Raw genomic sequence first — 56272 nt, 5'->3', positions numbered from 1 at the left:
GCCGCCGGCACGGCTGCCGCCTGCTCGAGCGAGGTGAGCAGCGCCGTGCGGCAGCTGCTCAGATCGCCGTTGCCGCAGTAGGACTTGGCGAGCGGCCCCTTGACGGGCTGTCCCAGGACCTGGCGCAGGTCCTTGTCGGCGAAGCCCCACCAGCCGTACTGGAACGCGGAACCACTGTGCGCGCCACTCGGCCCGTGGCTGGCCGCCGGGGACTCGTCGGTGGCGAGGTTCGCGGTCAGCGCCCCGTACAGGTCGTCACCGAGCCCCGGCTTGAACTCCGCCTCGATCAGCCTGGGCCACCACGCGTCCATGACACGTACCGCGTCGGCGTGGTTGTACGCGTGCGAGCCCGGGCTGCTCTCCTTGCGCTGGGCGCCCGACGCCCGCCAGGAGTCCAGCTGCTGGACCACCGCGTTCAGCTCGGGGTCGGTGACCGGCTGGGAGTGGATCACCTTCAGCAGCTCGGGAAGCAGCTGCTCGCCGCGCAGATCGGTGAGCGCGGCGTCCGCCATCGCCCGGGTGAGGGAGGCGCGGGTCACGCCGCCCTCCTCGACCAGCTTCGACACCCGGTCGTCGAGCAGGTCGGCCCGGTGGACCGCGCTGAGCCCGAAGCCCGCGGAGGCGTACCCCTTCGCCTGCTTGTTGTTCCAGGAGACGTAGTAGTCCTGCCCGCTGGAGCGCGGGTGCTCCGCGAAGGGGGTGTAGGCGGCGGTGTTGCCCGCCGGGTCGTAGCCCTGCCACTCGTACGCCTTCTCGGCCTTGATGGGCAGGGCCGGATCGACGCCGGCGGCCCGGACCGGGTTCATGCCGCTGTTGTAGTAGGCGGCGGTGCGGGAGTCGGCGTAGAACCAGTTGAAGGCGTAGTCGATGTTGCTCGCCGCCCGCTGGAAGGAGGCGGCGTCGGTGACGTACGACGGGTCGTTGAGCATCTGGAAGCCGATGATCGAGTCGGCCTCGTGCCGGTAGGTGGTGCGCAGGCTCGTGTACGCGACGGGCTTGGCGCCCACCGTGGCGCGGTGGGTGACGATGCCGTAGCCGGTGCGCCAGACCTGCATCCGGTAGGAGCCCTTGGCCGTGGAGTCGGCGACGGTCGGCTTCCAGGAGTTGGTGCGCTCCAGCTTCTCCATGGCGGTGCAGGCGCCGCGGTAGAGGTAGTGCGTGGAGGCCTTGGTGGGCGTGGAGCCGTCGGGCTCGCACAGGTCGACGGCGTACGTGTCGGTGATGTCCTGGCCGGCCGAGGTGGCGCTCCAGGCGTAGTCCTGGCCGCGGCCCATCTGGATGTACATGCCGACACCGGCGAAGGAGACGCCGCGGGCGCTGATGCCGGGGCCCTGGAGTTCCTGGAGCATCATCAGCTGCGGGGCGAAGTAACCGGTCTGCGGGCCGAAGACGGCGACCGGGTTTCCGCTCGCGGTGTGCTCGCCGGAGACCAGCAGGGCGTTGGACATGCCGCGCTTCTGGGCGCCGGAGCCGGAGCCCGGGAGCGAGCCCTCGGGGATGACGCCGTCGTCGTAGATGCCCTGGGCCTTCTTGAGCGTGGCAGGGGCCTTGACGGGCGCCTTCGCGTTCGTGCCGGCGGAGCCGGTGCGGTCGTGGATCAGCGGCTCGGTGGTGACGGAGCCCGGATCGGGGAGCGCGGTCCCCACGGCCTTTTCGGGCTTGTTCGCGTACGGGAACGAGGTGCCGTCGTGGATGGTCAGCACGGCCTCGGGGTCATTGCGCTGACGGAAGGACTCCCAGACCTTCGTGCCTTCGGCGACGCCGTACTTCTGCTGGGCCGACAGCAGGGAGAGCGCCGCCTGCACCTCGCCGCCGCCACCGCCGCCGAACTGGCCGCCGACGACCGAGGCGATCGAGATCAGGTCGGTGAGCTTGAACGGCTGGATCTCACCTATGTTGGTGATCGCGTCGATCTTGCCGGTGAGGACGTACTCACCGGGGAAGTAGCGGCCCTTCTTCGACTTCTCCCGGTAGGAGTTGATGCCGTCCACGTAGGCCTGGGCGTCCGCCATCGCCTGTTCGCCGCGGGCGCCCTCATGGGTCCTGATGGAGGTGACCTGGGCCTCCAGGTCGGCCTCGGTGTACGGGGCCTGCGGCCAGAACTGCTGCTCCAGGCCCTGGTTGGCCAGGGCGCCGCCGGCGAACGAGGTCAGCTCGCCGCGTCCGATGTGGCGGAAGAGGTCCATCAGCCACAGCCGGTCCTGGCCCGCCGCGAAGCCGGCGCCGAACTCGGTCCCGTAGCGGGTGGTGCCCTTGATGTGCGGGACGCCCGACACCTTGTCGCGGGTGATGGTGACGTCGTCGCGCGGCGCGGTGACGGACTCGACCTGGTCCTTCGCGACGCCGAAGGAGGCGTCGTTGAAGAAGTCGTTCAGCTTCTGGTCGGTGAGGCCGGTGTGTCCTGCCACCAGCCCGTCGTAGCGGTCGAGCTGGTCGTCGCTGTGTGCGGGATGGGTGCCGAACGCCTTGTTGCCGAGGATCTCGACGAGGGTGGCGTTGCCGTTCTCGCCGGGCGGCAGGATGTCGTCGCACTGCCCCTGGCAGTAGTCGACGACGGGGACGGGGTCCGCCTCCGCCGCGCCCGCATGGGGTGCGGAGGCCAGCAGGGACGAGCCGAGGGCGAGGACGGCGGCGACGGTGGCGGCGCGCGTCCTGCCGGTGGGTACGGACATGCGGGTGCGTGGGGGCATGCGTGCTCCTCGGAGAGGCCGGTGCGCCGGAGGTTACCGACGGTATGACCCGTCGGTAAGGTGAACATCGGTCACCTTTTCCGAATCGCCACATACTCGGCCTGACGAGCCGTCATCTCACCTGGTGGACGAACCGACCTTTGAAGGGAGCCGATCCGGGCAGGCGTACGTCCACTCACTGACGCCGAAGTACGGGCAACGGAGTACGAGCGACGGAGGTGGCGGCGCCATGGCCGGTTTCCGGAGTCTTGCGAGACAGGTCCGCGATCCGCGGAGCGACCTGGCACTGCGGCGGTATTCGCTGCGCAAATGCCTGGAACGCTTCGCACCTTACGGTCACCGGGCGACCTGGGACCATCTGTGCGCCCGGCACGGGATGGGCCCCGAGGACCGGGCACCCGATCCGGCGCGGCTGGTGCGCGCGCTGGAGGAGCTGGAGACCGCACGGGCGGTCTGGCTCGGTTACGAGGCGGGTTTCGCCGAGCGCCGCAGGCGGGAGAAGCACGAGGGGCTGCGCCGGCCGGCCGCGTTCGACGACTGGCACCGGTGCACCTGGGGCGGCAACGGGGTCGCGCGGTGCGAGGACCCGGGGCTCCACCCGGCGGCCCCGCTCGCGGAGGTCCTGGTCCGGCTGATCTCGGCACTGGAGTCGGAGCCCGGCACCGGCTGCCCGGTGTGCGCGCAGGCCCGCATCGTGTGGCGGCAGGACCTGGACAGCGAACCGTGGTCCGGCCCCGTCTGCACGGGCTGCGGGATCGTGGTGCCGCAGCCCGTGCTCACGGCGGACGCGCTGGCGAAGGCACAACGGACCCGGCGCGGCAGCCTGGCGGCGATCGCCTGAGGCACGGAGCGACCCGCCCGGCGCGACCGCCTGGCGGCAATCACCTGAGGCACGGAGCCGCCCGCCCGGCACCCGGAGCCGCCGGGCGGGGCCACACCGGCCGGAGGCACACCGGCCGAGGCCTCATCACCTGCCCGCGGCCCTGCCCTCCGGCATCAGACGCGAGCCGCTGATCCGCTCCCCGGAGATGTCGTCCGGGTTGGAGAGGACACAGGTCTCCAACGACAGGCAGCCGCAGCCGATGCAGTCCGTGAGGTGGTCGCGCAGTCTGGCCAGCTGCCGGATCCGCTCGTCCAGCTCCGAGCGCCAGGCCTCGGAGAGCCGGGCCCAGTCGTCCCGGTTCGGGGTGCGCTCCTCCGGGAGCTCGGTCAGGGCGTCGCGGATGGTCGCCAGCGGGATGCCGACCCGTTGCGCCGCCCGGACGAAGGCGACCCGGCGCAGCGCGTCCCTGGTGTAGCGGCGCTGGTTGCCGCTCGTACGGCTGCTGCTGATCAGGCCCTTGGCCTCGTAGAAGTGCAGGGCCGAGACCGCGGCGCCGCTGCGCGCGGAGAGCTGGCCGACCGTGAGTTCGTGGAGTGTCTGTGGGATCTGGGGCACTCATCGAACCCTACGTGGCCCATTCCCCGGCGGTCCGTCGTTGACAGGAACGCACCCTCCAACCATGCTGAGCAAGCGCTTAGACATACGGTCGAGAGTGGGAAGGCAGGGACCAGGGACATGGCAGAGCCGAGGATCTTCACGTCCGCGCAGGAGCTGCGCGACGGCGTGGGCGAGCAGCTGGGGCACAGCGACTGGCTGGAGGTCGACCAGAAGAGGATCGACCTCTTCGCCGACGCCACCGGCGACCACCAGTGGATCCACGTGGACGCCGAGCGCGCCGCCGCCGGTCCGTTCGGCACGACGATCGCGCACGGCTACCTCACGCTCTCGCTGCTGCCGGCGCTCGTACCGCAGGTCATGCAGGTCGAGAACATCAAGATGGGCATCAACTACGGGACCAACAAGGTCCGCTTCCCCGCCCCCGTACCCGTGGGCTCCCGGCTGCGGGCGACGGCCGTCCTGAAGAGCGTCGAGGAGGCGGGCGGCGGCTTCCAGGTCACCGCCGTCGTCACCGTCGAGCGCGAGGGCGGCGAAAAGCCGGCGTGCGTCGCGGAGTCGGTGTCGCGCTACTACTTCTGAGCCGTACGCGGGCGTCGGCCCGGTCCCCGCGGGGACCGGGCCGGCGCCCGCGCGCAAAGGTCCCGGCCGCGGGCGGCGTCAGCGCTGGGCCGCGACCATCCGCAGCACGAGCCCGGCGTACAGCTCGCCCACCTCGTCCGGCGTGCGGCTGCCCTGCGCGTTGAACCAGCGCGCCACGTCGATGCAGAGCGAGAGCACGGCGAGCGCGGTGCCGGGCACGTCGGCGACGTCGAACTCCCCCGCCGCCACCCCCTCGCCGATGATCCGCCGCACCGCCGCATCGCTCCTGCGGCGCAGCTCGACGATCTCGGTGCGGTGCTCCTCGGCGAGCGCGTCGAGCTCGTACTGGACCACGCGTGCGGTGGTGTGGCGCTCGGCGTGCCAGCGGACGAAGGCCCGTACGGCGCCCGCGAGCCGCTCCGTGGCCGTGCCCTCGCTGTCGGCCGCCGACTCCAGAAGGGTCAGGGCCCGGTCGTGCCCGATCCTGCTGATCCGGTGGAGCAGCTCTTCCTTCGTCTTGAAGTGGATGTAGAGCGCCGCGGGGCTCATTCCGGCGCGGCCCGCGATGTCCCGGGTGGTGGTCGCGTGGTACCCGCGCTCGGCGAAGGCGTCGACGGCCGCCACGAGGAGCCGCCGGGCGGCCTCGGGCGTCACTTCGGCCCACGGCGTGTTCTCGCCGTCGGTCTCCTCCGCCGTGCTCATCGTCGGTCGCCCCTCTCAGTCAGCAGGACGAACACCATACCCCGATCCTGAGCAAGCGCTTAGAGGTCATATGGGGAGATCGTCAGAGCTTCTGGAAGGGATCGTGCTCGGCGAGGATCTTCTCCAGCCGGGCCTGGTCGACCCGGCTGATGATCTGACCGGCCTCCTGCCGGTCCCGGATCACCTTGGCCAGGGTGAAGGCGGACGTGACGAGATAGAGGACGCCGATGGCGAGGAAGCCCCGCACCCAGGCGTCGGCGTCGAGGGAGTAGATCCCGAGGGCCACCGCCCCGATCGCGACCCCGAAGGACGCGACGGCCTGGCCGTAGAAGGCGGCGGTGTTCTGCTGCTTGACCGTGGTCGTCTCACTCATGCCACCCAGCATCGGATGGTGTGGCGCACACCACATCCGTACGCGTACTCAGGCGGGTACTCAGACAGCCGTTCGGGCACGCGGGGTTCAGAAGGCGGAGACCCCCGTCAGGGCGCGGCCGATGATCAGCTTCTGGATCTGGCTGGTGCCCTCGTAGAGCGTCATCACCCGGGCATCGCGAAGCAGCTTGCCGACCGGGTACTCGTCGATGTAGCCGTAGCCGCCGAAGACCTGGACGGCGTTGTTCGCGGCACGGACGGCGGCCTCGGAGGCGAAGAGCTTCGCCCGGGAGGCGGCGGTCGCGAAGTCCTGCCCCCGGTCGATCAGATCGGCCACCCGCCAGGTGAGCAGGCGGGCCGCCTCCACGTCCACGGAGATGTCGCTGATGAGCTCCTGGACGAGCTGGTAGCTCGCTATGGACTTGCCGAACTGCTCGCGCTCCCCCGCGTACCCCACCGCCGCGTCCAGGGCGGCCTGAGCGATGCCGACGCAGCCGGCCGCGACGGACATCCGCCCCTTCGCCAGCGCGGACATGGCGAGGGAGAAGCCCTTGCCCTCCGGGCCCATGAGGGCGGCGGCGGGGACGCGGACGTCCTCCAGGACCAGTTCGGCGGTGGCCTGGCCGCGCAGACCGAGCTTGCCGTGGATGGTGCGCCGGGTGAGTCCGGGGGTGTCGGTGGGCACCAGGAAGGCGGACACGCCCCGGTGACCGGGGGTGTCGTTGGTGCGCGCGAAGAGGAGCACCACATCGGCCCAGGTGCCGTTGGTGATGAACATCTTGCTGCCGTTGATGACGTAGTCCCCGCCGTCCCGGACCGCCCTCGTCGTCAGGTTCCCGGCGTCCGATCCCGTGCCGGGCTCGGTGAGGCCGAAGCAGCCGAGCGCGTCGCCGGACGTCAGCCGCGGCAGCCACTGCCGCTTCTGGTCCTCGTCGCCCCACGCGGCGATGGTCTTGGCGACCAGACCGAGCGAGACCGAGACGATGCCGCGTACCGACGAATCCCCGCGGCCGAGCTCCTCGGTCACCAGGCAGTACGCGAGGTGGTCGCCGCCCGAGCCGCCGTACTCCTCGGGGACCGTCAGACCGAGGAAGCCGAGGGCGCCCAGCTTCTTCACGATCGACTTGTCGACGTTCTCGGCCCGGTCCCAGGCGGCGGCGTGCGGCGTGACGTCACGGGCCACGAAGTCCTTGGCGAGCCGCTGGACGGCTTCCTGCTCCTCGCTGAGCTCCAGGTTCATCCTTCGACCCTCACTTTAATTAGCACTGCTAGTTTTAGGGGTGCAGGGCCTACTATGTGCCGCATGGCCCGCCCGCGCAAGCCCCTCCTCAGCAGAGACCGCATCGTCGAGACGGCGAGCGCCCTCGTGGACGCCGAGGGGCTCGACGCCGTCTCGACCCGCCGCCTGGCGGCCGAGCTCGGAGTCAGCGGGCCGTCGCTCTACAACCACTTCCGCAACAAGGACGAGATCCTGGACGCGGTCGCCGACGCCGTCTCCGCACAGGTCGATCTGTCGATGTTCGACGAGTCCGACGCACGTGACTGGCGGGCCGCGCTGCACGACTGGGCCGTCTCCTACCGTGCGGCGCTCGCCGCGCATCCGCACATCGTCCCGGTGCTCGCCCAGGGCCCCGGCCGGCGCCCGGCCGGGCTGCGGGTCGCCGACGCGGTCTTCGGCGCCATGGTCCGCGCGGGCTGGCCGCCCGCCCAGGCCACCTACATCGGCGCGCTGATGCGCTACTTCATCACCGGCTCGGCCCTCGGCTCGTTCGCCCGGGGCTTCGTCGACGACGAGACGGCATACGACCCGGCCGACTATCCGCACCTGGGTCAGGCGCACCTGCTGGCGGAGCGCCGCCAGCAGGTCGACGAGGGGGCCTTCGAGACGGGCCTGCGGGCACTGATCGACGGACTCGCCCTCCAGTACGCCCCTCCCGCGCAGGGCGTGCGGTAGCGCGCTGCGCGGCCCACGACAATTCGGTGGGCACCGGACCGTCCTGGGCCTACGGTCGGGCTCATGACGACGTCCCCTCCCTCCGCCGCACCCCCGCGCTCCCCCGACCGGCGGGCCACGGCCGCCGCCTGCACCACCGTGGTGCTGTGGGCCTCCGCCTTCGTCTCCATCCGCAGCGCGGGCGAGGCGTACTCCCCCGGCGCGCTGGCCCTCGGGCGGCTGCTGGCCGGCTCCCTGGCGCTCGGCACCCTCCTGCTCGTACGCCGGGAGGGTCTGCCGTCGCGGGCGGCCTGGCCGGGGATCCTCTGGTCCGGGCTGCTGTGGTTCGGCCTCTACATGGTGGTGCTCAACTGGGGTGAGCAGCAGGTGGACGCGGGCACGGCCGCGATGGTCGTGAACATCGGGCCCCTGCTGATCGCCCTGCTCGGCGCCCGGCTGCTCGGTGAGGGACTGCCGCGCCGGCTGCTGCTGGGCATGGGCGTGTCCTTCGCGGGCGCCGCGGTGGTCGGGCTCTCCATGTCGGGCCACGGAAGTTCCTCGGTACTGGGTGTGCTGCTCTGCCTGCTGGCGGCGGTGGCGTACGCGGGCGGAGTCGTGGGCCAGAAGCCGGCGCTCCGGCACGGCTCGGCGCTCCAGATCACCACCTTCGGCTGCCTGGTCGGCACCGTGGCGTGTCTGCCGTTCGCCGGTGCGCTGATCTCGGACGCGGCCGACGCCCCGGTGTCGGCCACCCTGAACATGGTCTACCTGGGCATCTTCCCGACCGCGCTGGCCTTCACCACCTGGGCCTACGCGCTCGCCCGCACCACGGCGGGGCGGATGGGCGCCACCACCTACGCGGTGCCCGCACTCGTGGTGCTGATGTCGTGGCTCCTGCTGGACGAGGTGCCCGCGCTGCTCACCGTCGCCGGCGGGCTGCTCTGTCTGGCCGGAGTGGCGGTGTCCCGGATGCGTCCGCAGACTGGTGCGACGCTCAATCATCCGGCCCCTCCGGTGGAAGGACCCCCTCATGACGCGAAGCGCCAAGCAGCGGACCGGCCGTAGAAAGGCTAAGGGGGCCGGCGATCCGGCCCCCGTGACACCCCGGGGACGGGCCCGTGACGCCTGGCGCGAGGACTATCCGTACGCCAAAAAGCTGGGCCGCAAGGCGTACGACACGTCCAAGCGTGCCCTGCAGATAGAGCTGCTCAAGCTCCAGCACTGGATCAAGGAGCACGACGAACGGCTGGTCATCCTCTTCGAGGGGCGGGACGCCGCCGGCAAGGGCGGCACCATCAAGCGGTTCACCGAGCACCTCAACCCCCGTGGTGCGCGGGTGGTGGCGCTGGAGAAGCCCACCGAACGCGAGCGTTCCCAGTGGTACTTCCAGCGGTACGTGGCGCATCTGCCGGCCGCCGGGGAGATCGTGATGTTCGACCGGTCCTGGTACAACCGGGCCGGTGTGGAGCGGGTGATGAACTTCTGCTCGACGCCCGAGTACCTCGAATTCATGCACCAGACACCCGGGTTCGAGCGGATGCTCGCCCGTGACGGCATCCACCTGGTGAAGTTCTGGTTCTCCGTCTCGCGCGACGAGCAGCGCAACCGGTTCATGAGCCGGCAGACCGATCCGGTACGGCAGTGGAAGCTGAGCCCGGTCGACCTCGCGTCTCTCGACAAGTGGGACGCGTACACCGAGGCCAAGGAGCTGATGCTCTTCCACACGGACACGGCGGACGCTCCCTGGACCGTGGTGAAGAGCAACGACAAGAAGCGGGCCCGGCTGGAGGCGATCCGGCACGTCCTGCACCGCTTCGACTACCCGGACAAGGACGCGACGGTGGCCGGGGAGCCGGACCCGCTGGTCGTGGGCCCGGCCTCCCGGCTCTTCGAGCAGGGCGAGACGGAGGCCCGCATACTCACCACCGGCCGGTCGGAGGCCGGGCAGGAGAATGACTAGAAGACCACCAGGGCCCGGCCGCCCTTGCCGGCGATCATGTTGTCGAAAGCCGCCGGAATGCCGTCCAGCGCGATCCGTTCGGTGACCATCATCGAGAGGTCGAAGCGGCCCTCCCGGATGTGGTCGGCCAGCACCGGAAGATCGCGGGCAGGGTCGCTGTTGCCGTACACACAACCGGTGAGGGACCTGCCCCAGTGGAAGATCTCCAGGGCGTTGAACGTCACCTGCTGGTCCTTGCCGCCGATGCCGACGACCGTGGTGCGGCCGCCTCGGCGGGTGGACTCCCAGGCGCTGCGGATGGTGGCGGCCCGGCCGACGCACTCGACGGCCACGTCCGCGCCCTGTCCTCCGGTGAGCCCCCGGATCTCGCGGGGCGTGGTGGCGGAGGCGATCACGTAGTCCGTGGCACCTGCCCGGCGGGCGAGGTCCTCCTTCTCCGGGGAGACATCCACCGCGATGATCTTGGACGCGCCCGCGATCCGGGCGGCCTGGAGCACGGCGAGACCGACGCCGCCGATACCGAACACCACGACGGACTCGCCGGCGCGGACCTGGGCGCTGTGGTGGATCGCCCCGTACCCCGTCAGTACGGCGCAGCCGAGCAGGGCCGCGTCGGTGAGCGGGATGCCGTCCGGGGCGGGCAGGACGCAGTTCGCGGCGACCACCGTCTCCTGCGCGAAGGCGGCGACGTTCAGGCCGGGGTGCAGTTCGGTGCCGTCGGCGGTGTGGGCGTGGATGTTCGCCGCCCCGGCCAGGGCGTTGACGCACAGCCAGACCTCGCCGATGCCGCAGTGGTGGCAGCTGCCGCAGGAGGGCGCCCAGTTGAGGACGACGTCGTCCCCCGGGGCGAGGTGCCCGACGCCCTCGCCCACCGAGACGACGGTGCCCGCGCCCTCGTGGCCGAGGACCGCGGGGACGGGCAGCCGCATGGTGCCGTTGGACAGCGAGAGGTCGGAGTGGCAGACGCCGGCGGCGGCGAGACGGACGCGGACCTGGCCGGGGCCGGGCTCGGGCAGGGCGATGTCGGTGATCTCCAGCGGAGCTCCGACGGCGGACAGTACGGCGGCGCGGACCACGGACTGGCTCCTTGCTGATCGGGGGTGCGGAAGAGCAGAGCGGTTCAGAACTGGAGGGACTTGGTCTGGAGGTACTCGGCGAGACCGTGCGCACCGAGTTCGCGGCCGACGCCGGACTGCTTGTAACCGCCGAAGGGGGCGAGCGGGTTGAAGCGGCCGCCGTTGATGTCGACCTGGCCGGTGTCCATCCGGCGGGCGAAGGCGACGGCCTCCGCGTCGTCGGCGGCCCAGACGGCGCCCGCGAGCCCGTACACGGTGCCGTTGGCGATGCGCAGCGCGTCCGCCTCGTCCTCGTACTTCAGGATCGAGACGACCGGGCCGAAGATCTCCTCCCGGGCGATGGCCATCTCGGGGGTGACGTCGGCGAACACGGTGGGGCTGACGTAGTAACCGGTGGCGAGCGGGGCTTCGGGGCCGCCGGCCACGACGCGGGCGCCCTCCTCGATGCCCTTCTCGATGTAACCGCGCACCCGGGCCTGCTGCTTCGCGTTGACGAGCGGACCGACCCGCTCGCCGGGTACGTACTTGGCGACGGCCGCGGCGGCGAGGGCGACGGCCTCCTCGTACCGTCCGGCGTCCACCAGCATCCGGGTCCAGGCGCTGCACGTCTGGCCGGAGTTGGACATCACGTTGGCGATGCCGACGTTGACCGCCCTGGCCAGATCGGCCGAGGGCAGGATGACGTTGGCGGACTTGCCGCCGAGCTCCAGCGCGACGCGCTTCACGGCGCCGCCCGCCGTGGCGCCGATCCGCCGGCCGACAGCGGTGGAGCCGGTGAAGGAGACCAGGTCGACGTCCTCGTGCTCGGCGAGTGCCTGTCCGGCGACCGGGCCCAGGCCGGTGACCAGGTTGAAGACACCGGCGGGCAGCCCGGCTTCCCCGATGGCCTCGGCGAAGAGCTGCGCGGTGAGCGGAGTGTCCTCGGCGGGCTTGAGGACGACGGTGCAGCCGGCGGCGAGCGCGGGGGCCACCTTGGCGACGATCTGGTGCAGCGGGTAGTTCCACGGGGTGATCGCGCCGACCACGCCCACGGGCTCCAGGAAGACGGTGGAGTTGCCGTGGCGTTCCTCGAAGGCATACGCGGCGGTCAGCTCGGCGTACGAACCGGCGACCAGCACCGGCACGCCCGCGTGCACCATCTGCGACAGCGGCAGCGGCGAGCCCAGTTCGGCGGTGACCGTCTCGGCGATCTCGTCCTTGCGGGCGGCCAGCACGTCGCGCAGCGCGCCGATCCGGGCGGCCCGTTCGGCGGGCGGGGTCGCGGCCCAGCCGGGGAAGGCCGCGCGGGCGGCGCGTACGGCGGCGTCGACGTCCTCGGCCGTGCCGGCCGGGACGTGGGCGATGACCTGTTCGTCCGCGGGGTTCACCACCGCGATGGTGTCCGTTCCGGCGGCGGGCCGCCACGCGCCGCCGATGTACATACCGTCATGGGCCTTCATGGCTGTTCCTCCCGGACGCGGTGACGGACGAGGTCGTCCGCGCCCTAAACTAGCGCCGTTAGTTTTCTGGCGCCAGAGACGTCCGTCACGTGCCGGGGCCCGTCCGCCGCCCATGGCCTCGGTGAGGCCGTCGGGGAGGCGGGCGGCGGACGGGCCCGTGCCGCCGCTCTACACCTCCAGGCCCGGGACGTCCCTGGGGAGGGGGCAGATCCGGCGGCCCTGGTGGTCGAAGACGTACAGGTGCGCGAGGTCGACCAGGAGCGGGACCTGGCCGCCGGTGCGCAGCCGCATGTCGGGACCGGTGCGGACGACGAGGTCGCTGGAGGTGACCGCGGGGCGGTCGGGGCTGTGCACGCCGGCCGGGAGCGGCTCGGACCCCGGATGGTCGAGGACGGCCACGGGGGCGCCGGACTGACCGGTGGCGCGTTCCTTGAGGCGCTCCAGGACGCGGGCCCCTCCCTGGCCGCCCCGGCGCCTGCGCACGCCGCCCCGGTCCGGGCGGGCCGATTCGAGGTCCGGCACCACGGCGGGCTGTGAGCCGGTGTTGAGGTGCACGAGCGCTTCGTGCCCCTGGTACTCGACGTGCTCGACGATGCCGCTGAGCGCGACCTCGCCGGGGCGGGCCTGGCTGGGCGGGGCGATCCTGACCGCCTCGGAGCGCAGCCCGACGATGATGCGCCGGCCCTGCTGGATCCGCAGCAACTGATGGTCGGGGCTGAGGGGTTCGGGCAGCGGGAGACGCTGGCGGCCGAGGTCGATCGACATCCGCCCCTCCAGCGGCGCGTGGACGACGGCCTGCAGCAGGTTGATCCGCGGGGTGCCGATGAAGGCGGCGACGAACACGTTCTCCGGCAGGGAGTACACCTCTCGCGGCGGGCTGACCTGCTGGAGCACTCCCCCGCGCATGACGGCGACCCGGTGGCCCAGGGACATCGCCTCGGCCTGGTCGTGCGTCACGTAGACCGTGGTGACGCCGAGTTCCTTGGTGAGCAGGGATATCTCGGCCCGCAGGTGGTTGCGGAGCTTCGCGTCGAGGTTGGAGAGCGGCTCGTCCATGAGGAAGGCCGAGGGCTGGCGCGAAATCGCCCGGCCCATCGCGACCCGCTGGCGCTCACCGCCGGAGAGCTGGCCGGGGAAGCGGTCCAGGACGCTCTCGATGCCGAGCATCCGGGCCGTGTTCTCGATGCGCTCGTTGTGGTCCTGGCGCGGGTTCTCCAGCTTCAGCGGGAAGCCGATGTTGGCCCGGTTGGTCATCGTCGGGTAGAGCGCGAAGTTCTGGAAGACCATGGCCATGCCGCGTTCGCGGGGGGTCAGGTGGTTGGCCTCTTCACCGTCGAGCAGGATCTCGCCCTCGGTGACGTCCTCCAGGCCGGCGATCATGCGGAGCACGGTCGACTTGCCGCACCCCGAAGGGCCCAGCAGGACGACGAACTCGCCCGGGTCGATGGAGAGCGAGAGGTGGTCGACGGCACGCGCGGAGCGTCCGTAGGCCTTGCTTACGTTGTTCAGTGTGATGGCGCGAGTCATGTGGTTCCGCCCGGGAGGATGAAGGTGGAGCGGTGGGGAGCGGCAGCAGTGGCCTGAAATTAACCCACTGCGGAGGGTGAGGGAATGACTCGCGCAAAGGTTGCACCGTACTGGGGGTGCGGGGACGTAAGTGTCAGGCGGGATTCCGGTTGAGTCCGGCCCGCGTCGGGCCGTCCTCGGGAACGGCCGGATCCGGATCAGGGGCCCGGTCCCGGCGCCGGGCGCGGCCGCCATCGCCGCGGGCGCCCAGGCCCGCCGCCGCGACGAGCAGCGCGCCGAGCATGACGAACGGGGCCGCGGTGCCCGCCACTCCGGCGACGAGCCCCGCGGCCGCCGGTGTCGCCACCTGGCCGAGCCGGTTGCCGGTCAGCCGCAGGGCGAGTGCGGTCGAGCGTGCGGCCGCCGGGGCGGCCTGGACCACCGTGGTCATCGACAGGGGCTGACCGGCCCCGAGGCAGAAGCCGAGGACGGCGAGCATCGCGGCGAGCGCCCACAGGGGGACCGGGAGGGCGATACCGGCGCAGAGCGCTCCGGCCAGCAGGCAGGTCGAGGCCAGCAGGGCCGCCCGGCCCATCAGCCGGAGCATCGGGGTCATCACCAGCCGGCAGGCGATGGTGGCGGCCGCACGCAGGCTCAGCAGCATGCCGACCGTGGCGGGGGCGATGCCGCGGTGTTCGCCGACGACGGGCAGATACGCGGTGAGGATGTCGGTCGCGGAGAGCACCGCGAGGCTGATGAAGATCCCGGCCGGGACGCCCCGGGTGCGCAGGATGCTGCCGACGGGCACCTTGGCGCCCGGCGCCTCACCGCGGCGCGCGGGGGCCCTCCGGTGCTCGATGCGCCGGAGGGAGGCGAGGGAGACGGCGGCGACGGCCGCCGCGACGGTCAGGGCGAGGGCGCTGGTACGGCCCATGGCGCCGTCGCGCTCGGAGATCAGGTACCCGGCCGCGATCGGGCCGATGAGCTGGCCGAGGGAGGCGCCGATGGTGAAGTGGCCGAAGTTGCGGTCCTGTTCGGCCGGGGCGGACTGGCGGGCGACGATCGACTGGGCGCCGATCACGAAGCTGAGGTGGCCGAGCCCCATGACTCCGCTCCAGGCGGCCATCGCGGTCAGCGAACCCGCCCGGCCGCTGAGCGCGCAGCCCCCGGCGATCAGGACGACGCCGACGGGCAGCAGGGGTGCGCATCTGCCGTGGTCCGTACGGCGTCCCAGCGGTACGGCGGCGAAGAGCGGCAGGAGCGCGTACACCCCGGTGATCACACCGATCGCGCGCTCGTCCGCACCGAGCGCCAGGGCCCGGTAGGAGACGGCGGGCCGCGCCATCGACACCGCCCCCTGCGCGAAGGCGAAGGCGATGACGAGGCGCAGCAGCCAGCTCCGGCCGGGCCGGATGGGAGCTGTCATGGATCAGATGATCCCGAACAGGAGTCCCGCGCCGAGCACCACCAGGGAGGTGATCGCGGCCCATTTGACGGTGAAGCGGGTGTGGTCGCCGAACTCGACCTTGGCCATGCCGACGAGGACGTAGACGGCGGGCACCAGCGGGGAGGACATGTGCAGGGGCTGGCCGACCAGGGAGGCGCGGGCGATCTCCAGCGGGGAGACGCCATGGGCGGCGCCGGCCTCGGCGAGCACGGGCACGACTCCGAAGTAGAAGCCGTCGTTGGACATGAAGTAGGTGAGCGGGATGCTCAGCACGCCGGTGACGAGGGCCATGTGCGGTCCCATGCCCTGCGGGATCGCGCCGACGAGCCAGTCGGCCATGTGGTCGACCATGCCCGTGCCGGTGAGCACGCCGGTGAATACGGCGGCGGCGAAGACCATGCCGGAGACGTTGAGGACGTTGTCGGCGTGGGCCGCGATGCGGGCCCGCTGGTCGGGCATGTGGGGGAAGTTGACCGTGAGGGCGAGGGCGGCGCCGAGGAGGAAGAGCACCGGGATCGGCATCACTTCCATGATCATCGCGGTGAGCAGGGCGATGGTGAGCGCCGCGTTGAACCAGTAGAGCTTCGGGCGAAGGGTGGCGCGGTGGGGGTCGAGGCCCTTGAAGCCCTCGTCGGCCCCGTCGTCGGCGGTCCCGGAGTCCGTGCCGGCCCCGCCGGTGCTCCTGTGCGGCCGGTCGCCGCCGCCCGCGGTCACGAGGACCTGCTCCGACTCCGTCACCCGTGCCTCGTCGGGGGCGAGAGTGAGCGTGCCCAGCCGCTTGCGCTCGCGTCGGCCGAGGACCACGGCCAGCAGGATCACCGCGAGGAGTCCGACACCGAGCGCCGGGATCATGGGGACGAAGATGTCGCCCGCGTCGAGCTTGAGGGCGGTGGCGGCGCGGGCCGTGGGGCCGCCCCAGGGGAGGGTGTTCATGACGCCGTTCGCCGTGGCGGCGACCCCGGTCATCACGACCAGGCTCATCTTCAGGCGCTTGTAGAGCGGATACATCGCCGAGACGGTGATCATGAAGGTGGTGGAGCCGTCACCGTCCAGTGAGACGATCGCGGCGAGCACCGCCGTACCCACGACGATCCGCATGGGGTCGGCCTTGCAGAACCGCAGGATGCCCCGGACGATCGGGTCGAAGAGGCCGACGTCGATCATCACGCCGAAGTAGACGATCGCGAACATCAGCATGGCGGCGGTCGGCGCCAGGTTGCCGACGCCTTCGATGACGTAGTCGCCGAGATGCGCGCCCTTGCCGACGGCTACGCAGAAGAGGGCAGGGATCAGGACGAGCGCCGCGATCGGCGACATCTTCTTCATCATGATCAGGACCAGGAAGGTCGCGATCATGGCGAAGCCGAGGATGGTCAGCATGTGGATACCTAACGTTCACCTTTGAACTCCCACCGGACCGGCGGTTCGGATGACGTTAGGACGCGCCACAGGGCGTTAACAAGACGTTGACATGCGAGCAATACGAGCAAAACCCCAGGTCAACGCGAGGGTGCCACGGTGACGGGGATGGCGTTGAGCACGGCGGTGCCGGAGAGCGGGTCGAGGCGGCTGCCGTCGAGGAGCTGGTTGACGTTGACACCGGGCTGCTCGGCGGCGACGGACATCCTGGTGCCGGGGCGGTGGTGCCCCCAGCCGTGCGGCAGGCTCACCACGCCGGTCCGCACGCTGTCGGTGACCTCGACGGGCACCGTGAGTTCGCCGCCGTCCGCGGTGACCGTGGCGGGCGCGCCGTCTTCCAGTCCGAGGCGTTCCGCGTCCTCGGGGTGGATCTGGAGGGTGCAGACGTTCGAGCCCCCGCGGAGTGCGGCGACGTTGTGCAGCCAGCTGTTGTTGGAGCGGAGATGGCGGCGGCCGATGAGGACGAGCGCCTCGGGGTCGGTACGGCCCTGGAGGGCGCGCCGCAGCCTCGGCAGATCGGCGGCGATCGGGGCGGGGAACAGTTCGACGCGCCCGCTGCGGGTGGTGAGGACCTCCGGGACGCGGGGAGCGAGCGGGCCGAGGTCGATGCCGTGGGGGTGGGCGAGCAGCCGCTCCAGGCTCAGCCCCTCCGGGTCGGCGCCGAAGCCCTCGCCGTACGGGCCGAGGCGGAGCATCAGGTCGAGGCGACGCTCCGTCCCGCCGCGGCCGGTGAGCGCGGCGGAGATGTCGGCGGGGGCCCGGCCGTGCACGGGCGAGAGCGGGTCGGCGACCGCCTTGCCGAGGGCCCGGTCGATGATCATGGCGTCCACGGTGTCCGGCTCCGCCCCGTGCGTCCCGGAGACGGCGAGGACGAGCCGGGCGAGGATCTCGGCCTCGTCCATCCGGTCGTCGTCCAGGGGCAGGGCGGGGCGGGTGTAGCGGACCTGGTTGCGCACGGCCAGGGTGTTGAACGCGAAGTCGAAGTGGGCGCTCTGCGAGGGCGGCGGAGGAGGAAGCACCACGTCCGCGTGGCGGGAGGTCTCGTTGAGGTAGGGGTCGACGCTCACCATGAAGTCGAGCCCGCCGGCCAGCGCACCGTCGAGCCGGTCGCCGTCGGGCGCGGAGAGCACGGGGTTCGCCGCGAGGACGATCAGGGCGCGGATCCGCCCCTCGCCGGGCGTCGTGATCTCCTCGGCCAGTGCGGAGATGGGCAGTTCGCCCTTGGCCTCGGGGTGCCCGGAGACCCGGCTCGCCCAGCGGCCGAGGGCGAATCCCTTCCCGGGGGCGGCGGGGCGCGGGGCACGGGCGGTCGCGGAGAGCGGGAAGAGGGCGCCGCCGGGGCGGTCGAGGTTGCCGGTGAGGACGTTGAGGACGTCGACGAGCCAGCTGGCGAGGGTGCCGTGCTCCACGGTGCAGCTGCCGATGCGGCCGTACACGGCGGCGGAGGGGGCGGCCGCGAGTTCCCGGGCGAGGGTGCGGATGGTCGCGGCGTCCACGTCGCAGGCCGCGGCGACGGCCTCCGGCGTGAAGTCACGCACCGCGTCGGCGACTTCGCCGACCCCCTCGACGTGGTCGGCGAGCGCGCCGGGGTCGGTGAGCTTCTCCTCGAACAGGACGTGCGTCATCGCGGCGAGCAGGAGGGCGTCGGTGCCGGGCCGGATGGCCACGTGCCGGTCGGCGAGGCGTGCGGTGCGGGTGCGGCGCGGGTCGACGACGGTGAGGGTGCCGCCGCGGCGGCGCAGGGCCTTGAGCCTGCCGGGGAAGTCGGGGGCGGTGCAGAGGCTGCCGTTGGATTCGAGGGGGTTGGCGCCGAGCATCAGCAGGTGGTCGGTGTGGTCGAGGTCCGGCACGGGGATGGTGTTCGGATCTCCGAAGAGCAGTCCGCTGGAGACGTGCTTGGGCATCTGGTCCAGGGTGCTCGCGGTGAACAGCGCCCGGGTCCGCAGCGCGGCGAGCAGGGCGGGCGGGTAGAGCGCGCCGGCCATGGTGTGCACGTTGGGGTTGCCGAGGACGACGCCGACCGCCTGCGGGCCGTGTTCTCGTGCGATCTCCGGCAGGGCGCGGGCGATCGCGTCGAACGCCTCGCCCCAGCTCGCCTCCGTCAGGACGTCGTCCTTGCGGACGAGGGGGGTGCGCAGCCGGTCGGGATCCTCGTCCAGCCCGCCGATCGACGCGCCCTTGGGGCAGATGAAGCCCTTGCTGAACACGTCCTCCCGGTCGCCGCGGGCGCCGGTGACCCTGGTCCCCTCGATGGTGAGGGTGAGCCCGCAGGTGGCCTCGCAGAGGGGACAGATGCGCAGGGCGGTGCGGGAGCTGCTGGGGTCGTGCGGCATGGGGCCCTCCCGGGGCGGCGGCAGCGGTGGCGCGGACATGCGCAAGCACGGGCGAGCATACCGACCGGTACGCATGCTGGGGAGGCGTGCGGCGAAGAAGGTTGCTCCGAGGCCGGGCCCGGAGCCGGCTCCGGCTCAGTCCAGCACGCGCGCGAGGTAGGCCTGGAGCAGTACGCGGGTCTCGGCGACGATGGCCCGGTCGCCGGACGGGTCGGTGCGGAAGGCGAGTTGGAGCAGGGCGTCGGCGGCCTCCACACAGACCAGGATGGAGCGCAGGAGGTCCTCGTCGGCGTCGCGGTCCAGATGACCGGCGAGCAGTTCCGTGAGCCGGCCCGCCACCCGCTGATTGGCGTCGTCTGCCGGATCGTCGTCGGGGGCGGGGGCTCCGAAGTCGATGAGGGAGAAGCCGGGGACGGAGCTCTTCATCGCCAGGTACTCGTCGAGCACGGCGTCGATGGCGCTGCGCCAGTCGCCGGCCGGGATGGCGACCAGCCGGGCGGTGATCCGCTCGGCGTAGCTGTCCAGGTTGCGACGGGCGAGGGCGTCGGCGAGGGCCCTCTTGTTGGAGAAGAACCGGTAGACGGAGCCGATGGGAACACCGGCGCGCACGGCCACCGCCCGGGTGGAGAGCTGCTCGTAGCCGGTCTCGTCGAGGAGTTCGGCGCAGGCGTCGAGTATCCGGGCGAGGCGCTCGGCGCTGCGCTGTTGCACGGGGGCGCGGCGGAGGTTCGTGTTCGCATGGTTCGCATGGGGCACGGGTTCCATGATGCCGTGGACCTCCTCTGCCGGGGGCGGGGGCCCGCACCCCCGGGGACGGGGCTCCGGTCCCCTCCGGGACCTCGAACTCAGGCGATGAGCAGCGCCAGCCCGCCGATCGTGTACGCGACCATCAGGACCAGGAGCGGCAGCTGGCCGGCGACGGCGCGTCCGGGCGGGAAGAGCCGGACCGAGCGGTCGTGTGCGGCGACGACGCCGAGGACATGGCCGAGGACGATCGCGACGACCTGGAGCGTGGCGATGCCGCCCGGGCCCAGGGGCGGTTCGGGTGGCGCCGGATTGTCGGTGCCGAGTGCCACCATGACGGTACGTGGGCCTTCGGTGACGAAGAGTGTGAAGTAGTGGGCGACGAGGTAGCCGAGGGCGATCGGGACGAGGGAGTGCGCGAAGGCGGTGAGGGGGTGCGGCAGTTGGCCGGAGAGGAGCCTGGTGGCGCCGGCGCAGAGGGCGTAGAGGGTGGCGACGAGGGCGACGGTGCCGAGCAGTCCGAGGGTGGCGGTGGTGGTACGGCCCAGGGCCGAGGTCTGGACGGTGGTGATCCAGGAGGGCGCGTCGGAGAAGCCGTCGTAGGCCGTGGAGCCGAGCATCACGCAGACGGTGGCGACGAGCCCGGGGAGCTGGGGCGTGGCGTCGAGTCCGTTGAAGGGGGAGCGCAGGACGAGGCGGCGGTCGGCGGGGCGGCGGCCGAGCGGGGAGAGCCGGGCGAGGAGGCCCGAGTAGACCTCGAAGGCGTCGGCATGGTCGAACCAACGGGCCCCGTAGCGGGCGGCGCCCGTGAGCTGGGCGGCGGAGTGGAGGGCGAGGAAGACCAGCAGGGCGGTGGGTGAGGCGGGGTCGGGGGCGACGAGTTCGAGCCAGGTGAAGGCGAGGAGCCCGGCCGCGGCGGGCCACATGCCGAGACGCGGGGGCAGGGGGCGGCCGGCGGCGGCCGGGTCGCGTCCGAGCGCCCGGCAGCCGAGGAGATGGAGGGTCCGCAAGGGGTTGAGCAGCCGCCAGACGGGCCCGAACAGCAGCGAGGCCGGGACGAGCCCGACCCACAGGAGTACGTAGACGGCGCCGGGCGCCGGGTTGCGGGCCGGGTCGGCCGGGCCGAGGAGGAGGTGCAGCACGACCAGGAGCGCCGCGGCCAGGCCGAGCGCGCGGGCGGTGATGCGGGTGGGGCGTGCGTCGGCCGCGCGCCGGACGGCTGCCGGCAGCGGGCGGCCCGCCCGGTCGCCCCGGAACCGGGAGGACGACCAGAGCAGGCCCAGCGCGAGAAAGGAGACGAAGAGCGCGGCGAAGGCTCCCGCGAAGGCGTAGAAGGGCGAGAGCGGCAGATCGTGCTGGGCGCCGATGCCGTGGGCGAGGACGCTCACGGCACGGGAGTCGTCGAGGGCCGTCACCGTACGACGAGTTGGGTCAGCAGCAGGTCCGACTCGTGCGTCTCGACCTCGAAGAGCCCGGTGCGGTCTGCGGTGAAGGTGAGGGTGACGGTCCGGCCGGCGGGCAGCCGTGCCTCCTTGTCGTAGCCGTGGACGTGCAGGGTGTCGTCGCGGTCGCTGCGCACCTCCAGGCGCACGGTCCGGCCCTTCTTGACCTCGGTGCGCCCGGGTGCGGGACTGACCTTGCCCGCGTGGACGGAGATCTCCACGGTGGTCCCGGGGGTCGGGGTGGGGGCGGCCGAAGTGGCCCCGCCGAGCGTGGCGGTGGCCTGGACCGGGGCGGAATCGACCGCCCAGGCGGTGTGGTCGTCCGCGTAGAGGCGGGCGGTCAGCCGGGTCCCGCCCCCGGCGGCGCGCAGGAGCGACCGGGGGAGGTGGAACCAGGTGCCGTAGACACGGGCGAGGGGGTGGCCGTCGAGGAAGAGCCGGGCGTGGCCGCGTCCGAGGAGTGCGGCGCCGCCGACGCTGTCCGGGGTGAACCGGAAGTTGCGCACCGAGAGGTGAACGTTCCAGCCGTCCTCCGAATCGGGCCGCACGGCGACGGCGACCTCGGGCGCGCCCTGGGCGTCGACCTGGCGCAGCCGGTTGCCCGAGCCGTCGTCCGCGGTCAGGAGCCGGCCGTTGCTGCCGGTGGCCTGCTCATGGCTGGTGCCCGGCTTGTGGTGGGTGGTGGGCCGCCCCCCACAGGCGCCCGCGCCGAGCAGGAGGACGGCGGCGAGGAGGGCCGCGGCGGGCCTGCGTCCGCGGCACGGCGCCCACGCCGCGTGCCAGCGACGGTTCACCTGGCGCGGCGCCCACGCCCCGTTCAGGTGGCGGTTCACGAAGGTTCCCCGTTCGGGTCGGTGGCCGGCGGGGTGGTCGACGCGGGGCGGGCAGACCCCTTCGGCACCGATGCGCTGTCGGAGCCGGTGGCCGGTGAGGTGTGAGTGGCGGGGTGCGCGAACTCCTTCGCAGCCGATGCGCTGTCGGAGCCGGTGGCCGGTTCCGCGGCGGGCCCCTCACCGACTCCCGTGTCCGCCTCCGCGTCCGGTGCCCCCTTCGCGCGCTCGCCGTGACGGGCGGCGGCCACGACGGCCCACACCACCCAGACGAGGCCGAGGAGTCCCCGCACCCAGGCCGGGCTCAGCGGAATCCACGGAATCATGAACACGCCCTTGTCGAGTGCGTCGAGCAGCGTCAGCCCGCCCAGCACCACCGTCACCCAGCCGAACACCGGCCGCTCCCGTCGCAGCACCAGCCCGATGCCCGTCCACCAGAGCCCGGTCAGCAGCAGCGCGAGGGCGGGTACATAGGTGGAGGCGAGGCCCGTGGTCGACCCGGCGACGTCCAGTCCGAGGCCGATGAGTCCGAGGACCGTGGCGGCGGTGGCGAGCCGGCTGGAGCGCAGCCGGCGCCACCACAGCACCCCGCCGACCAGTACCAGCACCACCGCGATGCCCAGGGCCGCCTGCACCTCGACGCGTTCGATGCCGCGCGCCCCGTACCAGTCGCAGCCGGCCGGCAACCGGCGCGCCTGCACGTTGTAGTCGGCGCAGACCAGGAGTTGCGCGAGCTTGACGGGCTCGCCGACCAGCCGGTCGGTGCTGCCGGTGATGTCACCCCGCTCCGACCCGCACGCGGGCAGGGAGCGCGGCGTGGACGCCCCGCTGTCCGACTGCCAGCAGTTGCCGTCGCCCTGGCCGTCCCACCACACGTCGGTGCCGTTGGGGCGCGAGCGGCCCTGTCTGTCGGTGCCGAGGTGGTTGTTCGCGTAGCGGTTGTGGTGCGAGGTGTCGGTCTGCTTGCCGAGTGCGTCCTCGCCCCGGATGAAGGCGGGGACGGCGCTCAGGAAGAAGGCGGCGCGCTTTTGCCCGTAGACCCAGTTGTTCTCGTAGAGGTTCCAGTTGCCGCCGGCGGTGATGATGCCGGTGCCCGGCGGCATGGAGATCTGCGGACAGACCACCCCGTCCTCGTAGCCGCGCTCGACGGGTGGCTTGGCGCAGGTGCCGTCGGCGACGTACGGGTAGTAGTCGGCGTTGTTGTCGTGGATCAGGTTGCGCTCGAAGCGGGCGTGGTTCTGCGGCAGGCCGGGGTGGCCGGGGAAGGCGCTGTCCATCGAGGCGCCACCCATGTTGTGGTCGAACTCGTTGTCGTGGACGTAGACGGAGTCACCTGCCGTGCCGGAGTAGCCGACCATGTTGTGGTGGCTGCGGCAGCCGGTGATCTCGATCGAGTAGCGCGGCACCTCGTAGCCGTACGCGTCGTTGATGTCCGACGCGCTGCCCGGGTAGATGCCGGAGTCGCCGTTGCCGTAGGACTCGCAGTTCTTGTACAGGCCGTGGTCGCTGGCGAAGGTCAGGAAGCCGTACTCGTCGTTCCACCGGGTCAGGACGTCGTCGATGACGAAGCCGTCCTGGGCCAGGATGTACAGCGAGTTGAACGTGGTGCGCTGGGCGGTGAAGTTCTTGAAGTAGACGCCGTCCGAGCCGTCCGCGCGGACCGCGTTGAGCTTCTGGTACTTGGCGTCGATGACGACGTCCGTGCGCGCGGCGCCGGTGCCCTCGATCTGGAGGTCCTCCTTGCCGAGGATCGCCACCAGGTTCTGGTTGTGCGGGCACTTCGCCTGCTGCTCGTAGCTCAGGATCTGGTAACCGAGCTGGGAGTTGGGGGCCTTCAGCCGCTTGCACTCCCCCGTCGGCTCCGGCAGCGAGGGCTCCTCCTCGTAGAGGCCGGGCAGGATCGCGATGTTCTTCCCCGGGCCGGTGACGGCGTCGACGGCCTGCTGGAGGTGGCGGTAGCCGGACTTCCGGCACCGGTCGAAGAGCGCCAGGTTCCTGGTCCGCAGGGCATCCGGGAAGCCGGATATCCGGCGCTCGAAGTCGGCCCGGTCGTTCTTGCAGACCAGGAGATCGGGTTCGCCCGTGCGGTACACGGGGACGCTGCCGGTGCCATCGGGCAGGGTGACCGGCCGCTCCTCGTGCGCCTGGGCGGCCGGGGCCGCGAGCAGGGCGGCCGCGAGCGCCGCCAGAACCACCAGAAGTCTTCGTGTCCACGACATGAGCCGGAGAGTAGAGCATTGTTCACCTTTTGAAACCCCCCTGTGCCGCACCGAATGCCGTTGACTCCCGGCGCTTCGATTCCTACGGTTAACCATAGGATTCCAGGATTCCTCAGGCACCGGGAGCACATATGGGCGGCATCGAGCAGGCGCGGAAGACGGCGGAAGGGCTCGCGCACTCCGCCGGATTCGGCAATCAGCACAGCTCGGAAGCGGTGCCGGGGGCACTGCCGCACGGCCGCAACTCACCGCAGCGCGCGCCCCTGGGGCTCTACGCGGAGCAGCTGAGCGGTTCGGCCTTCACCGAGCCGCGCGTCCACAACCGCCGCTCCTGGCTCTACCGGATCCGCCCCTCGGCGGCCCACCCCCCGTTCACGCGGATCGACAACGGCGCCCTGCGCAGCGCCCCCTTCACCGAGACCGTCCCGGACCCCAACCGGCTGCGCTGGGACCCGCTCCCGGAGCCCGCGCCCGGCACGGACTTCCTGTCCGGCCTGTGGACGCTGGGCGGCAACGGCGACGCCGGCCGGCGCACCGGCATGGCCGTACACCTCTACGCCGCCGACACCGCCATGACCGACCGGGTCTTCAGCGACAGCGACGGCGAGCTCCTGATCGTCCCCGAGCAGGGCGGTCTGCTGCTGCGCACCGAACTGGGCCTGCTGCGCGTCGAACCGGGCCATGTCGCCCTGATCCCGCGGGGTGTCCGCTTCCGGGTCGAACTGCTCGACGCCACCGCCCGCGGCTACGTCTGCGAGAACTACGGCCAGCCGTTCGTCCTCCCGGAGCTCGGCCCGATCGGCGCCAACGGCCTCGCGAACGCCCGGGACTTCCTCGCGCCGGTCGCCGCGTACGAGGACGTGGAGCGCCCGGTCGAGGTGGTCAACAAGTACTGCGGCAACCTCTGGTCGGCGACGTACGACCACTCGCCGCTCGATGTGGTCGCCTGGCACGGCAACCACACCCCGTACGTCTACGACCTGCGCCGGTTCAACGTCATGGGCTCGATCAGCTACGACCACCCGGACCCGTCGATCTTCACGGTGCTGACCTCGCCCTCGGACACCCCCGGTCTCGCCGGGGTGGACTTCGTGGTGTTCGCACCGCGCTGGCTGGTGGGCGAGGACACCTTCCGGCCGCCGTACTTCCACCGCAACGTCATGAGCGAGTACATGGGCCTGATCGAGGGCGCGTACGACGCGAAGACCGCCGGCCGGGGGGGATTCGTGCCCGGTGGCGGCTCCCTGCACAACATGATGTCGGCGCACGGTCCGGACCGGGAGACCTTCGAGCGGGCGAGCGCGGCGGAGCTGAAGCCGCAGAAGATCGACGACGGTCTGGCCTTCATGTTCGAGACCCGCTGGCCCGTCACCGCGACCGGGCAGGCGGCGACGGCCGGACACCTCCAGCACGGCTACGACGACGTGTGGCAGGGTCTGAGCCGCAACTTCCGGCCGTAACGGCCCCGCGCCGCAGCGACGACGAAATGGCAGGTGACCCAGGTGCCGCAGCCCCCTCCGACACCCCCCGCGCCCCCGGGGGCCGCCTTCGCGCCCGACTCACTGGTCCTGAACCGCAAGCTCCCGCTGTGGTACCAGGTCTCGCAGTCGTTGCGGGCCTCGATACTCGGCCGCACCGCGGACGCCACCCTGCGGCTGCCGACCGAGGAGCAGCTCGCCGTGCACTACGGCGTCAGCGTCCTCACGATGCGCCAGGCGCTGAAGGAGCTGGAGACGGAGGGGCTGATCAGCCGTCACCGGCGGCGCGGCACCTTCATCGAACCGCGCGCCCGCCGGGTGTCGCCGGTGCGGCTGCTCGGTTCGATCGACGCGATCGTCGCCCAGCAGTCGGGTGAGCGGACCACGGTCCTCGACCACGGTCCGTCCCCGGTGCCGGGCGATGTCGCGGAGTACTTCCCCGGCTGCCCGGAGGTCATCGGCTACCGGCGTCTGCGGTGCGAGGAGGACACCGGCGAGCCGACCAACTGGGCCCGGAACTGGGTCCATCCGCAGGTCGCGGCCGGTCTCGACCCCGCCGATCTCGAACGCTGGCCGATGACCAAGGTGCTGCGCGACCGCGTCGGCGTCCCGATCGCCCGGATCACCGACACGGTCGAGGCCCGGCTCGCCGACCCGGCCACCGCCGAGCTGCTCCGGGTCCCGCTGCTCAGCCCGATCCTGTACTACACGGGCGTGACGTACGACGACAGCGGCCGGGTGGTCGATGTGGCGCAGATCCGCTACCGGGGCGACCGGTTCTCCTTCTCGGTCACGGTGGAGGCGCACTGACGGCAGCCGCCCCACGTCCCGGCAGGCGCCCTGCCGGGGTGTGGGGCTCCGCCGTTACGATGCCGGGGAAGGCGGCAGACGTGGCGACGGGGAGGACGACACGGTGGCAGCTCCGGCAGCGGCCGGCCCCGGCGAGGGCCCGCGCAGCCCGCTCCTCGACGACCTCATGCCCTGGTCGGTGCGGCCGCTCAGGACCGGCCGCCCCTGGGTGACCGCACCCGACGCCGCGTCCCTCAGGGCCCGCTGGGAACGCCTCGTCCGGGCAGGGGACACCGAAGGCGAACGGCTTTTCGGCCCCACCCGGGCGCGCACCCCGCAGACCCCGGTGGCGGCCCTGCCCGGCCAGTCCACCGGCACCGGCCGGTTCGCGCGCGATCCGGGGCCGTGCCCGGAGCCGGTACGCATCCTGCACGGGCCGTTCGACGAGCAGTGGCTGCTCCCCGACCACCGCCTGATCGACGTCGCCCGGCCCGAGCTGTGGCGGGTCGCCGACGTCCACCAGCTCTTCCTCGTCGAGCACGGACGGGTCCCCCAGGACACCGGCCCCGCCCTCTCCGTGACCGCGCTGCTCCCCGACGGCCACTCCCCGGCGGGGCGGCCCGGCCGGATCCGCCCGCTGTACCGGCGCCCCGGCGGCGCCGAACCCAATCTCGCCCCCGGGCTGCTCGCCCTGCTCCGCGCCCGCCACGGGAACGCGGTCACCGCCGAGTCGGTGCTGGCCTGGATCCTGGCGGCGGCCCGCCGCACCCCGGACGGCTGCGCGGTGCCGCTGCCCGCGGACACCGCGCGCTGGGCGGCGGGGGTGGAGCTGGGGCACGAACTGCTGCGGCTCCAGCTGCGCGGGGCCCGGGGCGGGGAGCGCCCCCGGCTGCCGGGCGGGCGGCGCCCCTATGTGCGGGCCGCCGTGCCGTCCGCCCCGGCGGAGCTGTCGTACGACGCCGGGGAAGAGGTGCTGTGCCTCGGTACGGGCCGCATCTCGCCGGTGCCGGCCGGTGCGTGGGAGTTCCGGGTGGGCGGCGTACGGATGCTGGAGCTGTGGTTCGGGCGCCGGAGCGCGGCGCCCGGAGCGGAAGGTCTGGGGGCCGTACTCCCCCGCGTCTGGCCGCAGGAGTGGACATCGGAGTTGCTGGAACTGATCACACTGCTCGCCCTGCTCGCCGAACTGCGCCCCCGCCAGGAGGGACTGGCGGAAGGTCCGGAGATCGACGTGCACGAACTGCGGGCGGCGGGCGTGGTGCCGGTGGCCGCAGCGGCCCGGCGGCCCGCGTCCGTGCTCGATCACCAGGAGGAGGGCCCGGACGGCCAGTTCGCCCTGCTGTGACCCGGGCCGGCCCTACGCGCGGCCGAACGAGTCCAGTACGCGGGCGAGCGCCCGGTCGAACACGGCGTCCAGATCGATCGGCCCGGGGTCCTCGGCGAATCCGGCCGCCATCCGCGGGTACTTCCCGGTCATGATCTGACTGATCAGGTACCCGGTGCGGGCGGCCTGCTCCTGCTCCTCGGACCAGGGCAGCGACCGGCTGCGTTCCGCCGTGGCGATCTCGTTTGCGGTGTAGGTGGTGACCACACCGTTGACCATGGCGATGAGTTCCATCTTCTCGCCGAACCGCGCGTCGACCCCGTCCAGGCAGCTCAGCGCGTACTCCAGGTAGCGCAGGGCGTTCGGGCTGAATCCGTACACGGGTGACATCAGTCGGGGCACCCAGGTGTGGCGGCGCATCATGCCCCGAGCCTGGTGGGCGAGGGCGAGCAGGTCGGCGCGCCAGTCACCGGAGGGCTCGGGATACTCGTACCCGGCGCTGACCGCGTCGAGCATCAGCTCGTGCAGGTCCTCCTTGCGGGGCACGTAGTTGTAGAGCGACATGGTGCCGCAGCCGAGTTCGGCCGCCACCTTGCGCATCGACACCGCGTCGAACCCCTCCGCGTCCGCGATGCGCACGGCCGCCGCCGCGATGTCCCCACGGCTGAACGCGGGTTTGGGGCCGCGGCCCGCACGCTCGGGGCGCGCCCAGATCACTTCCGGTACAGCGGGTCGCCCCACCATTGATCATCACCTCGGTCCCCATAGTAGTTACGTACACCGTACGTAGTGCGGTACCGTTGCGGCATGACAACTACGTACGCTGTACTTAGTGAAGGTCTGGAGAAGCGCTATGGCGACGTCCACGCGCTGCGCGGCCTCGATCTGGCCGTCGCCGAAGGCACCGTCTGCGGAGTACTGGGGCCCAACGGCGCCGGCAAGACCACCGCCGTCCGCGTCCTCACCACGCTGACCGCCCCCGACGCCGGCAGCGCCCGGATCGCGGGTCACGACGTGGTGCGGGAGGCCCGGGCCGTACGGGCGGCGATCGGCGTCACGGGGCAGAGCGCCTCCGTCGACGGCGAGCTGTCCGGCCGGCAGAACCTGCGGCTCTTCGCCAAGCTGCTGGGGTACCGCAGCGGCGCGGCCCGCGCCCGGGCCGACGAGCTCCTCGAACGCTTCGAGCTGACCGACGCCGCCGACCGCCCGGCCCGCACCTACTCCGGCGGGATGCGCCGCCGCCTGGATCTCGCCGCCAGCCTCCTGGCCCGCCCGCAGGTGCTGTTCCTGGACGAGCCGACCACCGGACTCGACCCGCACAGCCGCAACCAGATCTGGGCGGCGGTGCGGGAGCTGGCGGACCGCGGCACCACCGTCCTGCTCACCACGCAGTACCTCGAGGAGGCGGATCAGCTGGCCGACGACATCGTGCTCGTCGACAGCGGACGGGCCGCCCACAGCGGCAGCCCCGCCGAGCTGAAGGCCAGGATCGGCAGCTACGCCGAAGTCGTCGTCGCCCACGTCTCGGCGCTCGGGCCGGCCGCCGCGGTCCTTGACCAGCTGACGGGCGCCGCGCCGGTGCTCGACCACGAGCGCCGCACGGTGGGCGCGGTCGCCACGGACCCCTCGCTCACCCTGCCCCGGATCGTCCGCGAGCTCGACGCGGCGGGCGCGGCGGTGATCGACGCCAGTCTGCGCCCGCCCACACTCGACGAGGTCTTCCTGCGCCTGACCGGCCGCAGCGCCCCCATCAAGGAGACGGCAGCATGAGCACCGACACACTCGCGACCGACCGGTGGACGACGGACGCCACCAGGTCCGCGCACACACCGGTCGCGGACGGTCTGGCCGTCCTCGGCCGCCATCTGCAGCGGATCAAGGCGGCTCCGGGCGTACTGATCCTCACCCAGACCATGCCGATCACGATGCTGCTGTTCTTCGGGTACGTCTTCGGCAGCGCCCTGGCCGTCCCCGGCCAGGAGTACCGCGCCTTCCTGGTGCCGGGGCTGCTGGCGGCGACCGCGGCGAACGGCGTCATGACGGGCATGTTCCAGTCCGCGCAGGACTGTCACCGGGGCGTGATGGACCGGCTGCGCACCCTGCCGATGAGCCGGTCCGCCGTGCCGTTCGGGCAGACCGCGGCCGATGCGCTGACCACGGCGGTGGGCCTGGTCCCGCTGATGCTGGTGGGGCTCGCCGTGGGCTGGCGGATCGAGGGCGGCCCGGCTGCCGCACTGGGGGCGTTCGGACTGCTGCTGCTGTTCCGGTTCGCCACGTCGTGGGTGGGCTGCTGGCTGGGGCTGCTGATCCGGAACGAGGAGGCCGCGGGGCAACTGGGCGCGTCCACGTTCGTCCTGCCGCTGCTCTCCAGCGCGTACATCCCGACCGGCAACCTGCCGGGATGGCTGCGCACGCTCGCGGAGTGGAACCCGATCAGCGCCGTCGCCGCGGCCGCCCGCGACCTCTTCGGCAACGCGGCCCCGGCCGCCGACGCCGCCTGGCCGGTCGCCCATCCGGTGGCCGGAACGCTGCTCTGGTCGGCGGTCCTGCTCGCGGTCGCCGTGCCGCTGACCGTACGCAGTTACTCCCGCGGCGGCGAATGAGGGCACGGGCGGCGCGGCCCGCTCAGCCGGGCAGCGCGACCGGCCGGTCCAGGGCGCCGAGCAGCGAGACGAAGCTCGACTCCAGGAAGGCGCCGAGTTCGCCGAGGGCGTCCGGCTCGTCGAGCGGCCAGCTGGTGGCGGCTTCCTCGGCGAAGGCCATCCAGGCCCGCGCGGCGACGAGCAGCCGCGGCGAGTCCGGCATGCCGAGCCGTCGCTGCCCCTCCCCCACCCGCCGGGCCAGGGTGTCGCGGGTGGACTCGACGATGTCCTCCACGGCGGGATGACTGCCGGCGGCGCCGCGGACCAGGGCGAGATAGACCCTGCGGTGCTCCGTGACGTACGCCGCGAACCCGGCGATGAACGACCGCAGCCAGGGGACGGGCTCCAGCGAGGGGTCCGGCTCCATGGCCGCGGCGAAGTCGTCGCACTCCCGCTGCACCATGGAGCGGTAGAAGTCGCGCTTGGAGTCGAAGTAGTGGAAGAGCAGCCCCCGGGAGATCCCGGCACGGCGCGCCACATCGTCGGTGGAGAGCTCGTCCAGCGAGCGATCGGAGAGCATGTCCACGCCAATCGCGACCAATTGCGCCCTTCGTTCGTCGGGACTCAGGCGCGCGGCTCGCTTCTCGGGCATGCGGACAGTGTAGAAGTACTTCGGCACCGAATTACCTCGGCACCCACCCCACCGGCGACTGACAGGCGCTGGCGGACATGGCGACGCGCCACTACCGGCTCCGGGGATGACGGAAGAGCGGACAGCGGCGCGAAGCCTGGACCGGGCGTCCGATCAGCGGCGGCTGCCGAAGAGCGAGCGCCGCAGTCGCCGCAGCGGGGCGAAGAGCGAAACCCTCGCACTCTTGCTCCGGCGGGTGTGCGCGACGTCGCGCGAGGTCAGCTCGAGCATCAGCAGCGTCGCCTCCGCGGACTCACGCTGCGGAACGGCGGGGCCGCCCAGCACTGCGAGATGGCGGTCGAGGCGCGAACTCGTCGCACCGCTCCCGCATGTAATGGCAGGCACGCGAGGCCTGCTGCGCACTGATATCTGTTCCATGTCACTCCCCACCCGTACGAGGGCACCCGGCCCGGGCAGGTTAACCCTATCGCCCCTCGGCGACACGCGTGTATCCCGGGCACAGGATTGAGCACACACATACGGAGGTTGACGACCTGTCGGCGAATCTGCCCGATTCCAGGGTGAGTTGGACAGATCATCACCGCCCGCACGGAGCGCGGCAATCGGGAGCACGCCGCCGTAAGGGCCCTGACCTGCAGGACTCCCACCGACGGGGCGCCACCCGAAGCCGCGGACCGATTGACGCGCCGGTCAGTCGAGCGAGTTGAGAACGGGCAGATATCCACCGGACTGCCCGGCGGCGAAGGGGTGGTACGACTCGCCGATGTTGAGCCAGTTGAGACTGTGCAGCCAGGCGCTTCCCGAGCAGATCTCGTGCCCCGTGAACTGCCCGGCCACGTCACCGAAGGTGAAGCCGTGGTCGGCGGCGCGCTTGGCGGTCGCCGCGTTGAGGTAGTCGGCGGCGCCGTTTATGGCGGTGCGCACCTTGTCACTCAGACCGACGACGCAGCTGCCGCCGATCTTGTAGAAGCGCGGGTAGCCGAGCACCACGACGTGGGCGGACGGAGCCTTGGCACTGATCGCGGAGTACACCGAGTCGAGCCGGCCGGGCAGCGTGGAGTCCACATAGCCGCGGGCGGTGGCGATCCGGTTGAGGCAGGTGGCCTCGGACTGGAGGACACAGGTCGTCATGACATCGGCGAATCCGGCGTCGTTGCCGCCGATGGAGATCGATACGAGGTCGGTCGAGGAGGTGAGCGGACCGAGCTGACTCGCGGTCACGTCGTTGGTACGGGCGCCCGAGCAGGCGGTGAAGGCGAAGGAGGCGGGCGAGTGCGCGGCCGCCCAGAGCGAGGGGTAGGCGAGGGTGCTGCGCTTGCAGTCACCGCTGGAGCCGATGTAGCTGCCCGAGCCGACCCCCGAGGAGTAGGAGTCCCCCAGGGCGACATAGTCGACGGCTTGGACGGAGGGTGCGGCGTTCGCGGTGGCTGCCCCGGTCAGGGCGATGACGGCGCCGAGCAGGAGCGAGGACGAGAACGCCACGAGTCTGGACATTTTCATGGGACCTCCCTTGGACCGACCAGCAGGATCTCTGCCTACTCAGTGGTAGCAGCAGCGGAGCCCATTCCGGAAGTGTCCATGCCAAGTTCCATCGAACGAGGTTTGCCGACAGCGCTTCTGAGCGCGTGTCACATCGGCGCGCGGCAGAACGGGCCCTGACCACGCGCATGCGGAGCAGGTGCCGAAACCTGGGTGCGCCGGGTGCCCACGTGCCGGATCATGGGCGCCATGTCCGCCAACCCCGAGTCCGCTCTGCCGATCCGGCTCAACGTCGACGACAGCGACTCCCCGTCCGATGTCGTCGACGCGCTGCTCCTCGGCCGCTTCACGACGGGCGAGCAGCCTTACTCGCACAGCTCCTCGCTCGACCGGGTCAGGAAGAGCGCCACGTTGCTGCCCGAGGGGGCGAAGGTGCTGCGCGCCGCCCGCGACGACGACCGCAGCGCCACGCTGGCCGAGGGCGAGGGCTGGACGCTGCTCATCTCGCGGTGGAACCGGGGCGCCGACGTCACGGTCACCGCGACCAGCGCCGAACTGGCCCACAAGGTGCTCGACGAGGCCACGGAAGGCGCCCAGGACGAACCGGAACCCCAGCCCGAGAACGTGACGATGGGCTTCTGGTACGTCTCGCCGCGCCGCGGTCCGTACCGTACGACCCGCCAGATCGCGGCCGGTACGTGGGACGAGGTCAGGCCCAACTACACCGCGCCCGTGGCCGAGGCCATGGACCGGCTGATGAAGGTCACCCCGGACGACATCGCGGGCCGGCTGCTCCTGCTCCACGGCCCTCCCGGGACCGGCAAGACGTCCGCCCTGCGCACACTGGCCCGGTCCTGGCGGGACTGGTGCCAGGTCGACTGCGTCCTCGACCCCGAGCGGCTCTTCAACGACGTCGGCTATCTGATGGACATCGCGATCGGCGAGGACGAGGGCAGCGCGAAGGGCCGCTGGCGCCTGCTGCTCCTGGAGGACTGCGACGAGCTGATCCGCGGCGAGGCCAAGCACACGGCCGGCCAGGCACTGTCGCGGCTGCTCAACCTCACGGACGGGCTGCTGGGCCAGGGCCGCAACGTACTGGTCGGAGTGACGACCAACGAGGACCTGGAACGGCTGCACCCGGCGGTCGTCAGGCCCGGCCGCTGCCTGGCCCGGATCGAGGTGGGCCCGCTGACCCGCGCCGAGTCGGTGGCCTGGCTCGGCACGGACGAGGGTCTGGGCCGGGACGCGGCCCGCGAGGGAACGACTCTGGCGGAGCTGTACGCGCTACGCCGCGGCACGGGGCCCGCCTCGGTCCCCAAGCAGGACTCGGGGGCGGACGCGGGGCTGTACCTCTGAGGGCACCCGGCGTCCCGGGCCGCCCCGCCTCACCCCGCGTACACCGCCCGCACCGCGTCCTCGGCCAGTTCCCGTGCCCGTGCCCGGGACATCCCCAGCCGCCGGGCCTGCTCCGCGTACTCGCGCGCGGCGGACGCCGCGTTGCGTTCGGCCGCGTCGCCCGCGGCCGCGACGAACGTGCCGTTGCGCCCCCGCGTCTCGATCACCCCGTCCGCCTCCAGTGCGCGGTACGCCTTGGCCACGGTGTTGGCGGCGAGGCCCAGCTCCTCGGCGAAGCCGCGTACGGTGGGGAGCTTGTAGCCGACCGGCAGCGCCCCCGAACGGGCCAGTTCGGAGATCTGCGTGCGCAGCTGCTCGTACGGGGCGGTGCCGGCATCCGGGTCAACGGCGATCTTCAGAGTCACGAACCGATTCTGCCCCACCGCCGGAAAATCGGGGGCGCCCGGGCCGGACCTGCGGGTACGGTCCGGCGCATGACTGTCATCGTGCGCGATTTCCGGCCCGCCGACGCCGGGGACTGGGTGCGGGTGAGGCGCGCGGCCCTCCCGTACATGGTCACCACGCCGGAGCAGGTCGTCTTCGACCTGGCCACCGCCCATCCGGACAAGCGGTACCGGCTGCTGGTCGCGGAGGAGGACGGCGAGGTCATCGGGACGGCCCAGGTGGGACTGGCCTACGAGAGCCCGGAGCCGGGGCAGGCGTTCTGCAATCCGTACACCCACCCGGAGCGGACCGGCCGGGGCGCGGGCACGCTGCTGCTGCGCACGGCCGAGGAGTACTTGGCCCTGGCCGGCGCGACCTCGGTCTACACCTGGGTGCTGGACACCCCCGGCGACCGGGCGTTCGCCGGGAAGCACGGCTATGCGCCGAGCAGGCCGGCGCACTTCCTCCACCTCGATCTGGCGGGCGGAACGCTGCCGCCCCGTCAGGAGCTCCCGGCCGGAGTCGAGCTGCGTACGGGTGCCGACTTCGACGACGATCCGCGCCCGCTCTTCGAGGCCGATGCCGAGACCACCGCGGACGAGCCCAGCGACACACCGGTCCAGCTGTCGGACTACGAGGAGTGGCTCGGCGAGACCTGGGGCAATCCCGGCCTCGACCACCGCCTCACCTCGGTCGTCGTGGCCGACGGTGAGGTGGCGGCGTTCAGCGCGGCGGAGACCGACGGCGCGAACCGCTACTGGTCGGGAATGACCGGCACCCGGCGGGCCCACCGCAACCGCGGGCTGGCGAAGCTCGCCAAGAACGACTCGCTGCACCGGGCGCGCGATGCCGGGTACACCGATGCCTACACCGGCAACGACGCCGACAACGGTCCGATGCTGGCGATCAACCGCTGGTTCGGCTACGAGATCTGCGCGACGGAGGTGCGCCATGTCCGCAAGCTCGGCTGACGCCGGACTGACGGTCGTCCTGGTCAAGGCGGGCAGGACCAAGATCCGCTACCCCGCCGCCCTGCTCGCCGACGACGGCACGCGGGTGACGGTGCGGGCGCCCTGGGCCGCGCCGGGTGTACGCGACTTCGGCTTCGTCCGCTTCGAGCCGGGTGACGTCTTCACCGAGTACTACTGGCGCGATGCCTGGTTCGCCGTGAAGGAGGTCCGCACCGGCGCGGGTGAACTCAAGGGCTGGTACTGCGATGTGACCCGCCCGGCCGTGGTGCGGGGCGGTGAGTTGCTCGTCGAGGACCTCGATCTCGACCTGTGGGTCTCCGCTGACCGGTCCGCCGTCCTGCGGCTGGACGAGGACGAGTTCGAGGAGAGCGGTCTGACCGGTCGCGATCCGGAGGCGGCGAAGGCCGCCGTGGCGGCCCTGGACGAGCTGGAACGGCTCGCCCGCACGGAGGAGGGCTTCGCCGGGCTGCTGGGCTGAGGCACCTCCGGAGGCCGGTCCCCGCTGAGGCCCCTCCGGCCGGTCCCCGCTGAGGCCCCTCCGGAGGCCGGTCTCCGGGGCTCAGCCCACCACCAGTTCCACCTCGTACCCCGCCGCGTCCTCCAGGTACGCGGCCACGTGCCCGTCACCGCCCGCGTGCGGATGCCGGTCCGCGAAGAGCAGCCGCCACCCGTGCTCAGGGGCCCGGGCCACCAGCGCGTCGAGGGCGGCCCGGTCCTCGACGTGGAAGGCCAGGTGGTTGAGCCCGGGACGCCGTCGTTCGTGCGCTCCGGGGTCCAGGTCGGGCGACTGCTCGATCACCACATAGCTGTCACCCCGCCGCCAGCTGCGCCCGTGCGCCCATTGCTGGTACGGGACATGGCCCAGCTCGCCGAGGAGCCAGCCCCAGGCCGGAGCGGCGGCCACCAGGTCGGGCACCCACAGCTCGATGTGGTGGAGCCGCCCGGTGCGTGCCCCGCCGGCCGGCAGCGGGACGGCCCGTCGGGCGCCGCGTGGCTCGTACGCGACGGTGTCGCCGTCCTCGTGCCAGTGCATCAGGAAGTGCTCCCCCGCCCGGTAGCCGTCGAGGCCGGCGCGGCAGTACGCGACCATGTCGTCGGGCAGGGCGTCCAGCGGGAACCAGTCCAGCTCCGAGCACTTGTCCGGCTCCCGGTTGTACGGCGGCCGGTCCGGGTCGTACGCCGCCTCGAAGAACCAGCCCGTCCGGGGGTTGCCGCCCGGCCCCCGGTGCTGCATGACCAGGGCCGTGCGCAGTTCCTCCGGTGCGAGCGCCACCCCGATCTCCTCGGCCGTCTCCCGGATCACCGCCGCGCGGACGTCCTCGCCGTCCTCCACATGCCCGGACGGGGCGTGCAGCAGCCCGTCCGCGTATCCCGTGCCGGCCCGCCGGGCGAGCAGGACGTCGGAGCCGCGGCGGAGGATCAGGTGGACGTCGACGACCTCGGTGTGCCGGCGCGGAGGTTCGGCCCGCGCCACCAGGGCGTAGCGCTCGTCGTCGACCTCCTTGCCCCAGAGGTCGCGGTCGCCCGAGAGCCGCTCGTGGTGGATGCGTTCGGTGAAGGGGGCGATCAGCGCGGTGAGTTGCCCGGCGGACAGGCCGACCCCGTTCCACACGCCCTCGACCAGTACCAGTCTGCCGCCCGGCCGCAGCAGGCCGAACCAGTGGCGCAGGACCTGGTCCGGATCGGGGAGCAGCCACACCACGTGCCGGGCGAGGATGACGTCGAACCGCTGCCTGCCGACCGGTGGTGCGCCCGCGTCCCCGGTCAGCACCTCGGTCCCCGTACCGGCCAGCTTGGCGCGCGCCTGCTCGACCATGCGGGGCGAGCGGTCCACGGCGGTGACCCGGTGGCCCTGCCCCGCGACGAGCAGCGCCAGACTTCCGGTGCCGCACCCCAGGTCGAGCACCTCGGAACGCTCCCGGGGCAGCCAGTTCTCCAGGCGCTGCGCCCAGGCGTGCCGGACCACGGGGTCCAGCAGGCCGTGATCCGGCTCGTCGTCGAAAGAACCGGCGGCTGAATCCCAGTCGATCGTCGTCATGAACCGATCGTGCCAGTTGCCACTGACAACGGCGCCGGTCTCTCTCCTGACGACCGGTCTTAAGCGTTCTTGATCGGCCCCTTAAGGGCGTCATAACGATCGCCACCAGCCCCTTCGCACGGGCTTTCCGGAGCCGGCCGGAGGCTAGCTTGCTGTTTCCGGGGAGGCCCCGCACACCGCCCCCGGACCCCCCGCACACGGACCCGCACCGCTGAAGGAGTACCCCGCCATGGCCGCCATCACCCCCGCCCGCCGCAGGGCCGCCGCTGTAGCCGCGCTCGGTGCGACGCCGCTCGTCCTCACCGTTCTGACCGCGGCTCCGGCCGCGGCGCACGGCTCGCTGACGGATCCGGTCAGCCGGGTCTCGGCCTGCTTCGCCGAGGGCCCGGAACACCCGAAGTCGCCCGCCTGCGTGGCCGCGGTCGCCGCGGGCGGCACGCAGGCGCTGTACGACTGGAACGGCGTCAACATCGCCAACGCGGCCGGGAACCACCGTCAGTTGATCCCGGACGGCAAGCTGTGCAGCGCGGGCAACGACAAGTTCGGGGGACTCGACCTGCCGCGCGCCGACTGGCTGGCCACCGGTATGAAGGCGGGCTCGCATACGTTCCGCTTCCGGGCCACCGCCCCGCACAAGGGGTCCTTCGCGCTGTACCTCACCACCACCGGCTACGACCCGGCGAAGCCGCTGAAGTGGTCGGACCTGGAGGAGAAGCCGTTCGCCGAGGCCACCGACCCGAAGCTGGTGGACGGTTCGTACGTGTTCGACGGCACCGTCCCCGAGCGTTCGGGGCGTCAGCTGATCTACACCGTCTGGCAGCGGTCGGACTCCCCGGAGGCGTTCTACGCGTGCTCCGACGTGGTCTTCGCCGGTACGGGCGCGAGCGGTGCGGGCGGCAGCGGGACGGACGGCGACGGCACCACCGGCAGCGGTTCGGTCGCCGCGGTACCCGCGCCGTCCGCGTCCGCGCCCTCGGAGCAGGAGATCACCGAGGGCGAGGAGAAGTCGTCGGTCGAGCACGGCGGCCACGGGGACGACGACGCCGGTACGGGCGCGGCCGTCACCGAGGCGGCAGCCCCGGCGGATTCCGGTACGGCCGGTGCCAACGCCCCGGAGCCGGACAGCGCGTCCGGTGACGTCCCCGTCGCGGGAGTGGACAACCTCGCCGAGACGGGAGGCAGCGCCGCCACGCGTTACTGGGCCATGGGCGGTGCGGCCGCGATCGCCCTGGGCGCGGCCGCACTGCTGGCCTCGGTCCGCCGCCGGTCCGCCGCAGCGGCCCGGCGCGGACTCTGATCCGGCCTGCTCCGGACTACCCGATGACCGAGGCGCAGGTGGTCGGGGTGGCGTGCGCCGGGTCGAGGGCGTTCGCCACCTCGTGGTAGGCGATGCGGTCGATGGTCCCGATCGCCACGTGCTCGGACAGGTCGACCGGGCACAGGTCCTGGAGCAGGACGTTGTGTACGTCCGGCCCGTCGAGGAACTGTGTCCGGTACGGGGTCACGACCTCGTCGTACCTGGTCGCGATGACGGTGTAGTGCACGCCGGGCACGGTGTCGGGCACCGAGTTGAGCTTGGTGACGAAGGGCGATCCGGCCACCTGGTCGGCGAGGCCGGGGGTTCCGGCGTTGAGCAGGTCCTCGGCGCCGGGGAAGTACGGCAGCAGCTTCGTCAGGCCGAGGAGGGTGGTGCCGTGGTTGTCGGGCGCGAGCCCGACGAGCGCGTTCACCCTGGCCGCTCCGCCGAGGAACTTCAGGTAGTAGTTCGGCATCATGCCGCCCTGGGAGTGGCCGACCACGTCGGCCTTGGGTGCCCCGGTGGAGGCGAGCACCTTGTTGACGAAGGTGGCGAGCTGGCCGGCCGACTTGTCGATCGGGCCGAGGCCGTTGAAGAACGGCACACCGGGAAGCTGTCCGTAGTCGAGCGAGTAGACGCAGTAGCCCCGGTTGACGAGGTAGGGGGCGAGGACGAGCCAGTTGTCGACCGAGTTCCCGAAGGTGCCGTGGACCAGGACGACGGGCCGGGGGTGGGCTGCGGAGGGCTTGCAGGAGTAGTCGTTCCAGCCGCGGGAGGTGACCGTGGCGGTGGTGGGGGTGGCTGCGGCGGCAGTGGCCGTGGGGGTGACGACTGCGGCGACGGCGAGGAGCAGTGCGGCGAGGGTGGTCCGCGCACGTGGGGTACGCGGCGCACGGGTCCGGGGCAGCATCGAATGGTCTCCTTGCGGCTCAAGGGAGTTGCGATGTCTGTGCAGGAGTTGCGTTGTCGGTGCACCCTGCGGTCCGGACCGCGAGTTCTGGCGAAGTTCTACGTGCTCATGCCAACTTACGCATCAGTAAGGTGAGGTGGGAAGTTACGCGTCGGTAAAAACTGACGCGGCAGTAACCGCGGCTTCAGGACAGCCCGGCAGGCGGATCAGGCCGCGAGCCGCCCGGGCACCACGGCCTGCGGCCCGAACCTGGCCCGCAGCCGGTCCGCGACCGCCTCGATCCGTCGCGCCCGTTCGTCGACCGGGTCGAAGGTCAGCTGGTGCGCGGCCCGATCGGCTTCGCCCAGCCCCTCGGCACGCAGCGCGATCCCCCGCACCCGGGCCCGTTGCAGGGCGAACGAGTCATGGATCCGGTAGGCGAGCGCGGTGAGTTCCGCGGAATGGGCGGTGGGCTCGCGGAGCGTACGGCTGCGCGTCAGCGTCGAGTATCCGGTCCGGTCGGCATAGCGCACGGAGACCGCGAGCGAGCGGCACACCTGCCCCTCGCCGCGCATCCTCGCCCCCAACTCCTCGGTGAGCGACATGAGGGCACGCCGCTGCCGCTCCCGGTCCAGCTCGTCGCGCGGGAAGGTCCGTTCGGCGGCGAGCGAGCGGGCGGCGGCGTTCGGCACGACCGTCGTGCGGTCGATGCCGTGCGCCCGCTCCCACAGCTCGCGCCCGGTCCGCACCCCGGTGATCCGTTGCAGGGTGCCGAGCGGGGCGGCCGCGATCCGGCCGACGGAGTCGAGCCCGTAACCGCACAGGGTGCGGGCCGTCGCCGCCCCGACGCCGTCCAGCGCGGCGGCCGGCCGGTCCGCGAGGAAGGCGGCGGCCCCGCCGACGGGCACCACGAAGGTCGTCCCGGGCGCGGCCTGCCGCAGCGCCATCCTGGCCAGCATCGGGTTCTCGGCGGCCCCGATCGCGCAGTCCGCCCCGTGCAGGGCCAGGGCACGGACCCGGATCACCGACGCCAGCCCCGTCACGTCCCGCCCGAAGTACCGCAGCGCGCCCCGGACATCGGCGAGCGCCCCGTCGGGCGGCGCCGCCTCGATGACCGGGGTGAACGAACCGAGCAGGGCGAGCAGCCCCGCGTAGCCGTCGGCGTCCGGCAGGCCGCCGCCGACCCGGCGGAACCGCAGACAGAGGATTCCGGGCTGCTCACCCATCCCACTCACCTCGCTCATCCCGCGCTCCCCGGGCTCTGGTGCCACAACTTCCTTCCGGTGGGTACCCCCTCGCCGGGCGGCTGGAGGTCGGACCAGGGGTTCATCTCGTAGCCGTTGGGCATCCGGATCCGGCGGCCGCCGTCGGCAGCGGCCTCCTCCTCCTCCTCCTCCTCCTCCGGGGCGGCCGGCTCGGCGGGCACCTCCGCCAGCCGGGCCGCGACCGCGTCGAGTCCGCCGGTGCGCCGGAGCTCGGCCAGCTCGGCCAGGTTCCAGGCGGCGGCGCCGACCACGCTCAGGCTCCGCGGCCCGCGCCGCTGCACCACTCCGCGCACCAGCAGCAGCCAGGAGTGGAAGACGGTGTGCGCGCAGGCGGCGTGGCTGTCGTCGAAGAAGGCCAGGTCGACCAGGCCCGTACCGTCGTCCAGGGTGGTGAAGACGACTCGGCGGCCGGAGCGGATGGGCGGGGTCTGGGTGGCCGCCTTGGCGCCCGCGACCAGCACGGTGTCCCCGTGCCGCGCCTCGCGCAGCCGCTTGGCCGAGACCGCGCCGAGCTCCTTCAGGAAGGCGTGGTGATCACCCATCAGGTGGCGTGAGACGTCCATGCTCAGCACGCCCAGTTCGGCACTGAGCCGTTCCGCCTCGTTGAGGTCGGGCAGGCCGATCGAGCCGGTGCGGTGCCCGCCGCCGAGCGGGAGCTGCCCGCCGGAGCCGCCGGAGCCCGCGCCCCGCTGCGCGCGGTGGAGTTCGGACAGGTGCAGCAGCAGATCGCGGCGGTTGGCGCCGAACGCGTCCAGTGCGCCGACCTGGGCCAGCCGTTCGGCGGCGGGCTTGCCCGGACGGGCCCGCTGCCAGAAGTCCAGCAGCGAGGTGTAGGGCTGCCCGGCCTCGATCCGGTCGACCTCGGCCGCACTGATCCCATGGACGTCCGAGAGCGCCAGCCGCAGCCCCCAGGCCCCCTTCCCGTCCTTCCCTTCCCCCTCATCAGACACCAGTTCGATTCGATGGGCGGCCGCCGACCGGTTCACATCCAGCGGCAGCACCGGCACCCCGCGCCGCCGGGCGTCCGCGAGCAGCAGCCGCTTGGGGTACATCCCCGGGTCGTGGGTGAGCAGCCCGGCGTAGAAGGCCGCCGGGTGATGCGCCTTCAGCCAGGCCGACTGGTACGTCGGTACGGCGAAGGCCACCGCGTGCGCCTTGCAGAAGCCGTAACTGCCGAACGCCTCGATGATCTCCCAGGCGCGGGCGATCACTTCGGCGCTGTACTTGCGCCTCGCCGCGTGCTGGGCGAACCAGATCCTGATCCGGCCCTGCGACCCGGGGTCGGAGAGCCCGCGCCGGACCCGGTCCGCCTCGCCCCGGCCGCAGCCGGTCATGATGGCGACCATCTCGATGATCTGCTCGTGGAAGACCACCACTCCGTACGTCTCGCGCAGCGGCCCCTCCAGATCGGGGTGCGGATAGCGGACCGGCGCCCGGCCGTGCCGGGCCTCGATGAAGGGGCGCACCATGTCGGCGGCGACCGGGCCGGGCCGGAACAGTGAGATGTCGACCACCAGGTCGTGGAAGGTGGCGGGCTGGAGCCTGCCGACCAGATCGCGCTGGCCGGGCGACTCGATCTGGAAACAGCCCAGCGTCTCGGCGGTCCTGATCAGCCGGTACGTCTCCGGGTCGCCCGGCTCCACGGCGTCCAGGTCCACCTCCTGACCCGAGGCCCGCTTCACCTCCGCGACCGCGTGCGCCATCGCCGACTGCATCCGCACACCGAGCACGTCGAGCTTGAGCAGCCCGAGGTCCTCCACGTCCTCCTTGTCGAACTGCGCCATCGGGAAGCCCTCGCCGCTGGTGGGCATGACGGGGGTGCGGCGCAGCAGCGAGGCGTCGGAGAGGAGGACTCCGCACGGGTGCATGGCGATGCCGCGCGGCAGGGCGTCCAGCGCCTCCACCAGTTCCCACAGCCGCCCGTACTTCTCCTTCGTCCTCGCCACTTCGCGCAGCTCGGGCAGTTCCTCCATGGCCGCGCGGGCGTCGCGGGCCCGGATGTGCGGGAAGGCCTTGGCGAGCCGGTCGGTCTCGGCGGGGTTCATGGACAGTGCGGCGCCGACGTCGCGGATGGCGTGGCGCACCCGGTAGGTCTCGGGCATGGCGACGGTGGCGACCCGTTCGGCGCCGAAGCGGCCGATGATCGCGCGGTAGACGTCGAGGCGGCGGGCCGACTCGACGTCGATGTCGATGTCGGGCAGCACGAAGCGGCGCTTGGACAGGAAGCGCTCCATCAGCAGCCCGTGCTCGACCGGGTCGGCGTGGGCGATGCCCAGGAGGTGGTTGACCAGGGAACCGGCCCCGGAGCCGCGCGCGGCCACCCGGACCTTCATCTCCCGCACGTCGTCCACGACCTGGGCGACCGTGAGGAAGTACGAGGCGAAGCCGTGGTGGGCGATGATGTCCAGCTCGTGGTGCATCCGGTCCCAGTACTCGCGCCTGCGGTCGTAGCCGCGCAGCACCATGCCCGCCGTGGCACGGGAGGCCAGCACCCGCTGGGCGGTGCGCCGGTCCGCGCCGACGAGGTGCGGTTCGGGGAAGTGGACGGAGCCGAGGCCGATGTCGCCCTGGGGGTCGACCACGCAGGCGTCGGCGGTGTGCCGGGTCTCCGCGAGCAGTCGCGCCCCGGCGCCGGGACCGAGCCCGGCGGCGGAGGTGATCCGCTCGGCGGTCTCCGCCATCGCGCGGGCGTCCTTGAGCCAGCGCTCACCGCTGTCGAGCGGGGCGCGGCGCGGGTCGACGGGGACGAGCCTGCGGGCGGAGTCGAGTACGTCGGCGACCGGGCCCTGCCCCGGATCGGCGTACCGGACGGCGTTGGTCAGCACGGCCCGTATCCCCTGCTCGGCCGCGAAGCCGACGGTTCGGGCGGCGAGCCGCAGCGAACCGGGTCCGGTGCCGTCGCGCCCGTGGTGGACCGCCTCGAGCCGCAGGTCGTCGCCATACACCTCTCGCCAGGGGGCGAGCAGGGCGGCGGCCCGGTCGGGGCGGCCGGCGGCCAGCGCCCTGCCCACCTCGGAGGCGGGGCCGAGCAGCACGGTGAGCCCTTCGGCGGGCAGTGCGGAACGGTCGACCAGGGGCCGGCCGCCGTCGGGCACGGCTGCGTGGGCGGCGGTGACGAGGCGGCACAGTTCGGCCCAGCCCTGTGCGCCGTCGCGGGCGAGGAAGGTGACCCGGGGTGCGGATTCATCGACAAAGGCACCCCCGCGGACCGGGGTCCGCAGCCGGTGCGTACGTCCGTCGCCCTCCGCGCGCGCGGCGGGGGTCACGGCGAGTTCCACCCCGAAGAGCGGCCGCACTCCTGCCCGCTCGCAGGCCTTGGCGAACCGGACCGCACCCGCCAGGGTGTCTCGGTCGGTCAGTGCGAGGGCGTCCATCCCCCGCTCGGCGGCGCGCTCCGCCAGCCGCTCCGGGTGCGAGGCCCCATACCGCAGGGAGAACCCGGAAACGGTATGCAGATGCGTGAACCCGGGCACCCGCACCTCCTGAACCAATCCGTACTCGCCACCCCCTCGCTCTCCACCATAGACCAAATTTCGAACATTCGTACGATATCCGGGTGTGAGCCACCTCCGCCCCCTCCTTCAGCCATTCGGCCCGGCCCGACTGCGTGAACATCGGGCACCCCGGACCGTGGGGGCATGACTTTCGCTGACGAGGTGAAGAACGCCGTCACTCCACGGGCCGCACTGCTCGTCATCGGCGTACTGGCGCTGCAACTGCTGTTCATCGCGTCCTATATCGGAGCACTCCACAACCCGAAGCCCACGGACGTCCCCTTCGGCGTCGTCGCACCTCAGCAGGTGTCCACCCGGCTCGTCACCGAACTGGAGAACCTCCCCGGCGACCCCCTGGACCCCCGCACGGTCACCGACGCGGCCACCGCCCGCCGGCAGATCCTGAACCGCGAGATCGACGGCGCCCTGATCGTCAACCCCAGGGGCACGACCGACATCGTGCTGGTCGCCTCCGGCGGGGGCACCGTCCTGGCCACCTCCCTGACGAAGATCATCAAGGAGGCCGACCTCACCGAGCACCGCACGGCACGCGCGGTGGACGTGGCCCCGGCCTCGAAGCAGGACTTCGACGGGCTCTCCTCGTTCTACCTGGCCGTGGGCTGGTGCGTGGGCGGCTACCTCTGCGCATCGATCCTGGCGATCAGCGCGGGCAGCCGTCCCGCCAACCGGCAGCGCGCGGTGATCCGGACCGGCGTCATGGCGCTGTACTCGATCGCGGGCGGGATCGGCGGCGCGATCATCATCGGCCCGATCCTGGGAGCCCTGCCGGGAAGCTTCTGGGGGATGTCGGGCCTGGGCGCGCTGACCGTCTTCGCGGTCGGCATGATCACGCTCGCCCTGGAGGCGCTCACCGGCATCGTCGGCATCGGCCTGGCCGTCCTGATCGTGGTGATCGCGGGCAACCCGAGCGCGGGCGGCGCCTTCCCGCTCCCGATGCTCCCGGACTTCTGGCGGGCGATCGGCCCCGCCCTGCCACCGGGGGCCTCCACCTGGACGGCACGCTCGATCGCGTACTTCAGGGGCAACGCGGTGACCGGACCGCTGCTGGTGCTCTCCGCGTGGGCGGTGGTGGGCACGGTCATCACCCTGCTGATGGCGATGCGGAAGAAGCCGGAGGCGACGGACATCCCGGTCGCGGGGGCGACGGGCGGGGGCTCGACGCCGGCGTGACGGAGGATCTCCCCTCTCCACCCCATGGCCGGCTGCCTGAGCCGGCAGGCACCCCCTCCTGACTCAGTAGTCGCGCCACTCGTCCTGGACGTATTCGAGCACCGCGGGATCCATCAGCGTGCTCGGTCGTACGTCGGTGCGGCGGCGGTCGACGGGGAACACGGTGGCCGCCTTCAGCACCGCCTCGTCCAGGTAGCGGAGCTTCGGCGTGTCCGGGGCGAGCCGCAGCGGCGGGGCCTCGGAGCCGGGGGTGGCGAGGACGAAACCCCAGTTGCCGAAGCTCGGAACGTCGATCTGGAACTCCGTGGTCGCGTACCCGGCCGTCTCGATGGTCTTCGCGATCGACCAGTACGTCTTGGGGGCGAAGAACGGCGATCCGCTCTGCACCATGACCTGGCCGTGCGGCACCAGCACCCGGCGGAGCAGATCGTAGAACTCCACCGAGTACAGCTTCGCCAGCGACGCCGAGTCCGGGTCGGGGAAGTCGATGATCACCGCGTCGTACTGCTGCCGGGCTCCGCGCAGCCAGTTGAAGGCGTCCGCGTTGACGACCTCGGCCCGCGGATCGCCCAGCGAACCGTGGTTGAGCCCCCGCAGCGGCTCGAAGGTGCGCGCCAACCGGGTCATCGCCGGGTCCAGTTCGACCAGGGTGGCATGCCGGACGTCCTCGTAGCGCAGCACCTCGCGCAGCGCGAGCCCGTCACCACCGCCCAGGATCAGCACGTTGGAGCGGGGGCCGGACAGCGCGGGGTGGACCAGCGACTCGTGGTAGCGGTACTCGTCGACCGAGCTGAACTGGAGGTCGCCGTTGAGGAAGAGCCGTACGTCGGGCTTCCCGGTGAAGGCGGTGGAGCGGGTGACCACGATGTCCTGGTACTGCGTGGTCTCGGAGTGGATGATCGGGTCCGCGTACATGTGCTGCCGCGCGGTGACCTCCAGGTCGTCCGACAGCACATACGTCGCGCCGAGCACGGCGAGCACCACGGCGACGCCGGCCAGCAGCCCGGCCTTGGCCAACCGGCCGGTCTGGCGGCGGAAGATGAACACCACGACGATGACCCCGGCGACCGCGTTGACCCCGCCGACCACCAGCGCGCCCTTCAACTGCCCGAAGGTCGGCAGCAGGAACAGCGGGAAGCACAGGCCGCCGACGAGGGCGCCGATGTAGTCGACGGCGAACATGTCGGCGACGGCACTGCTCGCCTCCTGTTTGCGGATGCGCTGGAGCAGCGTCATCAGCAGCGGGATCTCGGCGCCGATGAGCAGGCCCACCACCAGGGACACCACGATCATCGCGGGCATGTAGAGCTGGAGCCAGGCGAAGGCCGCGTACAGGATCAGGACCGACAGGCCGCCGACCAGCGCGAGCACCCCCTCCACCACCGCGAAGGCGACGACGGGACGGCGGCGCAGCGGTTTGGCCGCCAGCGAGCCCACTCCCATCGCGAAGACCATCACGGAGATGACCACGGAGGTCTGGAGCACCGAGTTGCCGATGAGGTAGCTGCCCAGCGCTGTCAGGGCCAGTTCGTAGACGAGGCCGCAGGCGGCGCAGAGGAAGACGGCGAGCAGCAGCAGGAACCGCGCCCCCCGGGTGTGGCGCTCGGCCGGGGGGTGCGGGGGCGTCACGGTGGCACGGTCGCCCAGGGTGGAGCTCATGGGGTGGTCCTCGTGGTGGTCCTAGGAGAGGGCCGCGCCGACCATGACGGCGGTGCCCAGGTACATGCCGGCCTGGACCCAGGCGGCGGGGTGCGGGCGGTGGTCGTCGCCGTCGTCGAGGGCCACCGCGCCCATCTGGCCCGGCGTCAGCATGCCGATGACGATGCCGACCAGCGTCATCACCAGCACCCCGGCCAGACCGTAGATGAGCGTGCTGAACAGGCCGTATCCCAGGCCTTCTTCGGACTCGCTGGCCCGGATGGCCGACATGATGACCAGCCCGACCGCGATGGACTGGCTGCCGAGGAGCACGGCCGCGCCGCGGTTGCGGTCCCGCCACACCACGTGGAAGAGCTTGCCGGGCGTGACCAGGTCGAGGGCGACGAAGCCGATGGCCATCACGGCGAGGCCCACGACCCCGTAGAGCAGGGCCTGCCCGGCCGACTCGAAGATCTCGGTCACTGCATTGCCTTTCTGGAGGGCGTCGTCAGGGCCGCGGGGCGCCCGGCGTCACTTGCCGGAGCCGGGGCCGCCGCCGCGGAAGCTGCTCGGGTTGGGCCAGTAGGTGAGGTGCTGGTGATGCCGGCGGTAGCCGTTGCGGTAGTCCTCGATCTCGATCGTGCTGCCGCTCCGGTACGGCGACACGGTCACCATGTCGTCGCCGTAGCGCAGGAACTCCATGCCGCCGCCGGTCGTCCGGTCGAGGGCGTCGCGGTGGCCGTCGATCGCGTCGGCGACCTTGGCCGGCGAGCTGTTCCTGTCGAGCCACCCGCTCCCGCCGGCGGAGTACGTCTTGCCGATCCAGCTGCGCGGGACGCCGTCCTCCCCGTCGCTGGAGCAGGCGGAGAGCAGGACCGTGACCAGCACGGCCGCCACCGCCCCGCGTAGGAGTCGGGTGCTGTTCATCGAGCCTCCAGCCGGCTGTGGGTCGATACGATGTGCCCGTCCTGCGGGTAGCTGTGCCAGGTACGCCAGGCCAGCCCCGCGCCGGACCGCTCGTCGCAGGCCTCGACGACCACCGCCGTCACCGCTTCCGGAGACCCGGGGAAGACCCCGCACAGGCTGTGCTCCGCCTCGTCCGCGCGCCTCAGGGCGTCCGCGACCCGGTCACCGAACTCCCCGGGCCCGAAGCATGCCGTGGTGGCGCTGAAGTCGTACGTCCACCCCGCGAACCGCCGGGTGTGCGTGGCCGGCAGCCCCCTGACCGCTTCCGGCAGGCACGCCACGGTCTCCCGTACCGGGCCTGCGAAGACCTGATGGGACGCGCCGAGCAGCCGCAGTCGCACGGCGAGCCCTCCCACGGACACCTCGTGTTCGGCAAGCGCCGGCCGTTCGGGCAGGTCCAGGGAGAAGCAGAGCTGATCCGCGGCCGTATCCAGGTAAGGGGCTTGCAGAGATACGGCGTGCATGCGGCCCCCCGGTCCGATATTGCTATGAGCGGCGCCGAGTATGGCACATGCGTCAACCATGGCTGGAAGGCGGCCCCTTGAAGACTGGGGAAGATCATGGGGGTTCCGGTCCCGTTGCGCCATTTGAACCATCGGCACCTGGCGCCTCGCCCGGGCCGGCGGCGGGCGGGTTCCCGTTGCGTGCGAGCGATGCCTGCACTCGCCACGTGGCGCGCGACCCAATTCTCGGCAACCAGTTGACGCGCGGGCTAGGCATGACAGGTGCATGGCGGCATCCTGAAACGATCTCGCGAGCCTGGCGAGCACCTTGCCCTACGCACAACACCCGCCCACTGCCTGGAGGTTCAGCATGCGTCGTCAATTCGCCGTCCTGCTCAGCACAGCCGCCCTGTCGCTCCCGCTCGCTCTGCTGCCCGCCGCATCCGCTGTCGCCGCCCCCTCGGACAAGCCCCAGGTCCTCAGCTCCTGGACCCAGACGAGCGCCTCCAGCTACAACGCCTGGAACGCCGCCCGCAACAACACGGCCGCATGGTCTGCGTACGGCTTCGACTGGTCCACGGACTACTGCAGCACCTCGCCCGACAACCCCCTCGGCTTCCCCTTCAAGACGGCCTGCGCCCGCCACGACTTCGGCTACCGCAACTACAAGGCGGCCGGCTCCTTCTCCGCCAACAAGGCCCGCCTCGACTCCGCGCTCTACGCGGACCTCAAGCGCGTCTGCGCCGCCTACTCCGGCGCGAAGCTGACCTCGTGCAACGCCACGGCCTGGACGTACTACCACGCGGTGGACATCTTCGGCGTCGCACCGGCGAACGCGGGCGCCGGCAGAGCACTTCAGGCATCCTGACCGCCCCACCGCCGTGGGCCCGGGCTGTATTGCCAGCGCCTGAGCGTGCCCGCTCCGCGGGAGTGGCCCCCGGCGGGCTTCGCCGGGGGCCACTCCTCACCGCACGGAAACCGTCAGCCGATCTCCGCGCCGAACGCGGCCAGCGCCTCCGGCACCGGCTGGAAGAACGTCTCGCCGCCCGCGGAGCAGTCGCCGCTGCCGCCCGAGGTCAGGCCGATCGCCGTGTCGCCGGCGAAGAGCGAGCCGCCGCTGTCGCCGGGCTCGGCGCAGACCGTCGTCTGGATGAGGCCGTTGACGATGTCGCCGTTGCCGTAGTTGACCGTGGCGTCCAGCCCGGTCACCTGGCCGTCGTGCACCTGGGTGGTGGAGCCGCTGCGCGTCACCGTCATGCCGACGGTCGCCTCGCCCGCCTTGGTGATCGGCTGGGCGGAGCCGTTGTAGAGGTCGACCTCGCTGGGGTGCGCGGTGTCGGAGGTGTACTTGACCAGGCCGTAGTCGTTGTCGGGGAACGAGGAGCCCGCGTTCGTACCGATCTCCGGGCCGCCCTGGGAGTCCGACCAGCTGGAGATCGCCTCGGTGCAGTGGCCGGCGGTCAGGAAGTACGGTTCACCGCCCTTGACCACGTTGAAGCCGAGCGAGCAGCGCCCGCCGTTGCCCCAGATCGCGTCGCCGCCCGCGATGAACGGCTTGAACTCCCCGGCGGACCTCTTGAGCTCGGCCTTGCCGCCCAGGTGCTCGACCACCGAGCTGAGCCTCTGCCAGGCATCGCCCTTGACCGTGCGGTCGGCGGTGACGACCACCTTGTTGCTGACCGGGTCGACGGCCCATGAGGTGCCGGGGATCGTGGCCTTGCCGGTCAGGGTCTGCCGGGCCGACTTCAGCTCGGCGAGCGAGTTCTGCACGATTCTCGCCGTGCCGCCCGCCTGCCGCACCTGCTCGGCGGCGGCCTCGTCGACCACGTTCATCACGAGGTTCTTGCGGGAGGCGTCGTAGTAGGCGCCCGCCGCGTCGGCGCCCAGGTCCTTGCCCAGACCGGTGGCGAGCTTTCCGGCCGCCGCCGCGTCGAGCGTCCGCGCGGTGAACTGCGGTACGTCGTCGCTGGCGTTCGCACTCTGGAACGTCACTCCTGCTGCGACCAGGGCGACCACGGCCGATCCGGCCAGCACTGCGCGCTTCCTGGACATGCGTCGATGCTTCAACTTCGACCTCCTGTGGGGCCGCGCGCGGATGATGTGGGGTCGCCCGTACGCGGAGGATGGGGCGCCCACTATTCCCACCGGGCAGTTAGCACACAAGGTCGACTTCAGGACGCACACACGACACCACCGGTTCGGGTGCGCCACGTTCACCTTCGCCAGGTCAGGGCTCGGCGATTCCATCTGCGAACACCCGGTGCGACCATCCGGTCGGCAGCGGGTGAGGACTAGTCCTGTCCGGTATTCGTCCCTGCGGGTCCGATTCCCGACCCGCCCCGGGGGCGCGCACCGTTTCGCGCCCACTCCGTGCGCCCAGATTCTCCCCACGCGCCATGCCGCGATCGCCTCTGATGGGTCATCATCGGATGGTGCGGGGAAAGCCGGGCACGTCGTGTCCGCAGGAATCGCGAGGAGGCACGGAGTGCGCAGTCGGGTGCGCGCGGCCGACGGGCGGCAACTGGTGGTGGAGCGTCTGGGGGATCCTCGCGGCAGACCGGTCTTCCTGCTGCACGGGATGCCCGGCAGCAGACTGGGTCCGGCGCCGCGCGGCATGGTGCTGTACCAGCGCAAGACACAGCTGATCACCTACGACCGGCCGGGATACGGCGACTCCGACCGACTGCCGGGCAGATGCGTCGCCGACGCCGTCCAGGACGTACGGGCCATCGCGGACCACATCGGGCTCGACCGGTTCGCCGTGGTGGGCCGGTCCGGCGGCGCTTCGCACGCACTGGCCTGCGCCGCGCTGATGCCCGAGCGGGTCACGCGTACCGCCGCCCTGGTCGGACTGGCCCCCCGGGACGCCGACGGCCTCGACTGGTTCGAGGGGATGGCCCCCTCCAATGTGCTGGCGTACACCACGGCCCGGTCCGATCCGGACGGGCTCGCGGAGTCGTTCATCTCGCGGTCCGCCGTGATCAGGAAAAATCCGGTGCGCCTGATCGACGATCTGCGCCGGGAGCTGACCGACTCCGACCGGATGGTGGTCAACGACGCCGGCGTGCGCACCATGCTGTTGCGCAACTACCGTGAAGGGCTGCGCACTTCGGCGTACGGATGGATCGACGACGCGCTCGCGTTCAGTCACCCGTGGGGGTTCGACCCGGCCGCCATCACCGGTCCGGTGCTGCTGTGGCACGGTGAGAAGGACGTGTTCTCACCGGTCGGGCACACCCGCTGGCTCGCGAGCCGCATCCCGGGCGCCACCGTCGTGGTGGAACCGGCGGCCGCGCACTTCGACGCGCTGCACGCACTCCCCCGCATCCTCACCTGGCTGCTGGACACGTCCAGAAACTGAGCCCCGGGAGCGGCGGGAGCGTCCGGCGGGCTGCCGGACGCTCCCGTTCGCGTCACACCGCCTGCGGTTCCAGCTCGCGCTGGAACCGGCGGTCGTCCCGGGCGATCCGGGTGAGCGGATGCTCGTCCCCGAGCTGCCGGGCCAGCTCCTCGACCGTCTCCGCCCTGACGTGGAGCGCCTCGTCCTTGCGCCCCATCGCACCGAGGGTGACCGCCATGTTCGACTTCATGGCCAGCGTCTCCGGGTGGTGTGCGCCCAGCACGTCCCGGAACTGCACCGCCAGCGACCGTTCGGTCTTCAGCACCAGGTCGATATCGCCGCTCTCCGCCGTGGCGTTCGCCAGGTTCATCACGCTGAACAGCGTGTTGGGGTGCTCCCGCCCGTACACCTCGCGCATCGAGGCGACCACCCGGGTCAGCACCTGCTCCGCCTCCTCCGCCGCACCGGTCCCCCAGAGGTAGACGCCCAGGTTGTTCAGGGCGGCGAGGGTGTACGGGTGTTTCTCGCCCGGCACCTTCATGTACTGGTCGACGACCTCCTGGGCGGTGGTCCTGGCCTCGGCCGCCTCGCCGGCCGCGAACAGGTCGGCCGCCAGATTGAGGTCACAGGCCAGCCACTCCGGGTTGGCGGAGGTGTACTTGGCCCGGTACCGGGCCCTGGTCGCGACCGTGAGCCGGCGGGCGTCCTCCAGTCTGCCCGCCCGGCGCAGCGAGACCGCCAGACTCTTGGCCGCGCTGAGCGTGCCGGGGAAGGACCGGCCGAGCGTGGCCTTGTAGCTGTCGTACGTACGGCTGAGGATGCTGACCGAGTCCTCGTACCGGCCGACGTCGCGCAGGTCACGGGCCAGGTTCATGGCCGAGGAGAGGCTGTACGGGTGTTCCTCGCCGAGCACCTCCCGGCGCCGGTCGAAGACGTCCTGGTCGATCTCGCGGGCCTTGGCGTACTGGCCGATGGACCGCAGGGTGAACGCCAGGTTGTTGGCCGCGGCCAGGGCCCTGGGGTGCGAGTCGTGGAAGATCTGGTTGAACCCGTCGGTGGCCTCGGTCGCCAGCTCGATCGCCCTGGTGTACTGGCCGAGCGTGCCGAGGTCCGTGGCCAGGCTGCTGGTGCTCATGTACGTGTGCGGGTGCTCCGGACCCAGCACCTCCCGCTGCATCGCCAGGGTGATCTCGTCGAGCTCCATGGCCTCCACGTAACGGCCGCGCGAGCGGTAGATGTTGGAGAGGTGGAAGCAGAGGTAGAGGTACTGGATGTCCCGCTCCCCCAGCGTCTCGCGCCAGATCTCGCGCAGCTCCTCGCAGAGCGTGGTGGCCGTCCTGAAGTCACCGCGCTTCCACAGGTAGCGCACTCGGTCGATCAGAAGCCTGCGGGCCTCGGGTTCCTTGCAGTTGCGGGCGTCGGACGGGCCCAGGTGCGGCCATATCGTGGCGAACTGCGGCCAGTTGGCGGGGTTGTCGATCGGCTCGTCGTCGTCCGGCCTGGCACCGGCCAGGATGCGGTGGACGGCGTGCCGGGCGTCCCGCTGCTCCTCCTCGGTGAGCTGGGCCCGGATGACGGCCTGGACGAGCCGGTGCACCTGGATGGAGTTGGAGACCTGGTCGACCTTGGCGAGGGCGAACCGGCCGATCTCCCGGATGACGCGGCCCAGCACCAGCTTCTCCTGGAGCGAGGCGTCGTACGGCTTCAGCGCCTCGATCATCTCCTTGCTGTACAGCAGGTTCCCGGAGATCGGCTCGGGGGCGAAGAAGGCGCAGAGCTGGAGCAGCCGCACCGCGGCGGGTGAGCGCTCCTTGAGGCGTTGGATGGAGATGTTCCAGGTCGCGGCGACCGGCTCGGGGTATCCGGCCGGCTGGTTGAGCGCCAGGACCTCCGGGGCCTGCTGGGCCAGCTGCTCCAGGTAGGTGTCGATCGGGGTGGCGGTCTCCGCGATCCACGCCGCGGCCTGTTCGACGGCGAGCGGGAGGTCTCCGACCGCGGTGGCCACCTGGGCGGCGTCCTCGTCGCTCAGGCCCGGGGCCCGGCGCTGGAGGTGCTCGATGGACTCCTCGCGCAGGAAGACGTCGACGGGCAGCGCGTCGCCGTGCTGGGACCATGCCTGGTTGCGGGAGGTGACCAGGATGTGGCCGGAGCCGCCCTGCGGGAAGTAGCGCCGGAGCCGTTCCGGATCGTCGGCGTTGTCGAAGACGAGCAGCCAGCGGTCCGAGGGCACCCCGCGGCGCAGCAGGTCGACGGCCTCCTGGGAGGCGGCGGCCATGTCGTCGCCGCCCTGGGCGCCGAGCCGGACGGCGAGTTCGGCGAGCCCGGCGACGACATCGTCGGTCTGCTCGGACGATATCCACCAGACCAGGTCGTAGTCGGCCATGAACCGGTGCACGTACTCCAGGGCGACCTGGGTCTTGCCGACGCCGCCGAGTCCGTACAGGGTCTGCGGCTGCGGCAGCACGACGGCCATACCACCGCCGAGCTGGTCGCGCATCCGTTCCAGGACCAGGGAGCGGCCGGTGAAGCCGGGGTTGCGCGGCGGGGCGTTCCAGATCCGGGGGACGGTGCCGGGGAAGCGGGGGCCGGGCGAGACGGCGTCGGTGAGCTGCACGGGCCGGTCCAGGGCGCGTAACAGGGCGGCGGTGGCGTGCACTTCGTCGAGCCGGAACAGGTCGACGGGGTTGCGGTCGATGTAGGGCGCGGACAGTCGTACGTCACCGACCCTGAGCGGCAGTAGATGGCGCCGGCCGCCGCCCGGGTCCTCGGCGACGGCCCGGTCCCAGAGGTTCACCGCGCGCTGCGACTTGAGGTAAGCGCTGGAGAGGAGGACCACGGTCCGTACGGCGTTCTCCGTGGTGACGGTCGTGGCGTCCTGGGGGCCCCGCTCGGCGGACACGTCGCGGGGTACGACGCGGAAGCCGGCCCGGGTGAGGACGGACTCGATCCAGTCGGCCCACATCCGGTTCTCCGCCACATAGCTGAGGAAGAGATCGGCGGGCAGCGCGGGCCTGCGCCGGGTGAACGCGTCCCGGATGCGCAGCCGCACCTCTTCCCCGACGGGGGGCATCGACGTGATCTGCTGGTCCGTGATGACGGAGACGAGCCGTTCGAAGGCGGAGAGGAGGGAGTTGCTGAGCCCCGCCTCGTCGCCGAAGGTGGCCAGGGTCTCCTCGTACGCGTAGTAGGGGCGGTACGGGATCTCCACCGCACCCCAGTAGGCGGTGAGTTCGTCGCCCGACAGGTCGCGCGGCAGGCGGTCGAACTTCAGCCGGGCCAGCGCCCGTCCGGCGTCCGCCTTCTCCTTCTCGCCCTCGTCGATCCGCATCGGGACGGGGAAGATGGAGATGGGACGGCCGGTGTACCGCTCGGAGATCTGACGGGCGACGGAGGCGGCGCCGTCGATGGACTGGTCGCTGAGGGTGAAGCAGTCGACGAGGACGTCGGGCAGGTGGACGGTGCAGATGTCGGCGATGTCGCTGAGGCCGGTGCGGCTGTCGATGAGGACGTAGTCGTAGTTGGCCTTCATGTCGTCGCGCAGGGCGTCGAAGAAGTGGCCGCCGCCGAGCCGGTCGTAGAAGTTGTCCCAGTCGAAGGTGGAGACGGTCGCGGAGTACTCGCGGTTCTGCCGTCCGGCGGAGACGAAGTCGAGCGTGCCGCCGTGCGGGAACTCCCAGCCGAGCGCCTCGGGGGTGAGCGAGACCGCGTGCGGCTGGATCCGCGCGTAGTCGCGGTGCCAGTCGTCGGCCCGCTGCACCGGACTGGTCGCGGCCCAGGCGTACTCGGTGATCAGGTCGATGACGCCGGTCGTGGCGCCGAGCGTCGACGGGTCGAGGAAGGGGTGGAAGAACCGGTGGAGTCCGGGGGCCTCCAGGTCCCAGTCGACAGCCAGTACCCGCTTGCCGTTGGCGGCGAGAATCCAGGCGGTGTTGGCCAGGGCCATGGTGCGCCCGGTACCGCCCTTGTACGAGTAGAAGGTGACGATGCGCCCGTCACGACTGGCCGTCATCCGTGTCCTCCGCATCCGTCGCAGCGTCATGTGTCTCGGGGATGTACTGGGTCTGCGCCATCGGTCCCATCAGGCGAGTCCGTTCGGTGGGTCCTCCGCCGCCGGTGGCGGGCAGGTAGACGGCCGCGTGTCTCAGGTACTGCTGGGCGGCCACCTCGACCACCTGCGGCAGGATCTGGCCGAACGCCTCCATGCTCGGTACGCCCTTGGCCGCTGCGCGGCAGTAGGCCCGGCCCTGGCGCATCTTGGTGGGCATGGTCCGCTCCAGCTTGGCGGTCAGTTCGGCCTCCGCGGCCCTGCTCTCGTGGTCGTCGCGGTTCCACGGCACGACCATGGTGACCCAGGGGCGGTTCTCGGCGTCGAAGGCGGCGAGCCGCCGGCACCGGTCCTCGTCCTGGAGCGCCCAGCGGTCGACGAGGAGGATCTCCGGGGTGGTCGGGGGCTGTTTGCCGACCGGGAGGCCGGCCTCCTCGTCGAAGGAGGCGATGGTGGCCTGGTAGTTGAGGGAGCGCACGAGGT

Annotated in this window: 48 protein-coding genes (2 of these 48 cut by a window edge); 17 read left to right on the top strand and 31 right to left on the bottom strand. The window is 71.9% G+C overall.

Annotated features, from left to right (window positions below; genetic code table 11):
* Positions 1 to 2690, bottom strand: partial view of a penicillin acylase family protein gene (locus ACFYPA_RS32100; RefSeq protein WP_389135873.1) — the 5' portion only. The gene continues 157 nt to the left of window position 1, outside the view; the window shows 2690 of its 2847 coding nt (coding positions 1-2690); its start codon is at positions 2688 to 2690; its stop codon lies off the left edge, out of view.
* 229 nt (positions 2691 to 2919) lie between these two features.
* Here ACFYPA_RS32100 and ACFYPA_RS32095 point away from each other — a divergent pair, with 229 nt between their 5' ends.
* A complete protein-coding gene (locus ACFYPA_RS32095; RefSeq protein WP_359085997.1) occupies positions 2920 to 3531 on the top strand; it encodes a hypothetical protein in 612 nt (203 codons plus the stop codon).
* A 126-nt stretch (positions 3532 to 3657) separates the two neighbouring features.
* Here ACFYPA_RS32095 and soxR read toward each other — a convergent pair whose 3' ends face one another.
* Positions 3658 to 4128 carry a redox-sensitive transcriptional activator SoxR gene (gene soxR / locus ACFYPA_RS32090; protein ID WP_359085998.1) on the bottom strand — a complete coding sequence of 157 codons (471 nt, stop codon included), beginning with the start codon at positions 4126 to 4128 and terminating at the stop codon, positions 3658 to 3660.
* 120 nt (positions 4129 to 4248) lie between these two features.
* On the opposite strand from soxR, the gene ACFYPA_RS32085 reads away from it, so the two are divergent.
* Positions 4249 to 4710 carry a MaoC family dehydratase gene (locus ACFYPA_RS32085; protein WP_359085999.1) on the top strand — a complete coding sequence of 154 codons (462 nt, stop codon included), beginning with the start codon at positions 4249 to 4251 and terminating at the stop codon, positions 4708 to 4710.
* Between the two features lie 78 nt (positions 4711 to 4788).
* Here the strand turns inward: ACFYPA_RS32085 and ACFYPA_RS32080 are convergent, their stop codons facing one another.
* From ACFYPA_RS32080 to ACFYPA_RS32070, 3 genes are all read right to left on the bottom strand, one after another.
* A complete protein-coding gene (locus ACFYPA_RS32080) occupies positions 4789 to 5412 on the bottom strand; it encodes a TetR/AcrR family transcriptional regulator (RefSeq protein WP_359085525.1) in 624 nt (207 codons plus the stop codon).
* Between the two features lie 82 nt (positions 5413 to 5494).
* A complete protein-coding gene (locus ACFYPA_RS32075) occupies positions 5495 to 5785 on the bottom strand; it encodes a YiaA/YiaB family inner membrane protein (protein ID WP_389135870.1) in 291 nt (96 codons plus the stop codon).
* 87 nt (positions 5786 to 5872) lie between these two features.
* Positions 5873 to 7024, bottom strand: a complete 1152-nt coding sequence (locus ACFYPA_RS32070) for an acyl-CoA dehydrogenase family protein (protein WP_359315906.1) — start codon at positions 7022 to 7024, stop codon at positions 5873 to 5875.
* Between the two features lie 63 nt (positions 7025 to 7087).
* On the opposite strand from ACFYPA_RS32070, the gene ACFYPA_RS32065 reads away from it, so the two are divergent.
* The 3 genes from ACFYPA_RS32065 (at position 7088) to ppk2 (ending at position 9677) form a co-directional block, all read left to right on the top strand.
* The gene (locus tag ACFYPA_RS32065; protein ID WP_359315903.1) at positions 7088 to 7738 is read left to right on the top strand and encodes a TetR/AcrR family transcriptional regulator C-terminal domain-containing protein; all 651 of its coding nucleotides are present in this window, start codon (positions 7088 to 7090) and stop codon (positions 7736 to 7738) included.
* Between the two features lie 63 nt (positions 7739 to 7801).
* Positions 7802 to 8782 (top strand): DMT family transporter, encoded by a 981-nt coding sequence (locus ACFYPA_RS32060; protein ID WP_389135867.1) that lies wholly within the window; start codon positions 7802 to 7804, stop codon positions 8780 to 8782.
* Positions 8748 to 9677 carry a polyphosphate kinase 2 gene (ppk2, locus tag ACFYPA_RS32055; RefSeq protein ID WP_359085530.1) on the top strand — a complete coding sequence of 310 codons (930 nt, stop codon included), beginning with the start codon at positions 8748 to 8750 and terminating at the stop codon, positions 9675 to 9677. Before ACFYPA_RS32060 ends, ppk2 begins: the two co-directional genes overlap by 35 nt.
* Here the strand turns inward: ppk2 and ACFYPA_RS32050 are convergent.
* The 10 genes from ACFYPA_RS32050 to ACFYPA_RS32005 all read right to left on the bottom strand — a co-directional run bounded on the left by ACFYPA_RS32050 (position 9674) and on the right by ACFYPA_RS32005 (position 24132).
* Positions 9674 to 10753, bottom strand: a complete 1080-nt coding sequence (locus ACFYPA_RS32050) for a Zn-dependent alcohol dehydrogenase (protein WP_359085531.1) — start codon at positions 10751 to 10753, stop codon at positions 9674 to 9676. The two genes, ppk2 and ACFYPA_RS32050, sit on opposite strands and share 4 nt — an antisense overlap.
* Positions 10754 to 10797: 44 nt before the next feature.
* Complete coding sequence (locus tag ACFYPA_RS32045; protein WP_389135864.1) at positions 10798 to 12192, bottom strand: aldehyde dehydrogenase family protein; 1395 nt, start codon at positions 12190 to 12192, stop codon at positions 10798 to 10800.
* Between the two features lie 168 nt (positions 12193 to 12360).
* Positions 12361 to 13719: an ABC transporter ATP-binding protein gene (locus ACFYPA_RS32040; protein ID WP_359085533.1), complete on the bottom strand. Its 1359-nt coding sequence runs from the start codon at positions 13717 to 13719 to the stop codon at positions 12361 to 12363.
* Positions 13720 to 13852: 133 nt separating this feature from the next.
* Positions 13853 to 15124 (bottom strand): MFS transporter, encoded by a 1272-nt coding sequence (locus tag ACFYPA_RS32035; RefSeq protein WP_389135861.1) that lies wholly within the window; start codon positions 15122 to 15124, stop codon positions 13853 to 13855.
* Between the two features lie 3 nt (positions 15125 to 15127).
* Positions 15128 to 16525 carry a citrate:proton symporter gene (locus tag ACFYPA_RS32030; protein WP_359315889.1) on the bottom strand — a complete coding sequence of 466 codons (1398 nt, stop codon included), beginning with the start codon at positions 16523 to 16525 and terminating at the stop codon, positions 15128 to 15130.
* Between the two features lie 119 nt (positions 16526 to 16644).
* Complete coding sequence (locus ACFYPA_RS32025) at positions 16645 to 18897, bottom strand: molybdopterin-dependent oxidoreductase (RefSeq protein ID WP_389135858.1); 2253 nt, start codon at positions 18895 to 18897, stop codon at positions 16645 to 16647.
* Between the two features lie 135 nt (positions 18898 to 19032).
* Positions 19033 to 19662, bottom strand: a complete 630-nt coding sequence (locus tag ACFYPA_RS32020; RefSeq protein ID WP_359315885.1) for a TetR/AcrR family transcriptional regulator — start codon at positions 19660 to 19662, stop codon at positions 19033 to 19035.
* An 80-nt stretch (positions 19663 to 19742) separates the two neighbouring features.
* Positions 19743 to 21056 carry a hypothetical protein gene (locus ACFYPA_RS32015; protein ID WP_359315882.1) on the bottom strand — a complete coding sequence of 438 codons (1314 nt, stop codon included), beginning with the start codon at positions 21054 to 21056 and terminating at the stop codon, positions 19743 to 19745.
* Complete coding sequence (locus ACFYPA_RS32010) at positions 21053 to 21877, bottom strand: hypothetical protein (protein WP_359316116.1); 825 nt, start codon at positions 21875 to 21877, stop codon at positions 21053 to 21055. Before ACFYPA_RS32010 ends, ACFYPA_RS32015 begins: the two co-directional genes overlap by 4 nt.
* Positions 21878 to 21912: 35 nt before the next feature.
* Positions 21913 to 24132 (bottom strand): right-handed parallel beta-helix repeat-containing protein, encoded by a 2220-nt coding sequence (locus tag ACFYPA_RS32005; RefSeq protein WP_359315879.1) that lies wholly within the window; start codon positions 24130 to 24132, stop codon positions 21913 to 21915.
* Positions 24133 to 24263: 131 nt separating this feature from the next.
* On the opposite strand from ACFYPA_RS32005, the gene hmgA reads away from it, so the two are divergent.
* The 3 genes from hmgA to ACFYPA_RS31990 all read left to right on the top strand — a co-directional run bounded on the left by hmgA (position 24264) and on the right by ACFYPA_RS31990 (position 27741).
* Positions 24264 to 25592, top strand: coding sequence for a homogentisate 1,2-dioxygenase (hmgA, locus tag ACFYPA_RS32000; RefSeq protein WP_359085540.1), 1329 nt, complete (start codon positions 24264 to 24266; stop codon positions 25590 to 25592).
* A gap of 42 nt (positions 25593 to 25634) precedes the next feature.
* The gene (locus ACFYPA_RS31995) at positions 25635 to 26420 is read left to right on the top strand and encodes a GntR family transcriptional regulator (RefSeq protein WP_359085541.1); all 786 of its coding nucleotides are present in this window, start codon (positions 25635 to 25637) and stop codon (positions 26418 to 26420) included.
* 103 nt (positions 26421 to 26523) lie between these two features.
* Positions 26524 to 27741, top strand: a complete 1218-nt coding sequence (locus ACFYPA_RS31990; RefSeq protein ID WP_389135853.1) for a type ISP restriction/modification enzyme — start codon at positions 26524 to 26526, stop codon at positions 27739 to 27741.
* 12 nt (positions 27742 to 27753) lie between these two features.
* Here the strand turns inward: ACFYPA_RS31990 and ACFYPA_RS31985 are convergent, their stop codons facing one another.
* Positions 27754 to 28464 carry a TetR/AcrR family transcriptional regulator gene (locus tag ACFYPA_RS31985; protein WP_359085543.1) on the bottom strand — a complete coding sequence of 237 codons (711 nt, stop codon included), beginning with the start codon at positions 28462 to 28464 and terminating at the stop codon, positions 27754 to 27756.
* Positions 28465 to 28527: 63 nt separating this feature from the next.
* On the opposite strand from ACFYPA_RS31985, the gene ACFYPA_RS31980 reads away from it, so the two are divergent.
* Together ACFYPA_RS31980 and ACFYPA_RS31975 are read left to right on the top strand one after the other, a co-directional pair.
* The gene (locus ACFYPA_RS31980; protein ID WP_359085544.1) at positions 28528 to 29490 is read left to right on the top strand and encodes an ATP-binding cassette domain-containing protein; all 963 of its coding nucleotides are present in this window, start codon (positions 28528 to 28530) and stop codon (positions 29488 to 29490) included.
* Positions 29487 to 30323: an ABC transporter permease gene (locus ACFYPA_RS31975; RefSeq protein ID WP_359315874.1), complete on the top strand. Its 837-nt coding sequence runs from the start codon at positions 29487 to 29489 to the stop codon at positions 30321 to 30323. Before ACFYPA_RS31980 ends, ACFYPA_RS31975 begins: the two co-directional genes overlap by 4 nt.
* Before the next feature lie 22 nt (positions 30324 to 30345).
* Here the strand turns inward: ACFYPA_RS31975 and ACFYPA_RS31970 are convergent, their stop codons facing one another.
* From ACFYPA_RS31970 to ACFYPA_RS31960, 3 genes are all read right to left on the bottom strand, one after another.
* Entirely contained in the window at positions 30346 to 30954 is a 609-nt protein-coding gene (locus tag ACFYPA_RS31970) for a TetR/AcrR family transcriptional regulator (protein WP_359353050.1), read from the bottom strand.
* Positions 30955 to 31107: 153 nt separating this feature from the next.
* Positions 31108 to 31371, bottom strand: a complete 264-nt coding sequence (locus tag ACFYPA_RS31965) for a hypothetical protein (RefSeq protein WP_359085547.1) — start codon at positions 31369 to 31371, stop codon at positions 31108 to 31110.
* A gap of 273 nt (positions 31372 to 31644) precedes the next feature.
* On the bottom strand, positions 31645 to 32454 hold the full coding sequence (locus tag ACFYPA_RS31960; RefSeq protein WP_359085548.1) for an SGNH/GDSL hydrolase family protein: 810 nt from the start codon (positions 32452 to 32454) through the stop codon (positions 31645 to 31647).
* 228 nt (positions 32455 to 32682) lie between these two features.
* Between ACFYPA_RS31960 and ACFYPA_RS31955 the strand changes: the two genes are divergently transcribed.
* Positions 32683 to 33789 carry a DUF5925 domain-containing protein gene (locus ACFYPA_RS31955; protein ID WP_389135846.1) on the top strand — a complete coding sequence of 369 codons (1107 nt, stop codon included), beginning with the start codon at positions 32683 to 32685 and terminating at the stop codon, positions 33787 to 33789.
* A 29-nt stretch (positions 33790 to 33818) separates the two neighbouring features.
* Here the strand turns inward: ACFYPA_RS31955 and ACFYPA_RS31950 are convergent, their stop codons facing one another.
* Positions 33819 to 34193, bottom strand: coding sequence for a GntR family transcriptional regulator (locus tag ACFYPA_RS31950; protein WP_359085550.1), 375 nt, complete (start codon positions 34191 to 34193; stop codon positions 33819 to 33821).
* Positions 34194 to 34262: 69 nt separating this feature from the next.
* On the opposite strand from ACFYPA_RS31950, the gene ACFYPA_RS31945 reads away from it, so the two are divergent.
* Together ACFYPA_RS31945 and ACFYPA_RS31940 are read left to right on the top strand one after the other, a co-directional pair.
* On the top strand, positions 34263 to 35183 hold the full coding sequence (locus ACFYPA_RS31945; protein WP_359315867.1) for a GNAT family N-acetyltransferase: 921 nt from the start codon (positions 34263 to 34265) through the stop codon (positions 35181 to 35183).
* Positions 35164 to 35661 (top strand): DUF402 domain-containing protein, encoded by a 498-nt coding sequence (locus tag ACFYPA_RS31940; protein ID WP_389135842.1) that lies wholly within the window; start codon positions 35164 to 35166, stop codon positions 35659 to 35661. The genes ACFYPA_RS31945 and ACFYPA_RS31940 overlap by 20 nt, the downstream gene beginning before the upstream one ends.
* Positions 35662 to 35742: 81 nt before the next feature.
* On the opposite strand, the gene ACFYPA_RS31935 is transcribed toward ACFYPA_RS31940, so the two are convergent.
* Positions 35743 to 37221 (bottom strand): trifunctional class I SAM-dependent methyltransferase/NUDIX hydrolase/VOC family protein, encoded by a 1479-nt coding sequence (locus tag ACFYPA_RS31935; protein WP_389135839.1) that lies wholly within the window; start codon positions 37219 to 37221, stop codon positions 35743 to 35745.
* Positions 37222 to 37450: 229 nt separating this feature from the next.
* Here ACFYPA_RS31935 and ACFYPA_RS31930 point away from each other — a divergent pair, with 229 nt between their 5' ends.
* The gene (locus tag ACFYPA_RS31930) at positions 37451 to 38518 is read left to right on the top strand and encodes a lytic polysaccharide monooxygenase (RefSeq protein ID WP_389135837.1); all 1068 of its coding nucleotides are present in this window, start codon (positions 37451 to 37453) and stop codon (positions 38516 to 38518) included.
* A 16-nt stretch (positions 38519 to 38534) separates the two neighbouring features.
* Here ACFYPA_RS31930 and ACFYPA_RS31925 read toward each other — a convergent pair whose 3' ends face one another.
* From ACFYPA_RS31925 to ACFYPA_RS31915, 3 genes are all read right to left on the bottom strand, one after another.
* Entirely contained in the window at positions 38535 to 39428 is an 894-nt protein-coding gene (locus tag ACFYPA_RS31925; RefSeq protein WP_359085555.1) for an alpha/beta fold hydrolase, read from the bottom strand.
* Positions 39429 to 39634: 206 nt separating this feature from the next.
* Positions 39635 to 40651, bottom strand: a complete 1017-nt coding sequence (locus ACFYPA_RS31920) for a hypothetical protein (protein WP_389135834.1) — start codon at positions 40649 to 40651, stop codon at positions 39635 to 39637.
* On the bottom strand, positions 40648 to 44145 hold the full coding sequence (locus tag ACFYPA_RS31915; protein WP_389135831.1) for a DNA polymerase III subunit alpha: 3498 nt from the start codon (positions 44143 to 44145) through the stop codon (positions 40648 to 40650). Before ACFYPA_RS31915 ends, ACFYPA_RS31920 begins: the two co-directional genes overlap by 4 nt.
* Before the next feature lie 165 nt (positions 44146 to 44310).
* On the opposite strand from ACFYPA_RS31915, the gene ACFYPA_RS31910 reads away from it, so the two are divergent.
* Positions 44311 to 45357 carry a DUF3533 domain-containing protein gene (locus tag ACFYPA_RS31910; protein ID WP_359085557.1) on the top strand — a complete coding sequence of 349 codons (1047 nt, stop codon included), beginning with the start codon at positions 44311 to 44313 and terminating at the stop codon, positions 45355 to 45357.
* Between the two features lie 63 nt (positions 45358 to 45420).
* Here the strand turns inward: ACFYPA_RS31910 and ACFYPA_RS31905 are convergent, their stop codons facing one another.
* From ACFYPA_RS31905 to ACFYPA_RS31890, 4 genes are read right to left on the bottom strand one after another with little or no spacing between them, the layout of a single operon-like run.
* Positions 45421 to 47016, bottom strand: coding sequence for a polyamine aminopropyltransferase (locus tag ACFYPA_RS31905; RefSeq protein WP_389135828.1), 1596 nt, complete (start codon positions 47014 to 47016; stop codon positions 45421 to 45423).
* 21 nt (positions 47017 to 47037) lie between these two features.
* A complete protein-coding gene (locus ACFYPA_RS31900) occupies positions 47038 to 47478 on the bottom strand; it encodes a DUF350 domain-containing protein (protein ID WP_359085559.1) in 441 nt (146 codons plus the stop codon).
* 48 nt (positions 47479 to 47526) lie between these two features.
* Positions 47527 to 47922: a DUF4247 domain-containing protein gene (locus tag ACFYPA_RS31895; RefSeq protein ID WP_359085560.1), complete on the bottom strand. Its 396-nt coding sequence runs from the start codon at positions 47920 to 47922 to the stop codon at positions 47527 to 47529.
* A complete protein-coding gene (locus ACFYPA_RS31890; protein WP_359085561.1) occupies positions 47919 to 48425 on the bottom strand; it encodes a DUF2617 family protein in 507 nt (168 codons plus the stop codon). The genes ACFYPA_RS31895 and ACFYPA_RS31890 overlap by 4 nt, the downstream gene beginning before the upstream one ends.
* Positions 48426 to 48774: 349 nt before the next feature.
* On the opposite strand from ACFYPA_RS31890, the gene ACFYPA_RS31885 reads away from it, so the two are divergent.
* Positions 48775 to 49272 carry a phospholipase gene (locus tag ACFYPA_RS31885; protein WP_359085562.1) on the top strand — a complete coding sequence of 166 codons (498 nt, stop codon included), beginning with the start codon at positions 48775 to 48777 and terminating at the stop codon, positions 49270 to 49272.
* A 113-nt stretch (positions 49273 to 49385) separates the two neighbouring features.
* Here the strand turns inward: ACFYPA_RS31885 and ACFYPA_RS31880 are convergent, their stop codons facing one another.
* Positions 49386 to 50471 carry a S1 family peptidase gene (locus tag ACFYPA_RS31880; RefSeq protein WP_389135823.1) on the bottom strand — a complete coding sequence of 362 codons (1086 nt, stop codon included), beginning with the start codon at positions 50469 to 50471 and terminating at the stop codon, positions 49386 to 49388.
* A gap of 418 nt (positions 50472 to 50889) precedes the next feature.
* Here ACFYPA_RS31880 and ACFYPA_RS31875 point away from each other — a divergent pair, with 418 nt between their 5' ends.
* On the top strand, positions 50890 to 51765 hold the full coding sequence (locus ACFYPA_RS31875) for an alpha/beta fold hydrolase (RefSeq protein ID WP_359085565.1): 876 nt from the start codon (positions 50890 to 50892) through the stop codon (positions 51763 to 51765).
* 52 nt (positions 51766 to 51817) lie between these two features.
* Here ACFYPA_RS31875 and fxsT read toward each other — a convergent pair whose 3' ends face one another.
* The gene (fxsT, locus tag ACFYPA_RS31870) at positions 51818 to 55753 is read right to left on the bottom strand and encodes an FxSxx-COOH system tetratricopeptide repeat protein (RefSeq protein WP_359085566.1); all 3936 of its coding nucleotides are present in this window, start codon (positions 55751 to 55753) and stop codon (positions 51818 to 51820) included.
* Positions 55737 to 56272: the 3' portion of an FxsC protein gene (fsxC, locus tag ACFYPA_RS31865; RefSeq protein ID WP_359085614.1), read on the bottom strand. It continues 823 nt past the right edge of the window; the window shows 536 of its 1359 coding nt (coding positions 824-1359); the start codon falls outside the window, past its right edge; it ends in the stop codon at positions 55737 to 55739. Before fsxC ends, fxsT begins: the two co-directional genes overlap by 17 nt.

The sequence above is a fragment of the Streptomyces sp. NPDC005775 genome (genome assembly GCF_042871565.1).
Classification (GTDB): Bacteria; Actinomycetota; Actinomycetes; order Streptomycetales; family Streptomycetaceae; genus Streptomyces.
Note: the sequence above shows the minus strand (reverse complement) of the source record. Positions and strands in the feature narration are given on the sequence as shown.

Coding starts and splice junctions, on each gene's coding strand:
- ACFYPA_RS32095 (WP_359085997.1), top strand. CDS start 2,920: ATGGCCGGTTTCCGGAGTCTTGCGAGACAGGTCCGCGATCCGCGGAGC.
- ACFYPA_RS32085 (WP_359085999.1), top strand. CDS start 4,249: ATGGCAGAGCCGAGGATCTTCACGTCCGCGCAGGAGCTGCGCGACGGC.
- ACFYPA_RS32080 (WP_359085525.1), bottom strand. CDS start 5,412: ATGAGCACGGCGGAGGAGACCGACGGCGAGAACACGCCGTGGGCCGAA.
- ACFYPA_RS32075 (WP_389135870.1), bottom strand. CDS start 5,785: ATGAGTGAGACGACCACGGTCAAGCAGCAGAACACCGCCGCCTTCTAC.
- ACFYPA_RS32070 (WP_359315906.1), bottom strand. CDS start 7,024: ATGAACCTGGAGCTCAGCGAGGAGCAGGAAGCCGTCCAGCGGCTCGCC.
- ACFYPA_RS32065 (WP_359315903.1), top strand. CDS start 7,088: ATGGCCCGCCCGCGCAAGCCCCTCCTCAGCAGAGACCGCATCGTCGAG.
- ACFYPA_RS32060 (WP_389135867.1), top strand. CDS start 7,802: ATGACGACGTCCCCTCCCTCCGCCGCACCCCCGCGCTCCCCCGACCGG.
- ppk2 (WP_359085530.1), top strand. CDS start 8,748: ATGACGCGAAGCGCCAAGCAGCGGACCGGCCGTAGAAAGGCTAAGGGG.
- ACFYPA_RS32045 (WP_389135864.1), bottom strand. CDS start 12,192: ATGAAGGCCCATGACGGTATGTACATCGGCGGCGCGTGGCGGCCCGCC.
- ACFYPA_RS32040 (WP_359085533.1), bottom strand. CDS start 13,719: ATGACTCGCGCCATCACACTGAACAACGTAAGCAAGGCCTACGGACGC.
- ACFYPA_RS32035 (WP_389135861.1), bottom strand. CDS start 15,124: ATGACAGCTCCCATCCGGCCCGGCCGGAGCTGGCTGCTGCGCCTCGTC.
- ACFYPA_RS32030 (WP_359315889.1), bottom strand. CDS start 16,525: ATGCTGACCATCCTCGGCTTCGCCATGATCGCGACCTTCCTGGTCCTG.
- ACFYPA_RS32025 (WP_389135858.1), bottom strand. CDS start 18,897: ATGCCGCACGACCCCAGCAGCTCCCGCACCGCCCTGCGCATCTGTCCC.
- ACFYPA_RS32020 (WP_359315885.1), bottom strand. CDS start 19,662: ATGGAACCCGTGCCCCATGCGAACCATGCGAACACGAACCTCCGCCGC.
- ACFYPA_RS32005 (WP_359315879.1), bottom strand. CDS start 24,132: ATGTCGTGGACACGAAGACTTCTGGTGGTTCTGGCGGCGCTCGCGGCC.
- hmgA (WP_359085540.1), top strand. CDS start 24,264: ATGGGCGGCATCGAGCAGGCGCGGAAGACGGCGGAAGGGCTCGCGCAC.
- ACFYPA_RS31985 (WP_359085543.1), bottom strand. CDS start 28,464: ATGGTGGGGCGACCCGCTGTACCGGAAGTGATCTGGGCGCGCCCCGAG.
- ACFYPA_RS31980 (WP_359085544.1), top strand. CDS start 28,528: ATGACAACTACGTACGCTGTACTTAGTGAAGGTCTGGAGAAGCGCTAT.
- ACFYPA_RS31975 (WP_359315874.1), top strand. CDS start 29,487: ATGAGCACCGACACACTCGCGACCGACCGGTGGACGACGGACGCCACC.
- ACFYPA_RS31970 (WP_359353050.1), bottom strand. CDS start 30,954: ATGCCCGAGAAGCGAGCCGCGCGCCTGAGTCCCGACGAACGAAGGGCG.
- ACFYPA_RS31965 (WP_359085547.1), bottom strand. CDS start 31,371: ATGGAACAGATATCAGTGCGCAGCAGGCCTCGCGTGCCTGCCATTACA.
- ACFYPA_RS31960 (WP_359085548.1), bottom strand. CDS start 32,454: ATGAAAATGTCCAGACTCGTGGCGTTCTCGTCCTCGCTCCTGCTCGGC.
- ACFYPA_RS31955 (WP_389135846.1), top strand. CDS start 32,683: ATGTCCGCCAACCCCGAGTCCGCTCTGCCGATCCGGCTCAACGTCGAC.
- ACFYPA_RS31945 (WP_359315867.1), top strand. CDS start 34,263: ATGACTGTCATCGTGCGCGATTTCCGGCCCGCCGACGCCGGGGACTGG.
- ACFYPA_RS31940 (WP_389135842.1), top strand. CDS start 35,164: ATGTCCGCAAGCTCGGCTGACGCCGGACTGACGGTCGTCCTGGTCAAG.
- ACFYPA_RS31935 (WP_389135839.1), bottom strand. CDS start 37,221: ATGACGACGATCGACTGGGATTCAGCCGCCGGTTCTTTCGACGACGAG.
- ACFYPA_RS31930 (WP_389135837.1), top strand. CDS start 37,451: ATGGCCGCCATCACCCCCGCCCGCCGCAGGGCCGCCGCTGTAGCCGCG.
- ACFYPA_RS31925 (WP_359085555.1), bottom strand. CDS start 39,428: ATGCTGCCCCGGACCCGTGCGCCGCGTACCCCACGTGCGCGGACCACC.
- ACFYPA_RS31920 (WP_389135834.1), bottom strand. CDS start 40,651: ATGAGCGAGGTGAGTGGGATGGGTGAGCAGCCCGGAATCCTCTGTCTG.
- ACFYPA_RS31910 (WP_359085557.1), top strand. CDS start 44,311: ATGACTTTCGCTGACGAGGTGAAGAACGCCGTCACTCCACGGGCCGCA.
- ACFYPA_RS31905 (WP_389135828.1), bottom strand. CDS start 47,016: ATGAGCTCCACCCTGGGCGACCGTGCCACCGTGACGCCCCCGCACCCC.
- ACFYPA_RS31895 (WP_359085560.1), bottom strand. CDS start 47,922: ATGAACAGCACCCGACTCCTACGCGGGGCGGTGGCGGCCGTGCTGGTC.
- ACFYPA_RS31890 (WP_359085561.1), bottom strand. CDS start 48,425: ATGCACGCCGTATCTCTGCAAGCCCCTTACCTGGATACGGCCGCGGAT.
- ACFYPA_RS31885 (WP_359085562.1), top strand. CDS start 48,775: ATGCGTCGTCAATTCGCCGTCCTGCTCAGCACAGCCGCCCTGTCGCTC.
- fxsT (WP_359085566.1), bottom strand. CDS start 55,753: ATGACGGCCAGTCGTGACGGGCGCATCGTCACCTTCTACTCGTACAAG.